The organism is Gammaproteobacteria bacterium (genome assembly GCA_017999615.1).
GTDB lineage: Bacteria > Pseudomonadota > Gammaproteobacteria > JAABTG01 > JAABTG01 > JAGNLM01.
Window position 1 is genome coordinate 1 of sequence record JAGNLM010000003.1, and the last position, 57364, is coordinate 57364.

At 69.9% G+C, this 57364-nt stretch carries 50 protein-coding genes (1 of these 50 cut by a window edge); 31 read left to right on the forward strand and 19 right to left on the reverse strand.

The features are described from left to right. The first annotated feature begins 177 nt into the window (after positions 1–177). The 3 genes from modB to KA217_04295 all read left to right on the forward strand — a co-directional run bounded on the left by modB (position 178) and on the right by KA217_04295 (position 3347). Positions 178–855, forward strand: coding sequence for a molybdate ABC transporter permease subunit (gene modB, locus KA217_04285; protein MBP7711666.1), 678 nt, complete (start codon positions 178–180; stop codon positions 853–855). Beyond that, the gene (gene modC, locus KA217_04290; GenBank protein ID MBP7711667.1) at positions 843–1931 is read left to right on the forward strand and encodes a molybdenum ABC transporter ATP-binding protein; all 1089 of its coding nucleotides are present in this window, start codon (positions 843–845) and stop codon (positions 1929–1931) included. Before modB ends, modC begins: the two co-directional genes overlap by 13 nt. A gap of 612 nt (positions 1932–2543) precedes the next feature. Next, on the forward strand, positions 2544–3347 hold the full coding sequence (locus tag KA217_04295) for a YdcF family protein (protein MBP7711668.1): 804 nt from the start codon (positions 2544–2546) through the stop codon (positions 3345–3347). A gap of 74 nt (positions 3348–3421) precedes the next feature. Here the strand turns inward: KA217_04295 and dmeF are convergent, their stop codons facing one another. After that, positions 3422–4471 (reverse strand): CDF family Co(II)/Ni(II) efflux transporter DmeF, encoded by a 1050-nt coding sequence (dmeF, locus tag KA217_04300; protein MBP7711669.1) that lies wholly within the window; start codon positions 4469–4471, stop codon positions 3422–3424. A gap of 111 nt (positions 4472–4582) precedes the next feature. Here dmeF and KA217_04305 point away from each other — a divergent pair, with 111 nt between their 5' ends. Genes KA217_04305 through KA217_04320 form a run of 4 tightly spaced genes read left to right on the forward strand, consistent with a single transcriptional unit; the run spans position 4583 to position 9310 of the window. Then, entirely contained in the window at positions 4583–6082 is a 1500-nt protein-coding gene (locus KA217_04305; GenBank protein ID MBP7711670.1) for an efflux transporter outer membrane subunit, read from the forward strand. Further along, positions 6079–7392 carry an efflux RND transporter periplasmic adaptor subunit gene (locus tag KA217_04310; protein MBP7711671.1) on the forward strand — a complete coding sequence of 438 codons (1314 nt, stop codon included), beginning with the start codon at positions 6079–6081 and terminating at the stop codon, positions 7390–7392. The genes KA217_04305 and KA217_04310 overlap by 4 nt, the downstream gene beginning before the upstream one ends. 29 nt (positions 7393–7421) lie before the next feature. Beyond that, a complete protein-coding gene (locus tag KA217_04315; GenBank protein MBP7711672.1) occupies positions 7422–8111 on the forward strand; it encodes an ABC transporter ATP-binding protein in 690 nt (229 codons plus the stop codon). After that, the gene (locus tag KA217_04320; protein MBP7711673.1) at positions 8111–9310 is read left to right on the forward strand and encodes an ABC transporter permease; all 1200 of its coding nucleotides are present in this window, start codon (positions 8111–8113) and stop codon (positions 9308–9310) included. Before KA217_04315 ends, KA217_04320 begins: the two co-directional genes overlap by 1 nt. Positions 9311–9323: 13 nt before the next feature. Here the strand turns inward: KA217_04320 and KA217_04325 are convergent, their stop codons facing one another. Together KA217_04325 and KA217_04330 are read right to left on the reverse strand one after the other, a co-directional pair. Next, positions 9324–10649, reverse strand: a complete 1326-nt coding sequence (locus tag KA217_04325; protein MBP7711674.1) for an ATP-binding protein — start codon at positions 10647–10649, stop codon at positions 9324–9326. 70 nt (positions 10650–10719) lie between these two features. Next, on the reverse strand, positions 10720–11901 hold the full coding sequence (locus KA217_04330; protein MBP7711675.1) for a Fic family protein: 1182 nt from the start codon (positions 11899–11901) through the stop codon (positions 10720–10722). Between the two features lie 128 nt (positions 11902–12029). On the opposite strand from KA217_04330, the gene KA217_04335 reads away from it, so the two are divergent. Next, the gene (locus KA217_04335) at positions 12030–12776 is read left to right on the forward strand and encodes a class I SAM-dependent methyltransferase (GenBank protein ID MBP7711676.1); all 747 of its coding nucleotides are present in this window, start codon (positions 12030–12032) and stop codon (positions 12774–12776) included. A 331-nt stretch (positions 12777–13107) separates the two neighbouring features. Here the strand turns inward: KA217_04335 and KA217_04340 are convergent, their stop codons facing one another. Both KA217_04340 and KA217_04345 read right to left on the reverse strand, forming a co-directional pair. After that, on the reverse strand, positions 13108–13449 hold the full coding sequence (locus KA217_04340; GenBank protein MBP7711677.1) for a hypothetical protein: 342 nt from the start codon (positions 13447–13449) through the stop codon (positions 13108–13110). An 85-nt stretch (positions 13450–13534) separates the two neighbouring features. Continuing rightward, positions 13535–14026, reverse strand: a complete 492-nt coding sequence (locus KA217_04345; protein MBP7711678.1) for a hypothetical protein — start codon at positions 14024–14026, stop codon at positions 13535–13537. 79 nt (positions 14027–14105) lie between these two features. Between KA217_04345 and KA217_04350 the strand changes: the two genes are divergently transcribed. Together KA217_04350 and KA217_04355 are read left to right on the forward strand one after the other, a co-directional pair. Then, positions 14106–15653, forward strand: a complete 1548-nt coding sequence (locus KA217_04350) for an ankyrin repeat domain-containing protein (protein MBP7711679.1) — start codon at positions 14106–14108, stop codon at positions 15651–15653. A 236-nt stretch (positions 15654–15889) separates the two neighbouring features. Continuing rightward, the gene (locus KA217_04355; protein MBP7711680.1) at positions 15890–16408 is read left to right on the forward strand and encodes a DsrE family protein; all 519 of its coding nucleotides are present in this window, start codon (positions 15890–15892) and stop codon (positions 16406–16408) included. Positions 16409–16518: 110 nt separating this feature from the next. Here KA217_04355 and KA217_04360 read toward each other — a convergent pair whose 3' ends face one another. After that, positions 16519–17241, reverse strand: a complete 723-nt coding sequence (locus tag KA217_04360) for a PPC domain-containing protein (protein MBP7711681.1) — start codon at positions 17239–17241, stop codon at positions 16519–16521. A 168-nt stretch (positions 17242–17409) separates the two neighbouring features. Between KA217_04360 and KA217_04365 the strand changes: the two genes are divergently transcribed. Then, positions 17410–19281, forward strand: a complete 1872-nt coding sequence (locus KA217_04365; protein MBP7711682.1) for a hypothetical protein — start codon at positions 17410–17412, stop codon at positions 19279–19281. 195 nt (positions 19282–19476) lie between these two features. Here KA217_04365 and KA217_04370 read toward each other — a convergent pair whose 3' ends face one another. Further along, positions 19477–20142, reverse strand: a complete 666-nt coding sequence (locus KA217_04370; GenBank protein ID MBP7711683.1) for a PEP-CTERM sorting domain-containing protein — start codon at positions 20140–20142, stop codon at positions 19477–19479. Between the two features lie 818 nt (positions 20143–20960). On the opposite strand from KA217_04370, the gene KA217_04375 reads away from it, so the two are divergent. The 6 genes from KA217_04375 (at position 20961) to KA217_04400 (ending at position 27744) form a co-directional block, all read left to right on the forward strand. Continuing rightward, positions 20961–22772: a S8 family serine peptidase gene (locus KA217_04375; GenBank protein MBP7711684.1), complete on the forward strand. Its 1812-nt coding sequence runs from the start codon at positions 20961–20963 to the stop codon at positions 22770–22772. Between the two features lie 72 nt (positions 22773–22844). Next, entirely contained in the window at positions 22845–23933 is a 1089-nt protein-coding gene (locus KA217_04380; GenBank protein ID MBP7711685.1) for an Rpn family recombination-promoting nuclease/putative transposase, read from the forward strand. A gap of 159 nt (positions 23934–24092) precedes the next feature. Beyond that, complete coding sequence (locus KA217_04385; protein MBP7711686.1) at positions 24093–24431, forward strand: hypothetical protein; 339 nt, start codon at positions 24093–24095, stop codon at positions 24429–24431. A gap of 127 nt (positions 24432–24558) precedes the next feature. Further along, a complete protein-coding gene (locus tag KA217_04390; GenBank protein MBP7711687.1) occupies positions 24559–24753 on the forward strand; it encodes a hypothetical protein in 195 nt (64 codons plus the stop codon). 37 nt (positions 24754–24790) lie between these two features. Continuing rightward, entirely contained in the window at positions 24791–27154 is a 2364-nt protein-coding gene (locus KA217_04395; GenBank protein ID MBP7711688.1) for an AAA family ATPase, read from the forward strand. Between the two features lie 65 nt (positions 27155–27219). Next, positions 27220–27744: a hypothetical protein gene (locus KA217_04400; GenBank protein ID MBP7711689.1), complete on the forward strand. Its 525-nt coding sequence runs from the start codon at positions 27220–27222 to the stop codon at positions 27742–27744. A gap of 79 nt (positions 27745–27823) precedes the next feature. Here KA217_04400 and KA217_04405 read toward each other — a convergent pair whose 3' ends face one another. Beyond that, positions 27824–29248 (reverse strand): alginate export family protein, encoded by a 1425-nt coding sequence (locus KA217_04405; GenBank protein ID MBP7711690.1) that lies wholly within the window; start codon positions 29246–29248, stop codon positions 27824–27826. A gap of 257 nt (positions 29249–29505) precedes the next feature. On the opposite strand from KA217_04405, the gene KA217_04410 reads away from it, so the two are divergent. The 6 genes from KA217_04410 to cydB all read left to right on the forward strand — a co-directional run bounded on the left by KA217_04410 (position 29506) and on the right by cydB (position 33740). Next, on the forward strand, positions 29506–30021 hold the full coding sequence (locus KA217_04410) for a cation:dicarboxylase symporter family transporter (protein ID MBP7711691.1): 516 nt from the start codon (positions 29506–29508) through the stop codon (positions 30019–30021). Next, positions 30018–30356, forward strand: coding sequence for a cupin domain-containing protein (locus tag KA217_04415; GenBank protein ID MBP7711692.1), 339 nt, complete (start codon positions 30018–30020; stop codon positions 30354–30356). Before KA217_04410 ends, KA217_04415 begins: the two co-directional genes overlap by 4 nt. Positions 30357–30557: 201 nt before the next feature. Then, positions 30558–30839: an Arc family DNA-binding protein gene (locus KA217_04420; protein MBP7711693.1), complete on the forward strand. Its 282-nt coding sequence runs from the start codon at positions 30558–30560 to the stop codon at positions 30837–30839. Next, entirely contained in the window at positions 30827–31120 is a 294-nt protein-coding gene (locus KA217_04425) for a type II toxin-antitoxin system RelE/ParE family toxin (protein ID MBP7711694.1), read from the forward strand. The genes KA217_04420 and KA217_04425 overlap by 13 nt, the downstream gene beginning before the upstream one ends. A 179-nt stretch (positions 31121–31299) precedes the next feature. Beyond that, complete coding sequence (locus tag KA217_04430; protein ID MBP7711695.1) at positions 31300–32727, forward strand: cytochrome ubiquinol oxidase subunit I; 1428 nt, start codon at positions 31300–31302, stop codon at positions 32725–32727. 5 nt (positions 32728–32732) lie between these two features. Continuing rightward, a complete protein-coding gene (gene cydB, locus KA217_04435) occupies positions 32733–33740 on the forward strand; it encodes a cytochrome d ubiquinol oxidase subunit II (protein MBP7711696.1) in 1008 nt (335 codons plus the stop codon). A gap of 137 nt (positions 33741–33877) precedes the next feature. Here cydB and nhaD read toward each other — a convergent pair whose 3' ends face one another. Together nhaD and KA217_04445 are read right to left on the reverse strand one after the other, a co-directional pair. Then, positions 33878–35161: a sodium:proton antiporter NhaD gene (nhaD, locus tag KA217_04440; protein ID MBP7711697.1), complete on the reverse strand. Its 1284-nt coding sequence runs from the start codon at positions 35159–35161 to the stop codon at positions 33878–33880. A gap of 187 nt (positions 35162–35348) precedes the next feature. After that, positions 35349–36053 (reverse strand): hypothetical protein, encoded by a 705-nt coding sequence (locus tag KA217_04445; GenBank protein MBP7711698.1) that lies wholly within the window; start codon positions 36051–36053, stop codon positions 35349–35351. Positions 36054–36345: 292 nt separating this feature from the next. Here KA217_04445 and KA217_04450 point away from each other — a divergent pair, with 292 nt between their 5' ends. Further along, positions 36346–36774, forward strand: coding sequence for a DUF2721 domain-containing protein (locus KA217_04450; GenBank protein ID MBP7711699.1), 429 nt, complete (start codon positions 36346–36348; stop codon positions 36772–36774). Positions 36775–36841: 67 nt separating this feature from the next. Here KA217_04450 and selD read toward each other — a convergent pair whose 3' ends face one another. Both selD and KA217_04460 read right to left on the reverse strand, forming a co-directional pair. Beyond that, positions 36842–37816 (reverse strand): selenide, water dikinase SelD, encoded by a 975-nt coding sequence (gene selD, locus KA217_04455; protein ID MBP7711700.1) that lies wholly within the window; start codon positions 37814–37816, stop codon positions 36842–36844. 239 nt (positions 37817–38055) lie between these two features. Next, a complete protein-coding gene (locus KA217_04460) occupies positions 38056–39000 on the reverse strand; it encodes an ArsA family ATPase (protein MBP7711701.1) in 945 nt (314 codons plus the stop codon). A 150-nt stretch (positions 39001–39150) separates the two neighbouring features. Here KA217_04460 and hisF point away from each other — a divergent pair, with 150 nt between their 5' ends. Further along, complete coding sequence (gene hisF, locus KA217_04465) at positions 39151–39909, forward strand: imidazole glycerol phosphate synthase subunit HisF (protein MBP7711702.1); 759 nt, start codon at positions 39151–39153, stop codon at positions 39907–39909. 64 nt (positions 39910–39973) lie between these two features. Here the strand turns inward: hisF and KA217_04470 are convergent, their stop codons facing one another. From KA217_04470 to KA217_04490, 5 genes are all read right to left on the reverse strand, one after another. Further along, on the reverse strand, positions 39974–40285 hold the full coding sequence (locus tag KA217_04470) for a c-type cytochrome (protein MBP7711703.1): 312 nt from the start codon (positions 40283–40285) through the stop codon (positions 39974–39976). Between the two features lie 104 nt (positions 40286–40389). Beyond that, positions 40390–41304 (reverse strand): hypothetical protein, encoded by a 915-nt coding sequence (locus tag KA217_04475; protein MBP7711704.1) that lies wholly within the window; start codon positions 41302–41304, stop codon positions 40390–40392. After that, on the reverse strand, positions 41301–42260 hold the full coding sequence (locus KA217_04480) for a 6-phosphogluconolactonase (GenBank protein ID MBP7711705.1): 960 nt from the start codon (positions 42258–42260) through the stop codon (positions 41301–41303). Before KA217_04480 ends, KA217_04475 begins: the two co-directional genes overlap by 4 nt. A gap of 49 nt (positions 42261–42309) precedes the next feature. After that, on the reverse strand, positions 42310–43659 hold the full coding sequence (locus tag KA217_04485; protein MBP7711706.1) for a phosphoglucosamine mutase: 1350 nt from the start codon (positions 43657–43659) through the stop codon (positions 42310–42312). A 34-nt stretch (positions 43660–43693) separates the two neighbouring features. Next, positions 43694–44932, reverse strand: a complete 1239-nt coding sequence (locus KA217_04490) for a UDP-N-acetylglucosamine pyrophosphorylase (protein MBP7711707.1) — start codon at positions 44930–44932, stop codon at positions 43694–43696. A gap of 127 nt (positions 44933–45059) precedes the next feature. Between KA217_04490 and KA217_04495 the strand changes: the two genes are divergently transcribed. The 3 genes from KA217_04495 to KA217_04505 all read left to right on the forward strand — a co-directional run bounded on the left by KA217_04495 (position 45060) and on the right by KA217_04505 (position 50050). Then, positions 45060–47285, forward strand: a complete 2226-nt coding sequence (locus KA217_04495; GenBank protein ID MBP7711708.1) for a YvcK family protein — start codon at positions 45060–45062, stop codon at positions 47283–47285. A 115-nt stretch (positions 47286–47400) separates the two neighbouring features. Beyond that, a complete protein-coding gene (locus tag KA217_04500; protein MBP7711709.1) occupies positions 47401–48852 on the forward strand; it encodes an anion permease in 1452 nt (483 codons plus the stop codon). A gap of 58 nt (positions 48853–48910) precedes the next feature. Next, on the forward strand, positions 48911–50050 hold the full coding sequence (locus KA217_04505) for an ankyrin repeat domain-containing protein (GenBank protein ID MBP7711710.1): 1140 nt from the start codon (positions 48911–48913) through the stop codon (positions 50048–50050). An 83-nt stretch (positions 50051–50133) separates the two neighbouring features. Here KA217_04505 and KA217_04510 read toward each other — a convergent pair whose 3' ends face one another. Then, positions 50134–50697 carry an NAD(P)H-dependent oxidoreductase gene (locus KA217_04510; GenBank protein MBP7711711.1) on the reverse strand — a complete coding sequence of 188 codons (564 nt, stop codon included), beginning with the start codon at positions 50695–50697 and terminating at the stop codon, positions 50134–50136. A 164-nt stretch (positions 50698–50861) separates the two neighbouring features. Between KA217_04510 and KA217_04515 the strand changes: the two genes are divergently transcribed. Then, entirely contained in the window at positions 50862–53093 is a 2232-nt protein-coding gene (locus KA217_04515) for a trehalose-6-phosphate synthase (protein MBP7711712.1), read from the forward strand. Between the two features lie 47 nt (positions 53094–53140). Then, a complete protein-coding gene (gene otsB / locus KA217_04520) occupies positions 53141–53956 on the forward strand; it encodes a trehalose-phosphatase (protein ID MBP7711713.1) in 816 nt (271 codons plus the stop codon). Positions 53957–54014: 58 nt separating this feature from the next. Here otsB and malQ read toward each other — a convergent pair whose 3' ends face one another. Next, positions 54015–55478 (reverse strand): 4-alpha-glucanotransferase, encoded by a 1464-nt coding sequence (gene malQ / locus KA217_04525; GenBank protein ID MBP7711714.1) that lies wholly within the window; start codon positions 55476–55478, stop codon positions 54015–54017. Positions 55479–55682: 204 nt separating this feature from the next. Here malQ and treS point away from each other — a divergent pair, with 204 nt between their 5' ends. Next, positions 55683–57364, forward strand: the 5' portion of a protein-coding gene (gene treS / locus KA217_04530) for a maltose alpha-D-glucosyltransferase (protein ID MBP7711715.1). Its footprint extends 1663 nt past the window's final position; 1682 of the gene's 3345 nt are visible here — the first part of the coding sequence; the start codon lies at positions 55683–55685; the stop codon falls past the right edge of the window.

A 57364-nucleotide genomic window follows, 5' to 3' on the forward strand; every position in this document is an offset into this window, starting at 1 on the left:
GCTGACGCCGGGGGCTGACAGTGCCGCTGCCCGGGCGCTGCTGAAGTATCTGCAGGGCGACGCGGCGCGGACCGTGATCCGGTCCTTCGGCTACGACCTGTAGCCGGGGCAGGGTCGGGGCCGGGGTCGGGGCAGGGCAGGGGCAGGGCAGCAGCAGGGCAGGGGGTGGAGCGCACGATGGGCTTCAGTGATGCGGACCTGGGGGCGATCTGGCTGACGCTGAAGCTGGCGACGGTCACCACCACGCTCCTGCTGCTGGTGGGCACGCCGCTCGCGTGGTGGCTCGCGCGCACCCGCTCCCGCTGGAAGGGGCCGGTCGGCGCGGTGGTGGCCCTGCCGCTGGTGCTGCCGCCGACCGTGCTCGGCTTCTACCTCCTGGTGGCGATGGGTCCCCACGGTCCCATCGGCCAGCTGACCCAATGGCTCGGCCTGGGGACCTTGCCCTTCACGTTCCCCGGGCTGGTGGTGGCCTCGGTGGTCTACTCCATGCCGTTCGTGGTCCAGCCGATCCAGAACGCCTTCGAGGCGGTGGGTGAGCGCCCGCTCGAGGTGGCGGCGACCCTGCGGGCCTCCGCCCTCGACCGCTTCTTCACCGTGGCCCTGCCCCTGGCCCGTCCGGGCTTCATCACCGCTTCGATCCTGGGGTTTGCCCACACCGTCGGCGAGTTCGGGGTGGTGTTGATGATCGGAGGCAACATCCCCGGGGTCACCCGGGTGGTGTCGGTGCAGATCTACGACCACGTGGAGGCCCTGGAATACGCCGAGGCCCACTGGCTGGCGGGGATGCTGATGGCGTTCTCGTTCCTGGTCCTGCTCGCCCTCTACGGTTTCCGGCCGGGCCGATGGCAGCGCTAGGCGCGGACGCGATCCGGGCCGTCTTCCGGCTCGGCTGGCCCGGCTTCACCCTGGACGTCGATCTGACTCTGCCGGGCCGGGGCGTGACGGGCCTCTTCGGCCCCTCCGGCTCCGGCAAGACCACCGTCCTGCGCTGCGTGGCCGGCCTCGAGCAGGCGTCCGCGGGCCTGCTCACGGTAGCCGGCGAGGTCTGGCAGGACGGGGAGCGCTTCGTGCCGACCCACTGCCGGCCGCTCGGCTATGTGTTCCAGGAGGCGAGCCTCTTCCCGCACCTGAGCGTGCGCCGCAACCTCGAGTACGGGCTGAAGCGGGTGCCGGCGGCCGAGCGGCGGGTCTCGCTGGAGCGTGCCATCGAGCTCCTTGGCATCGGCCACCTGCTGGACCGCCGGCCGGACCGCCTCTCCGGCGGCGAGCGCCAGCGGGTGGGGATCGCGAGGGCGCTGGCTGTGAGTCCACGGCTGCTGTTGATGGACGAGCCGCTCGCCGCCCTGGACCTCGCCCGGCGGCGGGAGCTCTTGCCCTACCTGGAGCGCCTGCACGAGGAGCTCACGGTGCCGGTCCTCTACGTGAGCCACGCCCCCCAGGAAGTGGCGCGGCTCGCCGACCACCTGGTGGTGATGGACGGGGGCCGGGCGGTGGCGAGCGGGCCCCTCGCGGAGACCCTGGCGCGGCTCGACCTGCCGGTCCGGCTCGGCGAGGACGCTGGCGTGGTGCTGGAGGCGGTGATTGGCAAGCGCGACGCCGACTGGAGTCTGGCGCGGGCCGACTTCCCCGGCGGCAGCCTCTGGGTGGAGGACACCGGCCTGCCCATCGGGAGGCGGGTGCGGGTGCGAATCCTCGCCCGGGACGTCAGCCTCGCCCTGGAGCGCCCCGAGCACACCAGCATCCAGAATCTGCTGCCAGGCCAGGTGGCGGAGGTGAGCGGCGAGTCCCACCCGGCCCTGACCCTGGTGAGGGTCCAGGTGGGGGACTCCCCGGTGACCGCCCGCCTCACCCGGCGCTCGGCCGGGCAGCTGGGCCTGGCGCCGGGCAAACCGGTGTGGGTGCAGGTGAAGGCGGTCGCCCTCATCGGCTGACCGCCACCTGTGCACCTAAGGAGAGGGCGCAGCCCTTGGCGGCTGCGCCCGATCCCGCGGACCGTCAGAGAACCTACCACCACCTGCCGTGGGAACGGCCACGGTTGTAGTCGCGCCCGTGGTCCTTACCGGGGTGAAAGTCCTGGCGCCCGCCGTAGCGATGGTTATCCCTTGCGCTGTGCCTGAGCGAGTGGTGACCGCGGTCACTGTCGTGGCGATCGTGGCTTGCGCGGTTGACCCGTTGAGCGGCACGGTCCCCGCGGACATCCGAGTGCTGGGCGCGCTGGTGATCGCCCCCGCGACGGTCGAACTGGTGCGGTTGGGTACGGGTTTCCGCGAACCCGCGGTGCAGGCCAGCGTCCCCGCGCGTGTGGTCCCGTGCCTCCGCGAGGTTGGACAGTCCAAGAGCTGCAACGGCGAGGGCGACGAACGTGTACTTGAGGCTGTTCATTGTCTGCTCTCCTCTGTCTTGGCGAAGGCACCTGCCTTTGCCCGCGCAGTCAGACTAGGGAGAAGATGCTGAACGACGCCTGAACCTCTACCATCGCGTCCGCAGTGATGGGGTTGAGAGTCTCGCGCGACCCGGGAGGGACTTGGTTGAGTTTTCGGTGGTTGCTCTGGTCGCTGGCCAGCCCTTCTCAGGTGTTGCTCGCGCTTGTCGTGGCGGGGATCCTCCTGACTCTGGTCATCCGTCACCGCGCGGGTCCGGCCTCGAGAGGTGCGCGTATCGGCGCGGCGCTCACCCTGGTCGGAGGCGCGGGCCTGGCGCTCTTCGGGTTCCTCCCCGTCAGCCACTACTCGACGCATCTTCTTGAGTCGAGATTCCCGATCCCGGAGCCCCTTGCGGATGTGGCTGGCATCATCCTGCTGGCCGGGTCGGAGCGGCCAGGGGCCTCAGACGCCTTCGGCGAGCCCCAGTTGGGCGAGCAAGGCAGCCGCTACATCACGGCCCTACGCCTCGCAAACCGGTACCCCAATGCCCGGCTGATCTATACGGGCGGCAGCCGCAGTGCGCCCGGGAAAGGGCCACTCGGCACCCAGTCTGCCGTCGCCACGGCGATTCTGGAAAGCGTCGGTCTGGACCCCGCTCGGATTGTCTATGAGCTGGAGTCAAACGATTCCTGCGATCACCCACGCAACGTCCGCGCACTCGTCCAACCTGCGGCGGGGGAACACTGGGTCGTGGTGACCACGGCGATGCACATGCCGCGAGTCGTTGCCTGCTTCAGGGCTGCGGGTTGGCCAGAGATCATCCCCTATCCAACCGACTTCAAGGTCGAGCTGGGTTCCTGGGACATCTCCACTTTTCAGGTCGTCGATAACCTTCGGCTTCTCGACGCATCCATGCATGAATGGGTGGGGCTTCTTTACTACCGCCTGACAGGCAGAATCCAGGAGCTCTTCCCAGCTCCATGACTGTTCCCTTCAGAGTCAACGTGAAGGAATCGCCGGGGCAGGGAAACCGCAGAAATTCTTTCTGCACTCTCCGACTATCCAGCCCCTCGAGCCCCTGACCGCGGACTCCCGGACCTGCCGTCGTGCACCTCGATGGTGGAATGCACGATCTCCTGGTGCACGGAAAGCCATTCCCGCACGCGATCCGGGGTCAGGCGCGCATCGTGGGTCACCACGCTGAGCGCGCAAGAGTAGGCATTCTTGCCGACACGCCAGACGTGCAGGTCGGCGATCCGACTTCCCCCTCGGTCGGGGCCCTTCTCCACCGCTTCACGGATCTCGTTCACCACCGTGTGGTCCATCTCCCGGTCGAGGAGCACCTTGCCTGTCTCCGTCAGCAGGTTGCGCGCCCAGAGGGCGACCAGCGCGGCTCCGACCATGCCCATCACCGGGTCGAGCCAGGACCAGCCGCGCCACCACCCGCCAGCCAGGGCAACGATCGCCAGCACGGAGGTCACCGCATCCGCGAGGACATGCAGGTAGGCGGACCGGAGGTTCAGGTCATGATGGTGATGCGCACCTTGGTGGTGGTGCTCGTGCCCGTCGTGGTCGTCGTGGTGCTCGTGCCCGTCGTGGGCGTCGTGGGCGTCGTGGGCGTCGTGCGCGTCGCCCAGTATCAGTGCCGAGACGAGATTGACCGCAAGGCCGACCGCCGCGATCGTCATCGCCTCCGGATAGTGGATCACCTGGGGTGCGAGGAGGCGCTCCAGGGAGCCGAGGACCATGAGGGCGGCGACGACGAGCAGGAAAACGGCACTCGCGAAACCGCCGAGGATCTCGATCTTCCAGGTCCCGAAGGCAAAGCGTGGGTCACCCGCGTACCGCCGGGCCCCCGCATAGGCGAAGGCGCTGACGCCAATGGCAACGGCGTGCGAGCTCATGTGCCACCCGTCGGCCAGCAGCGCCATGGAGTTGTAGGCCCAGCCGGCCACGATCTCGACAACCATGGTGAGCGCGGTGATCCACACGACGAGCCGCGTGCCGCGCTCCCCGGCCTGGTTCCCGGAGTCGAACACGTGCTCGTGAGTCCACGCGGAGATGTCGTGTGTCTGCACGGGCCGTTCCCTCCTTCGCCGAGAGGCCATCAATATACAGGCGTGATAGGGCCCTGGCAGCTTCGCTCGCAGGTTCTCGGATATCCAGGGTCGGCGCGGGTATCATCGCCCGCGAGGCCGGAAACGTCCGGGAGGCGGTTCATGCGCGAAATCGGCGGGGGAGGGTCTCCGGCCGCGAATGCAGTGGCGTGTCGGAAGGTGCTTTCCGCCCTGACGGCGGTCCTGATCCTCGTGCCGGGTTGCGCACCGGTCGGGCCGGACTACCAGAAGCCGGAGCTCCCGGTGCCGGCCGCCTGGAGCAGCGGGGGGCTTCCGGGCGAGGCGGTGACCGGGGCGCCGGCCGGGGAGCTTTCCCGGTGGTGGGAGCGGCTCGGGGATGACACCCTGACCGGGCTCATCGAGCAGGCCCTCGCGGGGAGCACCGACGTCCGGACCGCGCAGGCGCGGCTCCGGGAAGCGCGGGCCCGCCGGGGGGTGGCGGCCGCGGGGCTGTTCCCGACCGTCACGGCCTCGGGCTCCGCCAGCCGCAGCTGGAAGAGCGACTCGGACTACGGCCCCGGCGACACGAGCTCGCTCTACAGCGCGGGCTTCGACGCCGCGTGGGAGCCGGACGTCTTCGGCGGCACCCGCCGCGGGATCGAGGCGGCCCAGGCCGACCTGGAATCGGCCGAGGCCGACCTGCACGCCGCGCAGGTCTCCCTTGCCGCGGAAGTGGCGCTCAACTACGTGGACGCCCGCTCGTACCAGACGATGTTGGCCATCGCGCAAAAGAACCTCGCCAGCCAGTCCGAGACCTACCAGCTCACCGACTGGCGCACCCAGGCGGGGCTGGCCACGTCGCTCGACGTCGAGCAGGCGCGCACCAACCTGGAGCAGACGCGCGCGAAGATCCCGACCCTGACCGCCGCCCTGGCCGAGGCGGAGCATCGCCTCGCCGTGCTCCTGGGGCAGGCTCCCGGGGCGGTGCGGCAGACGATGGCCGCCGCGGCGCCCGTCCCGGCGGTCCCCGACGCCGTGGCGGCGGGGATCCCCGCCGACGCCCTCGGGAACCGGCCCGACGTCCGGGTGGCGGAGCGCAGGCTGGGCGCGGAGACGGCGCGGGTCGGGCAGGCGGTGGCCGCCAGATATCCCGGCTTCAACCTGAACGCGTCGATCGCCCTGGACGCACTCACCCTGGGCGGCCTGGACGCGGGGGGCATCTTCACCCGGAGCCTCCTGGGGAGGGTGGTGGCGCCTGTCTTCGACGCGGGGCGGCTCCGTCAGCAGGTGGAGGTCCAGGACGCGGTGCAGGAGCAGGCACTGATCGGCTACGAGGCCACCGTCCTGACCGCCCTGGAGGAGGTGGAGAATGCCCTCGTGTCGCTGTCCGAGAACCGCAGGCGGCAGTCTTCGCTTCGCGCCGCCGTGGAGGCGGCCCGCAACGCCGCCCTGCTCGCCCGCCACCGATATACGGCGGGGCTGATCGACTTCCAGACGGTGCTCGACACGGAGCGCACGCAGCTCACCGTCGAGGAAGCGCTGGCGAACGCGCAGGCCGGGGGGGCCACGGCGCTCATCCAGCTCTACAAGGCGCTCGGCGGAGGCTGGCAACTGGATGCGCCCGGCAGCGGGGCAGCCGAGAGCGAGGGGGGGAGGACATGACCGATACGCGGGGCAAGGGCAGGGAGGACGTCTCCGTGCTCCTCGAGACGGGGAAGACGAGCCGCTTCCGCAGGTTCCTGCCGTGGGCCGCCGCCGCGCTCCTGGCCGTGCTGCTGGCCGCCGGCTACGCGTACCTGCGCCCGGCGGGAACGGGCAAGGCGCCGACATACCTCACCGATGCGGTCACGCGGGGGAACCTGGTCGTCACCGTGTCGGCGACCGGAAATCTGAAGCCGACGAACCAGGTGGACGTCGGCAGCGAGATCTCCGGGACGATCGAGGCCGTGCTCGTGGACGACAACGACCAGGTGACCCGGGGGCAGGTCCTGGCGCGCCTCGACACATCCCGCCTCGAGGACCAGGTGACGAAGGACCGCGCCGGGCTCGAGGCGGCCCAGGCCCAGGTGCTGCAGATGCGGGCGACGGTCGAGGAGGCGCGCGCCGAGCTGGCCCGGCTGCGGCGGGTGTCGGAGCTCTCCGGGGGGAAGGTGCCGTCGAAGGCCGAGCTCGACGCCGCGGAGGCGGCGCTCAAGCGCGCCGAGGCCAACGCGGTGGGGGCCGTGGCCTCGGTCGCTCAGGCCCGCGCCACGCTCAAGTCGGACGAGACGAACCTGTCCAAGGCGATCATCAAGTCGCCGATCGACGGCGTCATCCTGTCGCGGAAGGTGGAGCCGGGGCAGACCGTCGCCGCCTCGCTGAACTCCCCGGTGCTGTTCACCATCGCCGAAGACCTCTCCAAGATGGAGCTCGAGGTGAACGTGGACGAGGCCGACGTCGGAAGCGTGCGCGAGGAGCAGGAGGCGACCTTCGGGGTGGACGCCTGGCCCGACCGCAAATACCCGGCGCGCATCAAGCGGGTCGCGTACGGGTCGACGGAGTCGGAAAACGTCGTTTCGTACCCCGCGCTCCTTTCGGTGAGCAACTCCGACCTGTCGCTGCGCCCCGGGATGACGGCGACCGCGGAGATCGTCACGGCAAAGCGCCAGGGCGTGCTGCTGGTGCCCAACGCCGCGCTGCGCTTCGCTCCCGAAGTCCCCTCCGCGCAGGCCGGGGCGCCGAAAAAGAGGAGCGGCGGAGGGCTCGTCGGCACCCTGATGCCGCGCCCGCCCCGCGCTGCGTCGACGAAGCCCTCGAACAGCGCCCCGGTGAAGGGGGGAGGGCAGCAGCAGGTGTACGTCCTCAAGGACGGGGTCCCGACGGCCGTGCCGGTGACCGTCGGGGTGACCGACGGGCGGACGACCGAGCTGCTCTCCGGTGACCTGGCCGAGGGGACCCGGGTGATCACCGAAGCCGTGGGGGGAGGGACGTGACCGACGCGTCCGCCCCGGCGGGCGGACCGATCATCGCGCTCGCCGGCGTCACGAAGACCTACGGCGAGGGGCAGGCCGCCTTCCAGGCGCTGCGCGGCATCGATTTCACAGTCGACGAAGGGGAGTTCGTCGCCGTGATGGGGCCCAGCGGTTCCGGCAAGTCGACGGCGATGAACATCATCGGCTGCCTCGACACGCCGACCGGCGGCACCTACCTCTTCCGCGGGGTCCACGTGGAGCGGCTGTCGCGGCGCCAGCGCGCGCTGCTCCGGCGGCATTACCTCGGATTCGTCTTCCAGGGGTTCAATCTGCTGGCGCGGACCTCCGCCCAGGAGAACGTCGAGCTGCCGCTCCTCTACCGGGGGGAGCCGGCACTGGTCCGGCGCGCCGCCGCCCGAGCCGCGCTCGCCGCGGTGGGCCTTGCGGGGTGGGAGGGGCACACCCAGGCCGAGCTTTCCGGGGGCCAGCAGCAGCGGGTCGCCATCGCCCGGGCCATCGCCACAGACCCCGCGATCCTGCTGGCCGACGAGCCGACCGGAAACCTCGACACGCAGCGCAGCCGGGAGATCATGGAACTGCTCTCCGGCCTCAACCGCGAAAAGGGGATCACCATCCTCATGGTGACGCACGAGCCGGACATGGCCGAGTACGCCGGCCGGGTCATCCGTTTCGTCGACGGGCTCGTCGAGTCCGACGTCCGCAGGGGGGAGGGGCGCTGATGCTGCTGAACACCCTGCTGCTGGCGATGCGGGCGATCTGGAGGAACAAGATGCGCTCGTTCCTGACCATCCTCGGCATCGTCATCGGGGTGGCCGCGGTCATCACCATGGTGACGCTGGGAAACGGCGCCACCCGCTCCGTGCAGGACCAGATCTCCAGCATGGGGAGCAACCTGCTGATGCTGCGCCCGGGGCAGCGCATGGGCCCTGCGGAAGGCGCCCCCAACTTCAAGCAGGACGACGCGGACGCGATCCGGTCGCAGATCGGCGGACTGGAGGCGGTCGCCCCGACGGTCTCCAAGAGCGTGACCGCGGTGCGGACGTCCCGCAACTGGTCGACCTCGGTCACGGGTACGACCGGCGACTGGTTCCGGGCGGGGAACTGGAAGCTCGCGGGCGGCCGGGTCTTCAGCGAGGCGGAGGAGCGCGGCGGCCAGTCGGTGTGCGTGATCGGCGGCACCGTGCGCCGGGAGCTGTTCGGGGCCGCGAGCCCGGTCGGCGAGTCGATCCGGGTCAAGCAGTTCTCCTGCGAGGTGGTCGGGGTGCTCGAGCCGAAGGGGCAGTCCGCCATGGGCAGGGACCAGGACGACGTGATCGTCATGCCGCTGCGCACGGTGCAGCGGCGCCTCACCGGCAGCCAGGACGTCAGCGTGCTGATGGTTTCGGTGAAGGAGGGGGTTTCGACCGATCGGGCGACCGTTCAGATCAAGGCGCTGATGCGCGAGCGCAGGAAGGTCGGCGACGGCGAGTCCGACGACTTCTCCGTGATGGACACCAAGGAGATCGCGCAGACGCTGACGGGCACCACCCGCATCCTGACCGCGCTGCTGGGCGCCGTCGCGGCGGTGAGCCTCCTGGTCGGCGGCATCGGCATCATGAACATCATGCTGGTGTCCGTGACGGAGCGGACCCGCGAGATCGGCATCCGCCTCGCGATCGGCGCACTGGAGGAGGAGGTGCTCCTGCAGTTCCTGATCGAGGCGGTCGTGCTGGCGTCTCTGGGAGGAGTCGTCGGCATCGCGCTGGCGGCGGGGGCATCCGCGGTGTTGGCGAAGGTGCTCGAGGTCCCGTTCCTGTTCAACCCGTTCATCAACGCGATTTCCTTCCTCTTCTCCGCCGGGATCGGGGCGGCGTTCGGCTATTTCCCGGCCCGGCGCGCGGCCAGCCTGGACCCGATCGAGGCGCTGCGGCACGAGTAGCCCGCCGCCCTCCTCATCCTCGATCCAGCCCAGCGAGCAGCCATTCGTACGTGGGCTGCACCTCGACTCCCGGCTCCTTCAAGCCCGTCAGTGCGTCGCGGTCGAGCACCAGCAGACGCCGCACGGCGCGTGAGTGGTCCTGGGCCGCTGCCGTTAACGCGCGCACCTCGCGCACCAGCGTGTCTGGCGAAGAGACATCAGCACAGACCTGAATCAGCTCCTCGCCGTTGCCGAGATATCGCGCGAGGAAATCGACCTCCAACCCGTCCCGCGTCTTCACGTACCCGACCTCGGTCCCGCGCCGCTCCAACTCGTTCAGCACGGCGGTCTCCAGTGAGTGCCCCACGTTGGAACGGCCGCTCGCGTCGAAGGCCTTGATCAGCCCCGGATCCGCCGGGTAGAGCTTCCGGGGGTTCGAGTTGCGCTGCCGCTCTGACTCGGTGGCCAGGGAAACGGCACTGAGCAGAAAGGCATCCAGCAGATGGCCGAGCAGGGCATGGACGGCGTCCTTCGCGATGGCGTGCCCCTGCGCCTTCAGGTCCTGGTGCAACCGGTGGACACTGAAGCTTCCGGCCGGATTGCGCAGGCACTGTCGCACCAGCCAGCGCAGGGCGGCAACCTGTGACACCCCGTAGCGTTCCACGACGTCGCGAAAGAGGACCGTGTCGACATAGCCCTGCAAGAGCTCGATCCGCAGCGGAGCGGGGAGGCCCTGCGTCTCGGGAAACCCGCCTTCGACCAGGAACTCACGAAACCGCTTCTCGATCAGCGACCGCTCGGCCGGGGGCCATTCGGAGGGCTTGCGCGTTGGCTCTTCGCCGTGATGACGGAGGAACTCGCGGAAGCTGAACGGGCGAATGACCGTCGCTATGCCACGACCGCGCAGTGAGGTGTGGACCTCCCGCGAGAGCATGCGCGCCGAGGAGCCAGAGACGGCGATCTCTACCTTCTCCGAATCCAGCACGCGCCGAACGAACCGCTCCCACCCGGGCACCAGCTGGACCTCGTCCAGGAACCAGTACACCGTCTCGCGCCCGCGCAGTGCGGGGTAGCGACGGTAGTACTCCTCGAGCAGGAACCCGAGCTGTTCGACGCCGAGGTCGCCGAATCGGTCGTCGTCGAAGCTGAGGTACACGGCACGCTCCGGCGGCAGGGACTGCCGGCGCTCGGCCTGCAACTGGCGGAGAAATGTCGTCTTGCCGGCGCGGCGCATGCCGATCACGGCGTGCACCTTGCCCGACACCGCCGGCAGGCGCGCGTCGCGAGGGGTCAGGGTCGGTGCCGCAGCCGGCTCCAGTGCAGCGCTCAGCTTCTCTGCCAGGACGGGATGGAGGCTCATGCGGACAGAATCTCGGTATTGTGTCCTTCTGTCAAGGACACTTTGTTAATAATGCAGCCTTCTGGAAAGGCTACCGAGGTGCGGTCCCGCGGGCGGGCCTCGCGAAGCCCGGCCAGAGGCGATGGTCCTCGTACGGAACGAGCAGCCCTTGTTCCCGCAGGCGGCGCAGATCGCGCTGTTTGGTCTTGTCCGTGCGCTTCGCGTACAGCGCCAGGTACCACGGGGCGCGCCGCAGATCCGCAAGGGACACCGGCTGTCCCGCCTTCAGGACCTGGGTGACGATGGCGTACTGGCGGGCGTTGATCTCTCTGGCGTCGTGCCGGCGCTTGACTTCCGTTTCGAAAAGCAGCACCCGAACGATGTAGTTGACGCGCCCGTGCAGGCTGTTCAGGGTGCGGAGCATGCCCTCCAGGAAGAACTCGACGAAGTCCACGTTGGGATGCGCACGGCCCGCCTCGGCCGCCTTGCGGCAGGCGTTGAAGAGCGCGTAATAGCGATGGATGTGGTCCAGGTAGTACCGCGCCTGGGCGAAGGGGGCGTACTGGAAGCCCTCGCGCAGCAGCAGGGTCGCCTCGAGGACGCGACCGACGCGGCCGTTGCCGTCCCAGAACGGATGGATCACCTCATAGTAGTAATGAACCAGTGGGGCGCGGACCAGCACCGGCAGCCCCTGGGCCTCCAGTTCGCCGTGCCAGTCCAGCAGGGCCTCCAGGAGCCGGTGCACGTCGGCGCCGAGTTGCGGCGGCTTGTGGCGGCCCCCGTGCGCCTGATCCCCCACGAAGGTGGGCAGGTGCTTCGGGTTGTCTCGTAGCAGTCCCGGCTGGTTGTGCTCGTGGGGCAGGTCCCGGGTGATGGCCTCGTGCACGGCCCGGACGAAGTCCACGCTCAGGCGCCAGTCCGGGCTCGCCGCTGCCCCCCGGGCCAGGTCGTAGGCCGCCTTGATGTTGACCGCGCGACGCTGCTCCACTCCCTCGACCTCTGCCGGGGGCAGGGCGAGAGCACGCTGGGTCTCTTCCTCCGTGAGGGTGCCGCCCTCGATGCTGTTGGTGCCGAAGACGCTTGAGACCACGACCTCCCGCTCCAGTTGGCCGGCGACCTGGGCCAGGGGGGAGTCGTGGAGGCGCTGCTGGGCGTCGCCCACGCGCAAGAGCAGGGTCTCCACCCGGGCAGCGTCCACGCCGACCTGGAACGTGAAGGGGCCGAAACGAGCGGTCTCGACACGCAGTCTGTACTCAGGTATCGCGAGCGCCACGGAGGATGTCCCGGGAAGTGTCCACCTTGCAGTGTCTCTTACTGCCTGATTATTATAGTAGTTATGGACGACAAAGACATCGAGCGTCCTTCAGGATGTCCTCTTGCTGGAGGCAAGGAGTTTCTGCAGTGGACATTCCACGGATCTTCAACATCACCGAAAGTGCGCACCGCATCCACAACCCGTTCACCCCAGAAAAGCTCGCCACTCTCGGCGCTGCGCTGCGTCTGGAATCGGGGGCCCGAGTGCTCGACCTCGGCAGCGGTTCGGGGGAGATGCTGTGCACCTGGGCACGCGATCACGGCGTCATCGGCACCGGCATCGACATGAGCCCGTTGTTCACCGAGCAGGCGAGACTCCGTGCCGAAGAGCTCGGCGTTGCCGACCGAGTCGAGTTCATCCACGGCGATGCTGCCGGCTATGTCTCTCACGAGAAGGTCAGTGTGGCAGCCTGTGTCGGTGCCACCTGGGTCGGTGGGGGAGTCGTCGGCACCATCGAGCTTCTGGCGCGGAGCTTGCGAACCGGCGGGGTCATCCTCATCGGCGAGCCCTACTGGCGGCAGTTACCGCCGACGGAGGATGTCGCCAGAGGGTGCCTTGCCAACTCGATATCGGATTTTCTCCCGCTTCCAGAACTTCTCGCGTCTTTGGGCCGCCTCGGCTATGACGTCGTTGAAATGGTTCTGGCCGACCAGGACAGCTGGGACAGGTACGAGGCTGCCAAGTGGCTCACCATGCGCCGATGGCTCGAAGCGAATCCCGGCGACGAGTTCGCCAGAGAGGTTCGAGCCGAGCTGACCTCGGAGCCCGTGCGTTACGCCAGGTACACGCGGGAATACCTCGGGTGGGGCGTGTTCGCGCTGATGGCGCGCTAGGTTTCGGGGCCCTACCGTGCGAACGCGAGCTTCGCGTTCTGCTCCTGGATCTGCTTCACCTGGGCTGTCACTGCTGACTGGAGCAGCTGCACGCGCCCCATCTGAAGGGCTGCCATCACGTCGTCGAGGCTGGTGCTCATCTGAAGGTCCTCCGGTCGTCAGTGTGAGGTTTCCGCGAGGTCTCGGATCGGATTGAAGGGCGCCACCACCCTTCGCAGGGCGTCGCACAATCGGCGCTCCTCCCGAACGAAGCGCAGGAGGTAAACGCGAATGTCGCGGGCGAACTGGCGTGACCGCGACCGTACGGGGCTCGGCACCTCGGCACACGGGCCTACCCAGTGCAGGCTCCCCGGCCCGCTCGGATCAGTCGCCGTACCGAGGTCGCGCTCCAGTCGATGCCGCCGGTGCGCGCGTCCTGAAGAACTGCCGGATCCACCGGGTAGATGACCGTGCGGTGTCCGCTGCTTCCGAGGAGGCCCATGACCGCAGTGGCAGTCGGCGACGGCTCCAGACCCTGAAGCAGGCGGATGACGTCGGCCTCGAACTCGGTTGCATCCGGATTGGCGGCGCCGAATCGAAGCACGGCCCGGGGTCCGGCCGGGGTCTGCTCCAACCGGGCGCCCGCGTAGACCCGGCCACCGTCGACCGAGATGCCGTAGTCGAACTCCCTCATCTCGAAAGTACCTTGCCGATCCCCTGGTCCGGGGACGCCGTCAGGCAGACAACCCACACGGCTCCTCTGAAGGGTCCTTCTAAAGCTAGTCGAAGACGCCTTCCAGGACCTCGGCCACGATGGCGGTCCCGAGGGTCACCAGAAGGAGATCGGTGCCGGAGATGGTCCACTCATGGCCTGGATAGCTCGGAAGCCGCGCGAGCATGGGCCCTGGCACGACCTTCTTCGCAATCCCCGGCGGCAGCGGTTTGCCCCGAGCCAGGTTCTTGCGAATGCCCGGGGGCAGGGATGCGTACCCCGTGTACCCCTGCGCCAGCGCGAGGCTGCGGGCTTCCTCGCGGCCGATGCTCACGCGCACCGGTCCCTCTGCGCCTCTCGTCTCCGGGCCGGCGTCGGGCTGATGCCCGCCTTTCCCGCCTTTCCCGCCTTTCCCGGCCTTGTCCGGCTTTCCCTTGCCCTCTGGAGGGGCCGCCGCCGTGGGAGATGCGGGGAGCGAGACCAACAGGACGAGCGACGCGATGGCCTTCAGGGTGTACCGTCTCGTCTGATCAAGCGGCGACTGATCAATCGGCGACATGTCGGTCCGCCTCCAATGAGGGCGCACCAGGCGCTCCGGTGGGTCTATCTTGACCGATCATAAGGCTGGGGAGATCTCGATGCACACGCATTCTGCACGGCTCCGCACGCTGCTGACCCTCGGCTTCGTTCTTCTCTGCGTTGGCCAGGTCTGGGTGGTCTCGGCGCACGCGGCGCCGGTGTTGTCTGCGTTCGAAGACCCGGCGAGCGGACTGTGGGGGTACCGGGACGCTCGAGGTGCGGTGGTGATCGAGCCGCGCTTCCTCGTCGCCCAGGACTTCTCGGCGCACGGCATCGCCGCGGTCGCCGACGCCGTCGGTTGGAGGATCATCGACCAGCGCGGGGCGGTGCTGATCCCCCAGCCCTATCTCGTGGACAACGGACCGGACCCCTTCCAGGGAGGCCTGGCCCGCTTCGTCGAAGGCGGACGCCTTGGCTTCTTCGACGAGAGCGGCCGCGTCGTCATTCCGGCCCGCTTCGCGTTCGTCGCGCCGTTCTCCGAGGGACGTGCCGCCTTCTGCGAGGGGTGCCGCGAGCAGGCGGAGGGCGAGCACCGCTCCGTGCGGGGTGGGCGCTGGGGCTTCATCGACCGGCGCGGAAACGTCACCGGTTCCCCCGCGCTAGCCGGCCTCTCGGCCGCGGGGGGAGCGCAAGCGGGGGCCGGGGACCTCGTCGAGGCGGCCGAGCGTGGCGATGTCGCCGAGGTCCAGGCGCTGCTCGGGGCGGGGACGGACGTCAACGCCGCACGGGGCGATGGCGCCACGGCGCTGCTCGTGGCCTCGCAGAATGGTCATCCCGAGGTGGTAGTAACCCTGCTCCAGGCCCACGCCGACGTGAACGCCCGGGACAGCTATGGCGACACGGCGCTGATGGCGGCCGCGCTGGGTGGTCACCGGGCCGTGGTTCGGGCACTCCTCGCGGCCGAGGCCGACGTCAACGCCAGGGCCGTCAATGGCGCCACCGCGTTGCTCCTGGCCTCCCAGGAGGGCCACCTGGAGGCGGTCCAGGCGCTCATCGGGGCCCGGGCCGACGTCGATGCCGGGCGGCACGATGGGGTCACGGCGTTGATGCTGGCGTCGCTCAAGGGGCATCTCGAGGTGGTGCGGGCGCTGCTCGCGGCGAAGGCCGACGTGAACACCAAGGCCGGCAGTGGCGCGATGCCGCTGGTCCTTTCCTCGGAGAAGTGCCACCGGGAGGTGGTGCGGGCGATGCTGAAGGCGGGTGCGGACGGCAACGCCGCGAGCGGCGAGGGCCCGACGGCGCTGATGCTGGCCTCCCAGGAGGGCCACCTGGAGGTGGTCCACGCGCTCATCGGGGCCCGGGCCGACGTGAACGCTCAGGCGGGGGACGGCCCCACCGCACTGATGCTGGCCTCGCGGGACGGCCACGCGGGGGTCGTGCGCGCGCTGCTCCGTGCGAGGGCGGACGCGAACGGCGAGAGTGGCGATGGCTTCACGGCGTTGATGGTCGCGTCGGCGCGCGGCCACCGGGAGGTGGTGCAGCTGCTGCTCGAGGGCGGTGCCGACGTGAACGCCCGGACGAGCGACGGGCTCACGGCGCTGCAAATGGCCTTGCAGAAAGGGCACCCGGAGGTCGTCGAGCTTCTGAAGGTGGCGGCAGAACGATGACGCTCGTCGAGAAGACTCAGCCCTGGCGCGGCCTTCTTCGCGATGCCTTGGAGCGAACTCCCCGGACCGCGTTCTCCGGGGCGTTTGCCTGGGCTGGAGCCCGGTCCTTCGGGGGCGGTCGGTGAGTATCGGTGGGGGAGGGGGGCGCTTGCCGGGGCGGCCGACAGTAGATAACCTGGGTTAGGACCGTGCCTCCTGCTGCGCGGCTGACCAGAACCAGAAACGGAGGGAATGCGATGAAGACCCTGAACGCCTTGCTCGCTGTCGTGATCCTGGCCGGGGTGGCGGGCGCTCCGCTGGCTGCCGCCCAGCCCTTCGACCCCGGCGTGCCGCCGCCCAAGGTCCCCGCTGACTACTACGTTGGGGCGGAGAAGGCCGTATACCACCTCTCGGTGAACCCGGAGGAGAAGGGCTATCTGGCCGTGCTGGGGAACGTGCGGAACCACCTGAACGCTCTGGTCGCCAGCGGAGTGAAGCCGGAGATCAAGGTGGTGATAAACGGCGACGGCCTCGGTCTGCTGCAACTGGCCCACGAGCAGGAGTTCGACGCTAACGCCAGGCTTCCCGCCGCGATCACCGAGCTGCGGGAGAAGGGCGTGCAGTTCCTGGTCTGCTACAACACCCTCACGGGCCGGAAGATCCCGATGGCCAAGCTGTACGGGGCCAAGCCGGGGGACCTGGTTCCGGCGGGAGTGGCGGAAGTGGCGGAAGTGGCGCGCCTGCAGGCCCTGGGCTATCACCTCGTGAAGCCCTGAGGCCGAGTGGGAAACCGGCCTGCGCGGCTTGCGCAGGCGCCCTGCCGGCAGACCCGAGCCCGGGCGAGGACGCGCTCGGAGACGCGCTGTTTTTCGACTTCGCTAGACGTTCACCCGCGAAGCCTTCGAATGATGCGTCCCTCCATTGCCGCTCGCCCGCCTCGCCGCTTCGGGGCAAGGAGCACGAGGCCCGCGAGGGCGCAGGCCAGCAGCGGCAGGGCGCCGGGGAGGGGGACGGTCGCGACGCTCAGGTCGATGGCGTACGAGCCGGCGACGTAGAGGGGATAGCCTTCACCTTCGAAGAGCTGCCACCCTGTCCAGGGCAACTCCTTGCCGTCGCCGTTCGGGGGCGCGTTCTCGAGTCCGGAGACAAACTCGTCCCAGATCAGGCCATCCGTGGAGAAGGGGCCGTCCACGTCGCCCACGTCAAAGACTGCCAGGTAATACGTGCCGGCGGTTGCGAGCGTCTCCGTCACTCGCCCGCAGTACAGGCAGGTATCCGCGTCGCCGCTGTCATCATCGGCCCGCAGGCCCTTCCCCGTACCGTCAAAGAGGACCAGAGCGGTGTCGAGGGTGCCGATGCTGGCAGTGACCGCTGCCGAGAAGGCCCCCGCCGGTAGCTCCAGGCGGTACACGTCGATGTCGACGACGTCCGTGGTGCGGCTGGACGCGACCTGCCCCTGAATGCTGCTGACCCCGGGCCCAACCGCCAGGGCGGTGCCGATGAGGTCCCCTGCATCCAGCGACTCGATGTAGGTGGACGCCGTGGCAGGCGCCCCGGCGCAGAGCAGGCAGGAAACGAGGATTGCGTTGGTGATCCGGCTCGCAGTCATGTCCGCACGCCCCTCGCTGGAAGACGATGGCCAACGGGAGGATTGTGACCCCGTTCGCTGCGCGGGGCCACCCGGGCCTGCAGTTCAGTTCACCCCTGTTTCCGCGATACAGAGGGTCGGGCGGACTCGGCTGACCGAGCCTCTCCGCGCCGCGCACAGGAGGGTTGCATGTTCAGTGTAGCGGGCAGACGAATGCGGTGGGCGGCATTGCTGACCCTGGTCGGTCTGCTCGCGCTGGGCACCGTCATCACTTTCCTGGCGTCCGGCCCAGCCTGGACCGGACGCCTGACGTTGGGTGCGCCGGACTTCTGGGTGGAGGACATCCGGCGGGCGGTGGACCTCTCGGACGAAGAGGCGACGCGGGTGCTGGCGGCAGTCCGAAGGGCGCTCGCGGCGGCAGAGAGTGTCCCCGTCGACCGTTCGAGTCTGCCGGCGGGACCGGCCTCTCCCCAGGTCGTCCTGCTGTCCGCGAGCGACGGCCGGTCGCGGGCGAAGGTTGCGGTCGGTGCCGGCGCGAACTTTCCCGCGGCCGTCGAGCACGCCGTCACAGCGCTCCGCCGCCTCGGTGTGACCGCCAAGGGTGCGCGCTGGCTCCGGCTGGACGTCGTCAAGGGAGCTGGCGAACGCCCGCTGGATGGGAACGGCCGGCCTCTTCCCCGTCCGTTGCCGTGGGACGGCGTCGCTTTCGCGCGCCGAACGGGCCTGGCTATGCTCACCCCCGAGCTCGCCGCGCAGCGGGCGCTCACGAGCGATGGCCAGGTGCATGTGGCGCACCTCCCGCGTCTCCTGCAGCTTCGGGTCGCCCCGCCGTGGCGGGTCGCCCTGGCGGAGGTGTCGGAGTCCGAGCGGGCGGCGCTCGATGAGTGGACCGTCACCACGCCGTTTGCCAGCGCCTCGTTCTTTTCCGACGGCGAGGGCGCCGAACGCCTGACCGGCACCCAGCGTGCCCGCAGCTCGACTGAACCTGCGGTCCTCCTGCAGGCGATCCGCGATGGGGCCGCCTACCTGCAGCGCATGACGCTCGCGGACGGGCGGTTCGTCTACAGCTACCTGCCCGGGTCCGATGGGGAGGTGCCCGACTACAACATCGTCCGGCACGCCGGCACCGTGTACGCCATGCTCGAGGTGTACGAGCTGACACGCGACCCGGCGCTCCTCGCCGACGCCGATCGGGCGCTGGGCTACCTGCTCGGCCACATTCGGCCCCATCCCTCGACACCGGCGATGGAGGTCGTGGTCAGCGAGGGGTCGGTCAAGCTGGGCGGGGTGGCGCTGACCCTGCTCGCGCTGGCCAAACACGCTGTGGTCACCGGCGATGGCCGGTACCTGCCGCGCATGCGGGCCCTCGCCCGATACATCCAGGATTCGCAGGGACCGGACGGCGCCTTCGTCAGTCAGCGCTCCTACCCGGCCATGGAGCCAGACCTGAAGGTGGACGTGCAGTACTTCCCCGGAGAGTCCATCTTTGCTCTCCTCCGCTTGCACGCGCTCGACCCCCAGGAGTCCTGGCTTGCCACCGCCGAGCGCGGCGCGCGCTACCTGATCCACGTGCGCGACGGTTCGTTGCCGCCGGAGCGGGTGACCCCGGACCACTGGTTGCTCTACGCGCTGAACGAACTGCACCGGGCGCGGCCCGACCCCGTCTACCTGGACCACGCACAGCGCATCGCGCGCGTGATCGCCGCCAGCCAGAGCCGCAGCCCGTATCCCCCGGAGCGTGTGGGAATCTACGGTCGAGGGGCCCACTCTACCCCCGCGGCGGCGCGTACCGAGGGCCTCGTCGCCGCGTACCTCCTGGCTCGGGACTTCGGCCGGCGGGAGGACCTCTCCCTGGTGCGTTCCGCGGTCGAGCTGGGCGTCGGGTTCCAGCTCAAGACGCAACTCCTGCCGGAGCAGGCCATGTACGCCGAGAACCCGCCGCGCGCGCTGGGGGCGTTCCACCAGAGCCTCACGGATTACGAGGTGCGCATTGACTACGTGCAGCACAACCTCTCGGGCATCCTCGGCCTGCGCGGGGTGCTGCTGGAGGCGAGCGACTGAAGTGGCGAGGCCCATCACCCGCGACGGCGCGGGCGCATGGAGCGGGGCACGAACCCCTTGCCGCGCATTCAGGGAATGCGCGGAGCAGCGTGGTTCGTCGCTGCGCGCACAAAAAAGAACACCGGCCAAGGGCCGGTGTTCCATGCGCTGTGGTGTGTCAGGGGCGGCGGGTCGTACCCGCCGCGTGGTCAGGGCTCAGCCGTTCTTGCGACGGATGCGCGCCAAGCCAGCGCCCAGGAGACCCGCGCCGAACAGCAGGAGCGTGCCGGGCTCTGGAACGGGGACGTCGTCGTCGGCGGGGACGTCGCTTCCCTGGGCCCAGAGGTCGATGTGCGAGATTGCGCCCTGGTTCGGGTAAAACCCGCTCAGCACCAACTCCACCTTCCCATCCCACCCCAACGCCTCGAGGTCGAACAAATACTGGTTCGGGCTCGCGTGGCCATCCTTCACCAACAGGAAGCACTCTTGGCAACTGACAGAGCTCCCGCCGACGTAGGAGATCGTCGCGCCGTCATAGTCACCTGAAGAACCAGAAAAAACTGTGGAGTATGACGTCGCGAGAGTTCCGACTTCGCTGCCGTCGTCGTTAATTTTATAGAGCTGCTCAAGCCCCTTAGGAGCTTCAATGTCGAAGCCGTCGTAGGTCTTAGCGCCGGTGTCATTGAAGGCGCTCTTGTCTTCCAAGATCGTGTCACTCTTATCGTTGTCGGTGACATCCCAGTCATTGAAGGCCTTCCGGTAATCGCTCGTCCAGCCAGCATCATCAGGCCGAATCTGGAGCGCCAGGGCTTCTCCCTGCACCCCTGCCAAGGCGAGCGCGGCCCCCATGGCAACCGCAAGCTTCGTCTGTTTCGCGTTCATTGTCGTCCCCTCTACCACTCAAATCGCTCTGTCGAGTCTGCTGGGCCTTTGGCCCTGACGCCCTTGATGACAGGCTGTGTGCCAAGTCTAACGCAGCTAGCGTGCCAACACAAAAATACCCAATGGATTGAGAGAAGTGGAGTCGCATCCCGTCCGAGAGCCGTGGTGGGTGTAAAAGATCCCGACACCGATTTTACGGGTCTGCCATCGGAGCGGCCCGAGGCGACACAGAAATCAACCGTGCCGTTGTAAGAAATTCCGACGTCCTCCAGGTGGGTGTCAGGGGCAGGGGCAGGGGGCGGCAAGAGGTGACGGGAGGCCCCTCCTTCCCGCTTTGACCCGCAGACCGTTTGGCCCGGCGTGAAGTGTGAATGTGGTCACACTTCGTTCTGCGTTTCTTGACATATGCCAAGCCGGTGGCGGCCTGGATCGCCACCATCGACCGTTCCCCCGTTAGACCAGCGCGTCCGCGGAATGCGCGGGACCTGTCGCACTGAGCGCGCGGCCTCCTGGGCTCTCGTGGCCTCCCGCACTGAAGAAGCGCAGGCGCTCCACTACGCGGCGGGCCCGGGCGAGGCCAAGCAGGACCGCGTTGCTGCGGTCCTTCGGAAAGAAGCGCGGGCATGCACCGAGGTGCGCGGAGACCCATGGTCTGCGTCTTGCATGCCGGTGTGTGTTCCTGGTCCGGCGGCGTCATCGTGACGGAGTGGACGCCTCCGGCATGCGCTCTTCCACAAACCCGGAAGAGGATCCTGAAGATTCCGGAGTCCCGGCCGAATCCCAGGTCAGGGCAGAAACGCTCTCACAGGAGGAACCCCATGACCACCGGCCGCCCGCATCCCCAGAGCAGTTCCCGCCAGCCCCAGGGCCGAGTGCCGCGCCTGTCCGTCGTCGCCGCTGCGGTTTCGGCGACGTTCGCTCTCGCTACCCTGCCGCTGCCGGTGGGTGCGGCCCAGGACGGCGCGGGGCCCCCGCAGAAGCGTTACGCCGAGGGCCGCATCCTCGTGCAGCCGAAGGCGGGGCTGCCCGAGGCCCGCTTACGGAAGCTCCTCGGTGAGGAGGGCGCGAAGAGCCAGAAGAAGCTCGACCGGCTCAAAGTGCACGTGGTGGAAGTGCCCAAGGGTGCCGAGGAGGCGCTCGCCCGCAAGCTCGCCCGCCACCCGCACGTGAAGTTCGCCGAGGTCGACGCGCTGGTCCCCGTCGAGAGCCTCGTGCCGAACGACACCTACTGGGGCAACGCCTGGCACGTGCGCAAGATGCAGGCGGACAGCGCGTGGGACGTCACCACCGGTAGCGGTGTGACGGTCGCCGTGCTCGACACGGGCGTCGACGGGACACACCTGGACCTGGGCGCCAATCTCGTGCCGGGCTGGAACGTCGTCTCCAACTCTGCGGACACCAGCGACGTCTACACGCACGGGACGCGCGTGGCCGGTACGGTCGCGGCGCTCAGCAACAACGCCCTCGGCGTGACCTCCGTCGCCTCCGGCGCGAAGGTGATGCCCGTGCGCATCACGAACAACACCGATGGCAGCGCCTCCTACAGCGACATGGCCAGCGGCGTGACCTGGGCCGCCGACCACGGGGCCCGTGTCGCCAACATCAGCTATCAGAACGTGACCAGCAGCTCGACCGTTGCGGCGGCCGCCGAGTACATGCGCAGCAAGGGCGGCGTCGTCGTGGTGGCTGCGGGCAACAGCGGAATCGACCCGGGGTATGCCAACGCCCCCGCGATGATCACCGTCGCCGCGACCGACAGCGCCGACGCGAAGGCGAGCTTCTCGAACTTCGGTAACCTGATCGACCTCGCCGCGCCCGGTGTCGGCATCTACACGACGGCCAAGGGTGGGGGTTACAGCTCGTCCTCCGGCACCTCCTTCGCGAGCCCCGCGGCAGCCGCCGTGGCCGCGCTCGTGATGGCCGCGAAGCCCACCCTGCGCCCGAGCGACGTCGAGACGGTGCTGAAGACCAGCGCCGACGACCTGGGCACGGCCGGCTGGGATCCCTACTTCGGATACGGCCGCGTCAATGCGGCGAAGGCCGTAAGCTTGGCCGCCCAGGCCGTGGTGAGCGACACCCAGGCCCCGAAGGTCAGCATCGCGTCGCCGGCAGCGGGCACCACCGTTCAGGAGGTGGTCACGGTGGACGTGACCGCGAGCGACGACGTCGGGGTGGCGCGTGTCGACCTCTACGCCAACAACGCCCTGGTTGCGAGCGACAGCGGCGCGCCGTACTCCTTCGCCTGGGACGCCTCCGCCCTGGCCGCCGGCAGCTCGGTGACCCTGACCGCCAAGGCCTACGACGCCGCCAACAACGCCGCCACCTCGACGGCCGTATCCGTGAAGATTGGCGGGGCGGCGGACTCCGTGCCGCCGACCGTCGCGATCAGCAGCCCCTACGCGGGTGCCACCGTCGACGGAACCGTGACCCTCTCTGCCTCCGGCAGCGACGACAAGCAGCTCAGCTCGGTCAGCATCTTCTTCGACGGCAAGCTGGTGTGCTCCGCGGCGAACAACCCCTCCTGCGGGTTCAACACCAGGAAGGTCAAGAGCGGAACCCACACGGTGAGCGCCACGGCGAAGGATGCCGCAGGCCTCTCGACGACCGCCTCGATCACGGTCAAGAAGTAACCCCCTCCCGGGTTCCTCCGAGAGCCTGCCCTCTGCAGGGGCGCCGGTCCGCACCGGCGCCCCTGCACGTTCATGGGAAATGGGAAATGGGGACATTCTGGTTTCCCGGAGAGCCAGGCGGAGCAAGGCTTCCACGGCACCGGTGCTGAGGGTGCGGAGAGCCGCGCCGCACAAGGCTCAGCAGGAACGCAGAATGTCCCCATTTCCCATTTCCCCTGGGTCGAGGCCCTCGACCTCGCCAGCCTCGACCGGGTCAGTGCGAGCTTCGTCAGCCCCGATCTGCGCGACCGCGAAGGCGACGTGATCTGGCGGGTACGCACCGCCGACGGCTGGCTCTACGTCTATCTCCTGATCGAGCTCCAGTCGACCGTCGACCGCTGGATGGCGGTGCGCCTGCTGGTCTATCTGGGGCTTCTCTACCAGGACCTGATCGCGCGGGGCGAGGGGCTCGCTGGCGGCCGGCTGCCGCCCGTGGTGCCGATCGTGCTCTACAACGGTGGACGGCGTTGGACGGCGGCCCGGGAGCTGTCGGCGCTCCTCGCCCCGGGTCCGGCGGGGCTCGAGCACTACCACCCGCGGTTGCGCTACCTGCTGCTGGAGGAGGGGCGCTACAGCGAGGCCGAGCTGGCACCGCTTCGTAGCCTCGTGGCGGCGCTCTTCCGGCTGGAGGCGAGTGCCGGCAGCGATTCGCTGGTCCGGGCGCTGGCGCTCGCCCTGCGCACCCTGCGCGAGCCGCGCTACGCGGGGGCAAAGGAGGCCTTCCGGACATGGTTGCGGCGGGTGTTGCTGCCGGGGCGGTTTCCCGGCCTAGAATGGCCCGAGGGGCTGGAGCTGTCGGAGGACGAGACGATGGTGGCCGAGCGCGTGAAGGAGTGGACCCGGGTGTGGCGGGAGGAAGGGCTGCGCCAAGGACTGGACCAGGGCTTGAAGCAAGGGCTCGAGCAGGGCCTGGAACGGGGCCTCGAGCAGGTCCTTCACTCCGAGCGCCGCATGCTGCTGCGTCTGATCGAGCGCCGCTTTGACGCCGGGACCGCAGTGGCTGCTGAGCCGCTGCTCGCCCGCCTGGACCGCCCGGAGCCCTTCGAACACGTCGGCGAGTGGGTGATCGACTGCCGGGAGCCGCAGGACTTCCTCGCCCGGCTCCGCACGCTCGCCCCCTGAAACGGAAACGGGAAATGGGGACATTCTGGTTTCCCGGAGAGCAAGGCGGATCAAGGCTTCCACGGCACCGGTGCTGAGCGTGCGGAGAGCCGCGCCGCACAAGGCTCGGCCGCAGTGCAGAATGTCTCGGTTTCTCGTTTCGCCACAGGAGGACCTGGGATGAAGATTCGATTCGCGCTGTTGGCCATCGGGCTGCTTGCGGCGGGGTGTACGCAGGAGAGCCAGAACACCGTCGTCCGCTCGATCCAGAACTGGACCGGGGTCGACGGCGTTCTGGAGGTCTACGCTGGCGAGAAGCTCGTCAGGCGCTTCATCAAGATCGACAAGCTCAGCACGGCGCTCGCCACCCAGGGCGAGGGCGCGCGTCCCTACCGCTTCGGCTATGGCGTGCTGGACGCCAACCAGAACGGCCAGCAGGATCCGGGCGAGCGCAAGGTTTACTTCGAGATCAGCGACTTCTCGACGAATTACGTCTTCTACGACAACCCGGCCTCCTGACCAGAACGGGAAATGGGGAAATGGGGACATTCTGGTTTCCCGGAGAGCAAGGCGGGCCAAGGCCCCTGTAGCACCGGTAGTGAGGTTGCGGAGAGCCGCGCCGCACAAGGCTCCGATGGAGGTCAGAATGTCCCCATTTCCCATAAAACAGGACCTGGAACTGCGGGTCCGCTCGCGCGGGGTGCGGGTGGAGGAGCGAGTGGCCCTCCTGGCCACGCTGCTGGCGGAGTCGGGTGAGCCCGCCGGGCCGCTCGAGCGAAGGGAAGAGTTGCTGGAGGCCGTGCGTGCCGCTGCCCGGAAGGTGCGGGAGGCCCTGCCGTGACGGGACGGCTCCGGCGCGGGACGCAGGAGGCCCTGCCGTGATCCGGCCCCTTTGGGTCGAGGTGCAGGAGTTCCGCGGCTGGCGGGCCCGCAGGCGGCTGCCGCTCGACCGGCGGCTGACCGTCATCGTGGGCGAGAACCGCTGCGGGAAGAGCAGCACTCTCAACGCCATCGAGTGGTGCCTCTTCGGCGCCGGGGTGGAGAAGGCCGCTTCGGGGCTCGGCGAGCGGGCGGACTGGGAGGTGCGCCCGCGCGGCGCGGGGGAGTCGCCCACGGAGGTCACCCTCGCGCTCGCCACGCCCGAGGGTGAGGTGTGGGTCCGCCGGCGGCGCTCGGGTAAGGCGAGGGCGGCGAAAGGGGACGACCTCACCGTTCGGCGCGTCGACGCCACCACGTCCCCCGGCACGGATGCGGCCACGCCCGCCGCAAGGGGCGCTCCCGGGGCAGTGGTCGCGGATGCCACCCCCCTCACGGGGCAGGCCGCCGAGCGCTGGCTCGCCGGGCACGGGCTCGGCGACTGGGAGACGTACCGCAGGGCGCACTGCTTTCACCAGGAGGCGGCCCGGCAGCGGGTGCTGGAGAAACCGGACCGGTCCGCGATCCTGGCGGGGCTCCTCGGGCTCGGCGAGGACCGGGAGCTGCGGGACACGCTCGCCGGGCTGAAGGCCGGGGCGCTCGTGCGAGAGGTCGACGCCGTGCTGGCCGGCCTCGGCGAGGAGGTCCAGAAGGCGCTCTGGCGGCCCCAGCAGCAGGTCATCGCCCTGGAGCAGCGCCTCCTCGCGCAGAGAGGCCTCGAGCGCTGGCAACTCGGGCCCGCGTTGGAGGCCGAGGTCGCTCAGCGGCTCCTCGACCGGGCCCGGCGGTTGGCGGCGGCCCTGGGGGTTTCCGTCACGCTGCCGGACACCAACACCAACACCAACACCAACACCAACACCAACGCCAACACCGGCACCGGCACCGGCACCGGCAGCAAGGCCGAAGCCAACACCAACACCAACATAAGCGCCACCGCCACCGCCACCACCGAGGCCCCCACCCCCCCCACACCCACCGACCTCGCCGCGGTGCTCCACTGGGCCGGCGCTTGGCCGGGGGTGGTGCGCGCCAGCCCCGGTGTGCTGCGAGACCTTCCGGCGCTGCGCCGGCGGTCCGGGTCGCTCGCCGCCGCCCTCGAGCTCGCCGCCCCGAGCGAGGCCGCCTGGCGCGGGGCGGAGGGGTCTCTCACCGCAGCCGTGGCGAGCGGGGGAGACGAGGCCCTGCGCACCCAGCGCCACCAGGCGGCGGAGGTGGCCCTCGCGGAGGCGGACGCCGCGCTCAAGGCCGCCCACGCGCTGGCGGCGCTGCTCCGGGACGCCCGGTCGGTGCTCGCGGCCCGCGCTGCCCCGGAGCGGTGTCCCGTCTGCGAGAGCGTGGTCCCTGACCTCCCGGCGCGCATCGACGCCGCGCTCGCGAGCCAGGGGTCGCAGACCCTCGAGGCGCTCACCGCGGTCCGGGACCAGCGGCGCGCCGCGCGGGACGAGGCCGAGCGGGCCCTCCAGGAACTGCGGGGCCTCGCCAGGCGGCGGAACCTGGCGTGGTCGGCGTGGGAGCGCCAGCGCAAGGACCTCGTGCAGCACCTGCCGGCGCCGGTGCCGGCCGACGTGCTCGCGGCCGCCAACGCGGAGCGCGCCCGGCTCGCCGCCGAGGTGCGCCGCCTGGAGCAACTGGACTCGGCGCGGGACGCGAGCCTCTCGGACCACGACGCCGACCGGCTTCTGCTGAAGGACCTGCGGGACTGGGCGCTGGCCTCCCAGGCGGCCCATACTCCGGTAGAGCTCGGCGCGCTCCCCGCCTGGGCCGAGCTCGAGAAGGCAGTGGACGAGGCCGCCGCATACGCCTCCGACGTGGAGTGCCTCGAAGAGGCGGCGCGCGAGGCCCAGACGGAGCGCTCGGCGGCCCGCGTGCAGGAAGTGAACCGGACGCTCGGCGAGTACTTCGCCGCGATCACGGGCAGCGGCGGCGCCCGGGGCGTGCAGGTGCACGCGCACAGGACGCCGAAGGGCCTCGATTACCAGCTGTGGGACGGGACCGGCGAGTCCGCCGTCCCGGTGATGAATCAGGCCGCCATCAACGCACTCTCCCTCGCTGCGTTGTTCGCGCAGGCCGAAGACGCCGCCGCCCGGGAGGGGCTCGCCTGGGTGGTCCTCGACGACCCGGTGCAGAGCCTCGACGAGGCCCATCAGCAGGGCCTGGCCGAGGCCCTGCGCCGGCTCTCGGAGCGCTGCCACATCCTGATCGCCGCGGTCCCCTCACCCCTGGTCGAGCGCCTGCGCACCCACGTCCCGGCCGAGCGCCGCTTCCTGTTTCTCGGTCCCTGGCAGGAGGAGGTCGGGAGCACGATCGCGCGCGAGGAGGTCCTGTGACGGGGGGTGCTGCGAGGGGGTGCTGCGAGGGGGTGCTGTGAGGACGGTCCTGTGAGGGAGGTCCTGTGAGGATCGAGGTGCACCGTCGTCTCCGGGACCTCGCCGAGCGCAGCGGCCAGGAGTACGGGAAGCTCGTGCAGAAGCTCCTCGCCATCGCGCTCTGCGAGTGTGGGGCGACGCGCCTCACCGAGCGCAGCACGCAGGGCATCGACCTGGAGGTCGAGCTGCCCGGCGGGCGCTCGCTCGCCCTCGAGGTGAAGACCACAGTCACCGGCGAGGTCACGTTCGGGCGCAAGGACATCAAGGGGCTCGAGGCCCGGGCATCCCAGGGACTGGCGCCGTACTTCGCGGTGCTGGGCCTGCGCCTGGTCGACGACTGGGTACTCGCGCGCTACCACCCCGGCGAGGTGCAGCCCGACCGGGCCTATTCCCCCACGCGCCTGCGGGCGTACCGCGACGCCGAGCTGGAGCGGCTGGTCGGCCCGCGCTTCGACGACGCGGTGACCCGGCACGGGCAGGCGGCCATCGAAGGCGGCCAGGCCGCGCTCGACAGGCTCCTGCAGGGCTACGCGTGTTACGCCCCGGCGTGACCTGATGGATGCCCGCCTGCTGGAACGACGGCCCCGCGCCCTGCGCCCCGCGGCCCGCCGTTCGTGGTCCGGCCGCCTGCTAGAACGACAGCTTTCCCCACACCATGAAGTAGGACCAGGGCTCGTCGCCGCCGGTGAGCTCGCGGGCGCCGCGGTCGGGACGGACGTGGGCCGCGACCGCGCTCACCTGCAGTCGCTCGGTCACGGACCAGTCGAGGGCGAGGTCGAGCTCGCGGGCGAAGTCCTCGCTGTGCACGCCGAGGCTCTCGGGGCGGTGCAGACGGAAGTCGTAGTAGAGGGCGCGAACCGTCACCGAGTCGGACGGCGTCGCCTTCACCTGCACGAGATGGGTGTCCAGGTTGGAGTTGCCGAGGACGTACTCTCCGACGAGCTCGCCCTGGTACCAGAACCCCCAGTCGGAGAATCCGTAGAACAGCGGGTCGAAGTCCTCGCTGCGGCGCGAGCCGTCGTCGTCGCCCTGGAAGTGGGCGTAGCGGTAGGCGACGGTCGGCGTCCAGGGGAGACGGTCGATGCGGTAGGAGGCCTGCGCGTACCAGCCCGAGGCCCGGAGTCGCTCGCCGTTGTCCTCGTAGACGTACTCCCCCTGCAGGCCCAGGCCGGGCAGGGCCGGGAGGGGCGTCAGGTCGACCCGGACGTCGTAGACGCTCATGCCGTCGCGGGTGCGCGTGTCGGAGCCGAGCACCCGGTAGAAGCCGCCGCCGAGCGAGCCCAGGTCGCCGAGGGAACGGTCGACCGTCAGGCCGGCGAGGCGGGTGTGGGTGTCCGGCCGGTCGTCGGCCTCCAGGTACAGTACGTCCACGCCCCAGGGTCCCGTCTTCAGGCGCGTGAGGACGGTCAGGTCGGCCGCCTTGCGCTCGCCGGTCCAGTAGGCGCCGCGGCCGCCGCCGTTCCCGGACTGGTTGAAGAAGAGGAAACCGGTTCCGGCGGTGTACTGCCGGCGGCCGACCGAGAGGTCGAGGGCGTCCTCGCCGAGACCGCTCAGGAGCTCTCCGGAGCGCCAGCCGAGGTAGGCGTCCTCCCACCGCCACTCACCGTCCCCGTCGCCGACGGTGGAGCCGGCCGAGTCGACCCGGCCGGTCAGGCCCCCCACGACACTCAGGCGCCCGTACAGGGTCCCGCCCCCGGCCAGGGGATGAGCGCCGACCAGACCGGGCGTCGCCACGACCTCGGTCCAGTGGTCGGACTTCTTGCCGAGATTGGCGCGGGACGCGCCGAACCAGGACGAATCCTGGAAGAACTGGGCGAACTGGAGGGAGAGAGTGCCCTTCAAGAGCGAGCCGTCGCTCGTCGCGTAGAGACTGAGCGGGCTCGCCGCCTCCTCGGCCGCGGCCGCACCGGGGTAGCCCAAACCAAGCCCGAGACAGAAGGCGTGACAGAAGACATGACAGAAGGCGTGACCGAAACCGAGGCACAGAAACGCCCACGCGGTGCCTGACGGGCGCCCGACGCCTGCGACGGCCAGGGTGCCGTGACCTCTACTCACCTGGACCCTCGAACCCCGGAACCGTGACCCCGAACCCGGGGTCCCGGTCCCTGGACCCCCAGACCCCTGGGGACCTGAATCGATTGCGCGCGCCGCCGACACGGGGCCCCTCTGCGCTGCGGTTGCCTTGGGGAATATTGGCTCCGTGCGCGGCGCCCGTCCACGGTCTAGGATGCCTGGGGGGGCTGGAGCCCGAGCCGCCTCCGGTTCGGGTGTCCGAGCGCGCCCAGAGGCGTGTGGTGGAGAGGCAGACCAGAGTGTCCCCGATGCCCCCGATGCCGGCGCGCGAGCGGCTTCGGCGCTGGGCGGCGAGCCCCTGGGTGCTGCTGGCCAGTGTCGGGGTGGGCGCCGGCCTCGGGCTGTGGGCCCCGCGCGCCGCACGGATGGCCGCACCGGTCGGCGAGGTCTACCTCGACCTGCTGACGATGTGCGTGTTGCCGGTGATGATGACGGCCCTGGTTTCCGCGGTGGCCCGGGCCCTCGGCAGCGGCGCGGGTCTTCACTACCTGCGTCGGCTTTCGGCGGTGTTCGTGCTGGTCCTGTTGGCCGGCGCCGCGGCCGGCATCGCCGCCGAGCCCGGCGGCAGCCCCAGGTTTCTGCCTGGAGGCGAGTGGGCGATACAGCCACGCGGAGCCTTACGTTCGGGGCGTGCTGGCCCAGGCGGCCCTGGCAGTCGAGAGGCTGGAGGGCGTGGACTTGCGGCTGGAGGCCGGGCAGCCGGTCGCGGGTCTCCTCGTTGCGTCCCGCAAGGTGCCCTGACCCGCCCTCGATGAAGATCGAGAACCTGTTCGCCGGCGCGACGCCGCCCTCCCGCGGAGAGCGCTTCGAGACGCTCCTCGCCCACCGGAACCTGGTGGTCGAGCGCATCGTCAGTTCGTCGTCGATCACCCCGAGCGAGCAGGTGCAGACCCAGGACGAATGGGTCGCGCTGGTGCGGGGCGAGGCGGTGATCGAGATGGCCGGCGAGAGCGTCGCGCTGCGCTCCGGGGACTGCCTGTTCATCCCGGCGGGCACGCCCCACACGGTCCGGAGCGTGTCGGAGGGTGCCCTCTGGCTCGCGGTTCACCTCCATCCGCTCCCCCCCGAGCGGGCGCCAGGGCGAACCTGAGCGCCCGCAGACGGCGCCTGACCCTGCGCAGCCGCCGCCCGCAGCATGGCCGCCTGACCGCGCGCAGCCGCAGCCCGGGCATAGCCGCCTCCTGGCCGCGCGCAGCCGCCGCCCGGGCGCAGCCGTCGCCCCGGACTTGCGGGCACGCCACCGGGCGTGCTACTTTTGTAGTACATCGAGGCATCCCCAGAGAGCCTGGCCATGACAGCCACGACCACCATCCGCCTTCCCCCCGAGCTCCGCGGGCGGGTCAATGCCCTCGCAGAGGAGACCGGCCGCTCGGCGCACAGCCTCATCATCGAGGCGGTCGAGCGGTACACGGCCTACGAGGAACAGATGCGCAACCTCGTCGAGGAGGCCCTGGCGGCCGACGCCGACATCGAGCGCACGGGGGAGGTGTACCGTGCGGAGGACGTTCATGCCTGGCTGGGCCGGTTGGCGCGCGACCCTGCGGCAAGGCGCCCCACGCCGTGGCGTCGGTAGTCTATTCCGCGCGGTCACTGTCCCATCTCGAGCGCGCCTTTCAGTTCCTGCGTGACGAGAATCCCCAGGTGGCCCTCGACGCCGTCGTGGCGATACAGGGCGCCGTCAACGCGCTCGCTTCCCATCCCCTGATCGGCCAGCGCGTGAAAGGGGACGTCCGGGAGCTCGTCATCTCTTACGGGCGCACCGGCTACCTGGCCCTGTACCGATTCGTCGTCGCGCGCGACGAGGTGCGGGTGCTCGCCATTCGCCACCAGCGCGAGCTCGGTTTCGTCCCGTAGGCGACCCGTAGGCGGCCCGAAGGCGGCCCGAAGGCGGCCCGTAGGCGCCCCGAAGGCGGCCCGTAGGCACTCGGCGCTGGATCACCCAGGGCAAGGACAACTCTGCCGTCGAGCGTCTATCCTTCACCTTTACCCCCCCCGGGGCCACGGCCCCGCGCCCGCAAGCCGGAGGCAGTCGGATGCTCGACCTCAACGCCCTGGACCTCGCGCGGACACAGTTCGCGTTCACGGTGTCCTTCCACATCATCTTCCCCGCGATCACGATCGGCATGGCCGCCTACCTGGTCGTGCTCGAGGGCCTGTGGCTGTACACGAAGCAGACCCTCTATCGGGACCTGTACCACTTCTGGGTCAAGATCTTCGCGCTCAATTTCGGCATGGGCGTGGTCTCCGGGCTGGTGATGGCCTATCAGTTCGGCACGAACTGGAGCTTCTTCTCCGACTTCGCGGGCGGCGTCACCGGCCCCCTGCTGGCCTACGAGGTGCTCACCGCCTTCTTCCTCGAGGCCGGCTTTCTCGGCGTCATGCTGTTCGGCTGGAACCGGGTCTCCCCGGGGCTGCACTTCTTCTCGACGGTCATGGTGTCGCTCGGCACGCTGATCTCGATGACCTGGATCCTCGCCTCCAACAGCTGGATGCAGACGCCCACGGGATTCGAGATCGTCGACGGGCGCGTGGTCCCGGTGGACTGGCTCGCCGTCATCTTCAGCCCGTCCTTCCCCTACCGGCTGGCGCACATGGCCATCGCGGCCTTCCTGTCCAACGCGCTCTTCGTCGGGGCCTCGGCGGCCTGGCTCCTGCTGCGCGGGCGGGACAACTGCGCCATCCGCACCATGCTCTCGATGGCCCTGTGGATGCTGCTCATCGTGGCGCCGCTGCAGGCGGTGGTCGGCGACTTCCACGGCCTGAATACCCTCGAGCACCAGCCCGTGAAGGTCGCGGCGATGGAGGGGCACTGGGAGAACCACCCCGGCGAGGGCGTGCCCATGGTGCTGTTCGCGCTGCCGGACCAGGAGGCCGAGACGAACCGCTTCGCGCTGACCATCCCGCACCTCGCGAGCCTCATCCTGACGCACAGCTGGGACGGCCAGATCCCGAGCCTGAAGGACTTCCCGGCCGAGGACCGGCCGCCGGTGGCGGTCGTGCTGTGGTCGTTCCGGATCATGGTGGGGCTCGGCGTGCTGATGAGCCTGCTCGGGTTCTGGGGCCTGTGGCTGCGCCGGGGCGGGGAGGTCTATCGCTCGCCGAACTTCCTGCGCGCGATGTTGTGGATGGGGCCCACCGGCCTCGTCGCCCTGCTCGCGGGGTGGGTCACCACCGAGGTGGGCCGTCAGCCCTGGGCCGTCTACGGCCTGCAGCGCACCGCCGAGGGGGTGTCCAACCACGGCGTGCAGCCGCTCTCGATCTCGCTCGCCCTGTTCGTGCTCGTGTATTTCACGGTGTTCACCGTGGGCATCGGCTACATGCTGCGTCTGGTCGCCAGGGGGCCGGTCATGCACGAGGGTGACACCGCCGTCAGCGGTGGACCGGGTCACGAGCGCCAGCCGATGCGTCCCATTTCGGCCGCGACCGACGACGATTCGGACGCGGCGCCGACGAGGAGCTGACCAACATGGGTATCGACTTGTCCGTCATCTGGATGGTGCTGATCTTCTTCGGCGTGATGATGTACGTGGTCATGGACGGCTTCGACCTCGGCATCGGGATCCTCTTCCCGTTCGTGCCCGCGGAGCACGACCGCGACGTGATGATGAACACCGTCGCCCCGGTTTGGGATGGCAACGAGACCTGGCTGGTGCTCGGCGGGGCGGCGCTGATGGCGGCGTTTCCGCTGGTGTACTCGGTGGTGCTGAGCGCGCTCTACCTGCCCCTCGTCTTCATGCTGCTCGGTCTCATCCTGCGCGGGGTCGCCTTCGAGTTCCGCTTCAAGTCCCACGACCACGAGCGCCATCTGTGGGACAAGGCGTTCATTCTCGGCTCGCTCAGCGCCTCCTTCTTCCAGGGCGTCGCGCTCGGGGCCTACATCCAGGGGATCCCGGTGGTGGACCGCGCCTTCGCCGGCGGTCCGTTCGACTGGGTGGCGCCGTTCCCGCTGTTCACGGGGCTCGGGGTCGTAGCGGCGTACGCGCTGCTCGGCAGCACTTGGCTCATCCTGAAGACGGAGGGGCCGCTGCAGGCGACGATGACGGGGCTCACCCGCCCGCTGCTCTGGGTGCTCCTCGGCTTCATCGTGGCGGTGAGCGTGTGGACCCCGCTCAGCCAGGAGTCGATCGCCCGGCGCTGGTTCACGTTGCCGAATACGATCTTCTTCTCTCCCGTGCCGCTACTGGTGGCCGTCTTCTCGCTCAGGTTGTGGCGGCCCCTGCAGGGGGAGCCGCACGCCGCGCCGTTCCTGTACGTGCTGGGGCTCGTGTTCCTCGGCTACACCGGGCTCGCCATCAGCCTGTGGCCCATGGTGATCCCGCCCGACGTCACGCTCTGGGAGGCGGCCGCACCCCTGCAGAGCCAGGGCTTCGCCCTGCTCGGGGCTCTCGGGATCATCCCGTTCATCCTGATGTACACGGCCTGGTCCTACTACGTCTTCCGCGGCAAGGTGCGGGCGGGCGAGGGCTACCACTGAGAAACGGGGAGAAACGGGGACATTCTGCATTCCCGCCGAGCCAAGTGCGGCGCGGCTCTCCGCGCCATCACCGCCGGTGCCGCGGAAGCCTTGATCCGCCTTGCTCTCCGGAAACCCAGAATGTCCCCATTTCCATTTCAGCCCACGAGCTGGTGCTGGAGCAGGTAGGCGGCCGCGCCCGCGAAGTAGCCCACCAGCGCGAGCCCGCTGATCCGGCGCACGTACCAGAAGAAATCGATCTTCTCGAGCCCCATCGCGGCGACGCCCGCTGCCGACCCGATGATGAGGATCGACCCTCCCGTGCCCGCGCAGTAGGCGAGGAACTCCCACAGGAAGTGGTCCGGGGGATAGGTCGTGAGGCTGTACATCCCCATCGACGCGGCCACGAGCGGCACGTTGTCCACGATGGCGCTGACGACCCCGATGATGAGCACGATGACGTCGAGGCGTCCCACCGTCTCGTTGAGCCACTGCGCCAGCGAGGAGAGCACGTGGGTGTGCTCGAGCGTGGCCACCGAAAGGAGGATGCCGACGAAGAACACGAGCGAGCCCATGTCGATGCGGGTCAGCGCGTGGACCAGCGTGAAGCGGTACTTGTCCTCGTCGTTCTTGCGCCGGTGCAGGAGGTCTCCCACCAGCCACAGGATCCCCAGGCCGAAGAGGACGCCCATGAACGGAGGCAGGTGGGTCACCGTCTTGAAGGCAGGCACGGCCACCAGGATACCGAGCCCCAGGACGAACATCAGATTTCGCTCGAACGGATTGGTGTGCAGTCCGTGATCCACGTCGACCACCGTCCTGCCCACCACCAGCCGGCCGCGCAGGGCGTAGGCCGTAATCGCGAGCGGCACGATCATGCTGACGAGCGAGGGCAGGAGGACGGAGGTGACGATGGCGCCTGCCGTGATCTGGCCGCCGATCCAGAGCATGGTGGTGGTGACGTCGCCAATCGGGGACCACGCACCTCCCGAGTTGGCGGCGATCACGATGATGCCGGCGAAGAAGAGTCGGTCGTCGTGATTCGCCAGGAGCTTGCGCATGAGCGAGATCATCACGATCGTGGTCGTCAGGTTGTCGAGGATCGCGCTGAGGAGGAAGGTTACGAAGGCCACCATCCACATCAACGACGAGAGGTGCGAGGTGCGGACGCGCTCCGTGATGACCTCGAAGCCGTTGTGGGCGTCGACGACCTCGACGATCGTCATGGCACCCATCAGGAAGAACACGACTTGCGCCGTGCCCATCAGCGAGTGGCCGAGCTCCTCGTTCAGCACGTGCGGATCGCCCGCGGCGAGTGCGTAGATCGTCCACAGCACGCCGGCGCCCAGAAGTGCGGACGCGGACTTGTTGATCTTGAGAGGGTGTTCCAGGGCGATGGCGGCGTAGGCGATCACGAAAAAGACGACGATTGCGGTGATCATGGGACCGGCCTTCCGGAGGGGTAGGGGAAGTGACTTTCTAACATCTTCCCCGTCAGCTTGAAACAGCCGATGGAAAGAGCCGACTGACACAGACGACTGAAACAGACGACTGAAGCGGCTGGCGGCCCGGCTGGGGCAACCTGAGCGAGGACGCCGTGCACGCAGCGCCTCAATCTCGCGCGACCGGCTATCGCGCCTGCAGACGGAACCAGAGCATGGCGTCGAACGGAAGGCGGCCGCGCAGGCGGGTGTCCCCGAGTCCGGTCCCGAGTGCGGCTCCGGGTGCGGCTCCGGGCGCGGCTCCGGGCGCGGCTTCGGGTGCGGCTCCGAGTGCGGGGATCTCCTGTGCCCGGGCGACGAGCACCTTCTCGACCGTCGCGTGGGTGATGCGATACCCCGCGGCCGTCAGCGCGGGTTGCAGACGGTCCGTGACCGCGGGTCCGGAGAGCAGCTCCGCGACGTAGTGGTTGATGTCCTCCCGGTGCGGACGTCCCGTGCGGCGATTCCAGCGCGGGTCGGCAGCGGCCGTGCGGGCGAGGTGTGCCGAAAGCCAGGGATGGTCGACGAGCCGCCCGAGCGAGATCGTGGAGTAGAACGGCCCGGTCTGCGCTTCGTTCGCAGTTCCGACGGCCTGCTCCAGCACGGCCACGAGGGCGGTCGGGTCGATCGTGCAGCCCAGATACTTCGGGTGGAACGTGCGCACGCGCAGCACGTGCGGCTCCTGCGTGCTCCTCTCGACGCTGAGGGCGCACTCGCCGACGGGACGCGAGGCGAGGACGAGGTCGTCGGCGAAGGCGGGGCGAAGGAGGGCAGCCGCGCCGAGCCCTGCCAGGCCGACGACGGCGGCCTGGGCGAGAGCGCCGAGCCGGTGCGGTGTGGGGGCGCCAGGCACGTGCCGAGTGTATCAGGACCCGGGCGGGACGAGTCCCGCGTCCCGCGCGCGGGCTGTGCCGGCGCCGGGGCGAGGCCCGCTCGGTTCGGCGGTACCGGTCGAGGCCCGCGAACCGGGCATTCTTCCCACCCACGGCTCGACTACACTAAGGCGCCGCGACCGACCTTCGAAGGCGCTGCGAGCGGCCTTCGGCCGACCTTCGGGCGATCCTCGAAGGCGCCGCGACCGACCTTCGGCCGATCCTCGGCCGACCGCCGGCGAATCGCTTGCCAGTTCACGGAGGGCTCGACCCGTGCAGGACCACGTCTCCGAGATCAGCCGGGTCATCCAGCTCGCCGTGGCGCCGGTGTTCCTGTTGACCGCGCTGGCCACGCTCATCGGCGCCCTGAACGTGCGCCTGGGGCGCATCGTGGACCGCCGCCGTGTCCTGCTGGCCCGGGGGGCCACCAGCACCCCCGGAGACCCCTCGGCCGAGGAGCTCACGGTGCTGGCGCGGCGCGGCCGGCTGATCTACTGGTCCATCTTCGCGGCGGTGCTGAGCGCGCTCCTCGTGTGCCTGGTCGTGGCGACGGCCTTCCTCGGCGCGCTGGTCTCCACGGACCTCTCGCGCGTGGTGGCGACGCTGTTCATCCTCGCGATGCTCTCCATGATCGGGGCGCTTGGCGTGTTCCTGCGGGAGGTCTACTACGCGGTGCGCAAGGGGTCGCACCGCCGGGGATAGCCCGCACCCGTCCAGGGCCCCGGACGGGGACCGCGGTTCCGTCCGGGGCGGGCGGTGAGGCTCTGCCTTACCGCCCGGAGACGACGATGCGCGGCGCCGGCCCCGCGACCAGGCGTCCGATCACGGCAGTGGGCACGCCAGCCTCGCGGAAGGCGGCGAGCGCCCCCTCCAGCCGGGAGGGCGCGAAGGCGACCAGCAGCCCGCCCGAGGTCTGCGGGTCCGCCAGCAGGAGTTGCTGCCAATCGCCGAGGGCGGGGGCGAAATGCACGTGCTCGGCGTAGGCCTCGAGGTTGCTGAGGGCCCCGCCCGGGAACATCCCCTTGCGGGCGAGGGCGACTGCCTCGGGGTGCACGGGGATGGCTCCCCAGTCGAGCTCGGCGACGACCCCGGCGGCCGTCACCATCTCGTGGAGATGGCCGAGGAGCCCGAAGCCGGTGATGTCGGTCGCCGCGCTCGCCCCGTGTGCGACCATCACCGCGGCGGCCCGGTCGTTCGCCTGGAGCATCGAGGCGGTCACGTCCCGGGTGCCCTCCGCGGAGAGACTCTCGGCCTTCAGCGCGGTGGTCATGACGCCGACGCCGAGGGGCTTCGTGAGCACCAGGACGTCCCCGACGCGGGCGCCCCCCTTGAGGATCAGGCGGTCGTGGTGGCAGACCCCGTTCACCGCGAGCCCGAAGAGCGGCTCGGAGTTCTTCACGGTGTGGCCCCCGACGACGGGCACGCCGCAGGCGGCGGCCGCGTCCATCATCCCGCGGAGCACCTCGGCGAGCACGTCGAGGGACAGGCGGAAGTCGGGAAAGCCCGCGATGGAGAGCGCGGACACGGGCCGCGCCCCCATGGCGTAGACGTCCGAGAGGCTGTTGACGGCGGCGATGGCGCCGTAGTCATAGGGATCGTCGACCACGGGGGTGAACACGTCGACCGTGCTCACCAGCGCCAGGTCGTCGGTGAGGCGCACGACGCCGCAGTCGTCGGGCGCGCCGACGCCGACGATCACGTCCGGGTGCTTGTAGAGCGGCAGCTTGCGCAGGACCTGCGACAACTCGGCGGGGCCGAGCTTCGCCGCTCAACCGGCACAGGTGGCGAGTTGCGTCAGTCGGATTTTCATGGGTCTCCGGGAGGTGCGGAACGAGCCGGGCGTGGCCCTTCGTGGGCCCCCGCTCGGGAGGCCAGTATACCGGGCCCGCCGCCCCAGGTTACGGCACCGGCCGGCAGCCCTCGCCGTCGGTCTCCCGCACGACGCCTGGCCTCGTCGCGGCCCGCCGCGCCGGAGGTTCGTCGTCATCCCGGGCCCGCGTCGAGGCCGAGCCCCTCCAGGAGGATCGCCCCCAGCCCCCGCAGCGGCGCGACGCCGCGGAGCTCCTCCCCGCTGAGGGGGACTCTCGCGACCGGCATGCCCCCCGCGAGCTCCACCAGGCGGCGCACGTAGGGCTCCTGGCGCGCGTGCATGCCCGCCAGGACCTCGGAGCCGTCCCCCTCCGCGACCCGGTTGACGACGAGGCCCCCCACTTCGAATCCCGCCTCCCTCAGGGCGAGGAGCATCCTCTCGGCCTGGTGGACCACCAGGGCCTCGGGGTTGGCCACGATGAAGAACCGGGTCCGCTCGAGGAGAAAGCCCGCGAGCTGCGCGGACCGCTGGACCCACTCCTCCATGACCGTGGCGAGGGTCTTGCGGTTGGCGACCATGCCCGCGAGCCGGTCCACCGCCTCGTAGACCCGGGCGCCCGCCCGCAGGTGCTGCCGCATCAGCTTCGGCATCCCCAGGAGCTTGAGGGTCTCCCCCGCCGGGGCGGTGTCCCAGATGATCCTCTGGTATCGGCCCCCCTCGGCCATCTCCCGGATCATGTCCAGGAGGGTCTCCTCGCGCAGCGCCGGGGCGGTCCCGATGTAATCGAGGAGGTCGAGTTTCCCCTCCTCGAGCATCCCCTCCACGTCCATGATGTGGGAGAGGATGTGGAGGAAATCGGGGCCGAACTTCTCTTTCCACACCCGCGCGACCGTGTCCTGGGTGATCTCCAACGCGTCCAGTGTGGGGAGGATGGGTGTCGTGGTCCCTCCGATCTCCACGCGGTAGATGTCGGCGAGGGACGGGGCGGCGTCCGAGGTGAGGTGGAGCGTCCTCACCCCCCGGGAGGCCAGCGCGACGGCGACGGCCGCCGAGCAGGTGGTCTTGCCGACACCGCCCTTCCCGCCGAAGAGGAGGAGCCTCGTGTCCTGTCCGCTCATGCGGGTGTCCATGTGTGGTAAAACAGCGCGCCCGGCGGGTGGGAGCCTGTCGGGCGCCGGGTGACGGGGAGCCTGATGGCCGAAACGCGTCGAAGAGCGCGTCGAAGAGCGCGTCGACGAGACTGGGACAAGACGGGGGTGCACGGAACCATGATCAAGATTATGCCCTGCCTGGACATGAAGAACGGACGAGTCGTGAAGGGGATCCACTTCGTCGACATCAAGGATGCCGGAGACCCCGCCGAGAATGCCGCCCGCTATCAGCAGGAAGGCGCCGACGAGCTCGCCATGCTGGACATCGCCGCAACCCTGGACAACCGCAAGACCCGTCTCGAGTGGGTCCGCAACGTCGCCGGCGTGATCGACATCCCGCTCACGGTCGGGGGCGGCATCTCGACCCTGCAGGACATCGAGCTGCTTTTCGAGGCCGGCGCGGACAAGGTCTCCATGAACAGCGCGGCGGTGAGCCGGCCGGAGCTCGTGAGCGAGGCCGCGAAGGCGTTCGGGCCCGAGCGTGTCACCGTCGCGATCGACGCGCGCCGCAATGCGGCCATGCCCTCAGGGTTCGAGCTGGTCGTCTCCGGCGGGACCCGGGCGGTGGGCAAGGATGCCGTGGAGTGGGCCCGGCAGTGCGAGGCGCTGGGGGCCGGCGTGATTCTACCCACCAGCATGGACGGCGACGGCACGCAGCAGGGCTACGACATCCCCTTCACCCGCGCCATCTCCCAGGCCGTCCGCGTGCCCGTGGTCGCCTCCGGCGGGGCCGGCAAGCTCGAGGATTTCGAGGAGGCCGTCACTCAGGGCGGCGCGAGCATCCTGCTCGCGGCCTCGGTGTTCCATTACCGGCTCCTCAGCATCCGGCAGGTCAAGGAGTACCTGCGCGGGAAGGGGCACGCGGTCGTTCTCTGACCGGCGGCCTCCGGCGGGTGCTCTGGGACCGGCGCCCCTGACGGGCGCCCTCTGATCGGCGCCCTCAGTTTCGGGAGGCGAAGTAGGCTGCGATGTCGGCGAAGTCCTGGTGGCTGCCCCTGGCAAACCGCTGCATGGTCTGGCTGGGGCGGCTGCCGTCCTTGAAGGCCTTCAGCGCCCCGATGATCTTCTCTTCGCCGAGGTTTCCGATCCGCGGGTTGCCGGACCTGCCCTCGCCCTTCTCTCCGTGACAGGCGATGCAGGCGGTCGCCTTCTGCTTGCCGGCGGCGGGGTCTCCCGCCGCGTGGGCGGCGGGGCTGAGCGTCGCCAGCCCGAGGACTGCCACCCCGAGGACTCTCAGCCTGAGCAGCGCCATCCCGGCGGCGGTGATGGTGGTGGTGATGGTGGCGGAGGCCGTCGCGGTCGCGGTGGCGGGGGCGGCGGTGGCGATCCGGTGTGCCTTCATCCTTCCTTCCTCCCTCACTCGAACTCTTCGGACTCCTCCGCGGAATAGAAGAGAACGCGCTCCTCGCTCCCCATCTTCCCGGGGGTGCAGTGCAGGAGGTGCTCCTGCCCGCTCGCGCGCGCGGCCCGCGCCCTCTCCTCCAGCTCCTCCAGCTTGCGCACCACGCCCTGCTCGCGCAGGAGCGTCTTGATCTCGGCGAAGAGGGGCTCGCTGCCGTAGAGCAGCGTGCCTTCGTGGAGGATCTTGCAGGCGACCATGCGCTTGAAGTCGTCGAATCGCAACTGCTCGCGCACGCGCGACATCTTCTTCACGACGTAGTCGATCTCCTCCCGCACCGAGGGGGTCACGAGCGCCCTGTACTTGTGCCGGTAGATGGCCTCGTCGAGGCGCCTCACGAGCTCGTCCGGAACGTCGTCCGTCGCGATCGCCACGAGGTCGATGTCGGAGCCGTGGACGAGCTCCCCGGTGCTGCGCTCCGGGCGCGGGACCCGGTGCGCCATGCGATAGACGATGTCGCCGGCAAGGATGACGCAGACCCGTTCCTCCGGCCAGGAATCCCCCAGCTCCCTGCGGATGCCGTCGACGAAATGGCGAGCGAGCTCTTCCTTCTGCCGGCTCGTCTCGTCGATGCGCGAGGTGACCTCCCGCGCCCGCTCCTCGAGGGGCTCGGGGTCGCCCGAGAGCCCGATGACCGAGTAGGTGAGGAACTCCCTCAGGATGGAGGGCGAGAGACGGGCGTAGCCCTCCACCTGCCGGTCGAGCCGCAGGTAGCGCCGGCCCAGCGTCCTCGTTTCCAGCGCCGGCGAGGTGCGGCACGCCTGCCAGAGGGCGAGCGGACTCTCGCCCCGCAGGTGGTCGCGGATCTCGATCCCCGTGAGGGGGCCCGCGGTGCGGACGAGCTCTGCGACGGCCCTCTCGAGCGGGCTCAAGGAACGAGGGAGAACTCGACGCCCCGGGCCTCGAGGGCGGACCGGGAGGCGAGCAGGTCCCGGGCGGCGACCCGGTCGAGGACGTAGAAGAGGTGGCCGCCGCGGGCCGAGTAGATCTGGCCGTAGGAGATGGGCACCTCGGGGGTCGGCTCGCCGAGGAGCGACCGGGCGATGGGCTCGACCTTGCGCTCCCCGTTCGCCAGGAGCACGACGGCCCGGGCCCGGTACACCAGCTCGGCGCCCATGCTGACGGCGTAGCGCGGGCTCTCCTCGACCGCGGCGAAGTGGCCGTCGGCCACCGCGTTGGCCACTGTGTTGTCGTCGAGCTTCACCAGCATCACCTGGCTGCCCTCGAAGGGGATCCCCGACTCGTGGAAGGCCACGTGTCCGCGCCCCCCGACGCCGATGATCTGCAGGTCAATGCCCCCGGCGCGCTCGATCTTGCGGGCGTAGGCCTCCAGGACCTCCCTGCGGACCCACGCCAGGTACTCCGAGGAGGCGTCGGCCTGGATGACGATCGACCGGCCGGCGTCGGCGCCGTCCTCCCGCCAGTCGCCCGGATGCGCCGCGAGCTCCTCGACGAGGCGCTCCTGATCGATGAGGCAGCCGTAGGGGACGCTCGTCTCGATGAACTTGCGCTCCAGGCGGCTGAAGAACTGCTCGATCATGAACGTGCAGTAGCTCTCCCGATGCAGCACCCGCTGCTGGGCGTTCTCGCCGGGCAGACCCACATACTCGTCGAGGTTGAAGCTGCGGATCCGGCGGCTGTCGAGCTCCCCGGCGTTGGCCGCCTGGGCCAGGTGCCGGTAGACGCCGGTCGGGGAGTTGCCAGTCGCGAGGCCCAGCACCATCTCGCGCTTCTGGCCGAGGGTGCGGTTGACGTGGTCCTCGACCAGGTCCGCACCCACCCTGCTCATGTGCTCGAAGTCGTGGGTGACGAGGATCTTGATGGGCATCGGTTTCATCCTGTGTGGTAGGGCGTGGGGGCGCTCGGCGAGCGGGGCGTCAGCCGAGGGCCTTCCTCAGCACGTCGGCGATGGTGGTGCAGTACTTCTCGGTGAGCTCCACGCTCGGTCCCTCGACCATGACGCGGCACATGTTCTGGGTGCCCGAATAACGGACCAGCACACGCCCTTCGTCCTGGAGCTGAGATTCGACCTGGCGGATGACCTCGGCCACCTCCGGCACGGTGGCGAGGTCCGGCTTGCGGCTGACGTCCACGTTGATGAGTTTCTGGGGGTAGACGTCCATCTGCGCCGCGAGCTCGGAGAGGGGTTTGCCCGCCCGGATCATCGCCGAGAGGAGCTGCAGCGCGGTGAGGATGCCGTCGCCGGTGGTGTGGTGGTCGAGGAAGATCATGTGCCCCGACTCCTCGCCGCCCAGCACGCTGCCCAGGCGCTGCATGTCCTCGAGCACGTAGCGGTCGCCCACCTTCGACGCGTGGTGCTTGAACCCGTACTTGCGGCACGCGACGCGCAGCCCCATGTTGCTCATCACGGTGCTGACCACGAGGTCGTTCTTCAGGCGGCCCTGCTCCTTCAGCATCCGGGCGCAGGCGAGCAGGATCTGATCGCCGGTGATCTCGTGTCCCTTCTCGTCCACCGCGATCAGGCGGTCTCCGTCGCCGTCGAACGCGAGTCCCACCGCGGCGCCCGTCTCCACCACGCGCTTGCGCAGGTCCGCGGTGTGCTGGGAGCCGCAGTTGTCGTTGATGTTGAGCCCGTTCGGGTTGTTGTGGATCGTCTCGACCTTCGCGCCGAGCTCCCAGAAGAGCTCTGGCGCGACCTTGTAGGTGGCCCCGTTCGCGGTGTCCAGGACGACCTTGACCCCTTCCAGGGAGAGGTCCCGGGGGAAGGTGTTCTTCAGGAAGACGATGTAGCGCCCGTGCATGTCGTGCAGGCGGAACGCCTGGCCCATCTCGGCCACGCCCGGCACCAGCTTCGGCAGCTGTCCGCCCAGGACGAGGTTCTCGATGACGCCCTCGAGGTCGTCGGACAGCTTGTAACCCCCACCGCCGAAGATCTTGATGCCGTTGTCCTGGAAGGGGTTGTGGGAGGCGGAGATGACGATGCCGGCGTCGGCCCGCATGCTGAAGGTCGCGAAGGCGATGCCCGGCGTCGGCAGTACACCGACCAGATAGGGGTCGCCGCCCATCGACGTGATGCCCGCCTCGAGCGAGCTCTCCAGCATGTAGCCGGAGATGCGCGTGTCCTTGCCGATGATCACGCGCGTGCGGTGATCGCCCTTGCGGAGCACGTGGGTGATCGCCTGGCCGACGGAGAAGGCGACGGCGCTGTCCATCGGGTAGCGGTTGGCCTCGCCCCGAATGCCGTCGGTGCCGAACAATTTGCCCATGGAGCTCTCCTCAGGTTGAGTGGTGCCCGACGCCTCAGTCGCGGGCCGCGTCGAGCGCCGGCACCTGGGAGGCCAGGAGCGCGGTGACGTCGGCGACGATCTGGTCGAGCCAGCGGGTGCCGTCCTGCACGACGTCCGCCGGCAGGTGCTGGATGGTCTCGAGATAGCCCTGGCCCTTCGCCCGGTGGGCCTGCAAGCCCGCGAGGAACCGGTCGCGCTCGCGCTCACCGGCCTGGCGCGCGGTGCCCGCGGCCAGCAGCTCGCGCAGGCGGCCCGCGCCCTCGCGCAGCTCGCGCCGGCCCGGTGCCTCGGTGCCCGGGTCGGCGGGGACGGGGAGCTTTCCGGCCAGGTCCTCGATTCGCTTGCAGCGCTCGGCGGTGGCCATCGAGAGCTTCTCGATGGCGCCCTGGAAGACCAGCGGGCCGAGCTCCTGCTCCGCGAAGAAGGGCTGGCGCACGTGCCGGTACCACTGCTCGAGCGCCGCCAGGTTGGCGAGGTAGAGGAAGTTGTTGCGCACGATGCGCGAGAGTCGCGGGTAGGCGTGCGGCGAAAACGGCGTGACCTTGCCCGGGTGCCGGTCGGGGACGACCAGCAGGCCCTCGCCGAGGACGTCCTTGCGCAGCACGCCCCCGGCCGCGACGATGTTGCCGAAGCCGATCCGCAGCGGGCCGACCATGCCTCCCTGGCCGCCGAGGAAGATGGGCGGCTGGCTCAGCATCACGCCGCGCGGAACGTCGCCCACCAGCGAGGCGGTGGTCTTGTCGCCGTCGGGCGTGAAATTGAAGTGGACGTAGGAGCTGCCCACCTCGCTGTGGTTCTTGCGGCTGGTCCCCCCCGCCATCAGGCAGTCGCAGAAGTTGATGAGGCTGCCGAGCGTGACGAAGGGGAAGAGGATGGTCTGCTTGAGGCCCACGCAGTGGGCGCCGCCGGCCTCTTCCTCGAGGATGCACGCCTCGCGCACCTGAGCGCCGAGGCCGAGGTTCGATTGTTGGAGAAAAACCGACTTGCTAAAGTACCCGCCCTTGAGCTGAGCCCGGGGCCCGAGCTGGCAGTCCTCGATCGTCACGGGGCCTTCGCGCCCGATCTGCGCACCCGCCGAGATGACCGTCTTTGCGCCGTATATCCGGCATCCCGGGTGGATGGTGACCCCGTTCCCCGAAATCCGCTCCACGTCCACCTCGTCACCGATGTCGACGGTGAGGGGATTGGGGAGGCTCACGCCCTTGAGGAGCAGACGGCGTATCTTGTCCTGCAGTGCCGGCCTGAGTTCCACTTCTCTCGTCTCCATGGGTAACCGAAAAAAGTAGGTGACGCCCCCGGGTGATGTCAACGTCGCACGGGCGGCTGGAGGCTGCCGCGGGTTAGCGACAGGGCGCGCCGCGCCATTGAGGGCACCGGACATGACGTTCCTTACGGAGCAGCTGGTCGAGGCGGTTCTCCTGAGCGGGACGCCCGGGGTGGTGCTCCCCGAGCGTCTGCGCGCCCTCGTGCGCGGGGTGCTGGACTTCGACTGCAATCCCGTCCGGGTGGTCGTCCTCGGCGGAGGCACCGGCCTGTCGACGGTCGTGGGGGGGAATTCACGCCTGGCGGGATGGCCGGCCAACCCGAACCTGGGGCTGAAGCAGGTCTTCCCGAACCTCGACGTGGTCGTCTGCACGACCGACGACGGCGGGGCCACCGGCGAGCTCTTGAAGCAGCTCCCGATGATCGGGATCGGCGACCTGCGCAAGCTCTGCCTGTCCATGGTCGAGCCCGGGAACCTCCGGCGGCGCTACGGCCTCGACGGCGGCCGCGCCCAGGCCCTGGTCCGGGTCCTCCACAGCGTGTTCAACCACCGCTTTCCCCGGGAGGGGGCGAGTGCCGGCGAGGCCGAGGACCCCCTGCTCGCGGCCCCGGCGCCCTTGCGTGACGCGTGCCCCGAGCCGCTGAGGGACCTCCTGCGCGCGGTGGGCCGGTTCGTGACGCCCGGCGGGGGCGGCCCCGCGGTGGAGGTGGGAGGGCAATGCCTCGGCAACCTGCTCCTCACCTCGGCGATCTTCGCCGAGACGGGCGGGGAGTTTCGCAGCCCGCCGGCGATGGCGGCCATCCGCAGGGGGATCGACCGGATCGCGGACGCCATCGGCGCGCGCCCGGGCAGGCTTCACCCGGCGACGGCGGCGCCCGGACAGCTCGTGTTCCGTTACGCGAACGGGGTGGAGCTTCACGGGCAGAGCAAGTCGGCCACCTCGCGCCGCGGTGTCGCCGTGGACCGCGTGTACCCGGAGTTCTACGGCGTTCCCGAGGTGCCGGCCGAGGTCCTGCGGATGGTGCGCGAGGCGGACCTGATCCTGCTCGCCCCGGGCAGCCTGTACACGAGCAGCATCCCCACGCTGCAGGTGCCGGGCATCGCCCAGGCGATCCGGGAGAACCGCACGGCGCTCAAGGTCCTCGGCGCTAACCTCTGGGTGGAGGAAGGGGAGACCGACATCGCGCACGAGGACCGGGGGAGGGGCTTCCGGGTCTCCGAGATCCTGGACGCCTACGAGCGCAACGTGCCCGGCGGCCGGTCGGGGCTCTTCGATGTGGTGCTCGCCGCCAATCTGCAGCACCTCTCCGGGGACGTGTTGAGGAACTACGCGCTCGAGGGGAAGAAGCCCATCTATCTCGACCGCCGGACCGTCGAGGCGATGGGCGTGGAGGCCGTCGAGTCGACCATCTTCTCCGTGGAGCACGGACGGGAGTCCGGCTTCATCCACCACGAGCCGAAGAAGTTCGCCCTGGCGATCCGGGCCCTGCTGTTCGCGCGCGAGCACGGGCGGCTGGGAGGGCAGCCGGGCGGGCAGCCGGGCGGGCATCTGGGCGGGCGGGTGGGGGCCGCGGGGCCCACGGGGGAGTCGCCGGCCGAGGGACACCGCAGGGGCGCGCAGCCGCTCTGCGGCTACTGGGCGGACATCACGGGCACCCTCGGCCGCAAGCGCTTCCAGCCGGAGCGTCTTCGCGACGTCGTGCGCGACATTGCCTGGCGGAACCGGGACATCCAGACGGGCCACTTCGACCTGATGGAGGGTGCGCGGGTCGTGCCGGCGGGGGAGTGGAAGCGGAACACGGAGTGGGACTCCGTGCTGGGCTACTACGATCCCGAGGACCGCTGCATCCGGGTCCACGAGCAGGTGTTGGACGACCCCGACCGGTTGCAGGGAAACCTGCTGGTCGCACTGGGGGAGTCACTGCTCGGACGCTACGTCGAAGAGCGGAGCTGGGTCCATCTCGACGGCGCGCACGGCTGGGGCGCGCGCCGCTACGAGGTCCGGCTGCTCCCGCCCGGGGAGCGCGAGTGCCTCCTCAGCGACGCGCGGCTCCACGAATACCTGACCCTGGCCCGGATGGTGCCCCATCCCGGGGACCCGGGCCGCTACGGCATCACGCTGAACGACGGAGAGGGCTTCCTGCCGCCCGGCCTCCTGTTCGGGCTGATGTACGCCTGGTACCTCGACAACTCGTGCGCGGCCATCATGGAGAACGAGATGGCCATCCTGCACTGGCCGGAGGCGACGCTCATCCCCTCCCAGGCCCACGAGTACCGGCGCAAGAAGGCGCTGGTGGCTTTCTTCCGGGACGCGGTGTTCGGCAACGAAGGCTATGCTTGACGATTGATGAAGGAGGATGGAGCGGTCGGGCCCCCCGCCCGGCCGCGCCCGGCGGTCGACCCCCGATGCGGTACGGGGTCAGACCCCCCCCTATACAAACAACGAGAGGTCGCCCATGAAACTCAGCTGGAAGCTCTTCGCACCCCTGGTGGTCGGGGTCGCCATCGCCCTGACTCCGGCCCCCGAGGGTCTCGCCCCCCACGCGTGGTACTACTTCGCGATCTTCGCGGCCGCCATCACGGGGCTCGTCCTGGAGCCGCTCCCGGGCGCCGCCGTGGGGCTGCTGGGAGTCGCCGTGGTGATGGCGCTCGCCCCCTGGGTCTTCTTCAGCCCCGAGCAGCTCGCCAAGGCCGGCTTCAAGCCCGCCTCGGAGGCCATACGCTGGGGCCTGTCGGGGTTTTCGAACACCACCGTGTGGCTCATCTTCGCCGCCTTCATGTTCGCCCTCGGCTACGAGAAGAGCGGGCTCGGCAAGCGCATCGCGCTCCTGCTGGTGAAGGCCATGGGCAGGCGCACCCTCACCCTCGGCTACGCGGTGACGATCGCCGACCTCATCCTCGCGCCCTTCACCCCCTCGAACACCGCGCGCAGCGGCGGCACCATCTACCCCGTCATCCGCAACCTGCCGGCGCTCTACGACTCGAAGCCGAACGATCCCTCGGCGCGGCGCATCGGCTCCTACCTGATGTGGGTCGCGATCGCTGCGACCTCCGTGACGAGCACCATGTTCCTCACGGGCTTGGCTCCGAACCTCCTCGCCATCGAGCTGGTGAAGAAGACGAGCAGCATCGAGATCAGCTGGATGCAGTGGATCACGGCAATGGCGCCGTTCGGTTTCCTGATGCTGCTGGTCCTGCCGCTCCTCGTCTACGTTCTCTACCCGCCCGTCGTGAAGGCCGGATCCGAGGTGCCGGACTGGGCGGCCGGCGAGCTGCAGAAGCTCGGCCGGATGTCCTGGCGCGAGGTCGTGCTGGCCGTGCTCGTGGTGATCGCGCTCGGCCTCTGGATCTCGGGCGGGAAGTTCATCGACGCGAGCGCGGTGGCCGTCTCGGTGGTGGCCCTGATGGTGCTCTTCGGCGTCGTGACCTGGGACGATGTCCTCGGCAACAAGCAGGCCTGGAACGTGCTGGTGTGGTTCGGCACGCTGGTGGCCCTGGCCGCCGGGCTGGCCCAGGTGGGCTTCGTCACCTGGTTCGCCAAGGCGGTCGGCGCGTACATGGAGGGCTACTCGCCGCTCACCGCGATGGTGGCCCTGACGCTGGTGTTCTTCTTCATCCACTACATGTTCGCCAGCATCACCGCCCACGTCACGGCAGTGATCCCAGTCATGCTCGCCGTCGGGTCCGCGATCCCGGGCATGAACATGCCCATGTTCGCCATGATGCTGGTGGGCACGCTGGGCATCATGGGGATCCTCACGCCCTACGCCACGGGGCCGTCGCCGGTCTACTACGGCAGCGGCTATCTGCCGGCCAGGGCCTACTGGCTGCTGGGCGCGGTGTTCGGCGTGATCTTCATCGCCGTGTACCTGCTGATTGGCGTGCCGTGGCTCGGGACGCTGTATTGACGAGGGCCGGATGCACGAGGGTCCGATGGACGAGCGTCCGATGGTCGGGAGGCGGCGGATGAGCTGGCTGCGGATTCAAAAGGGTGCGTGGGGCCTGGCGGCAGTTTTTGCGCTTGCGGTCACCTCCGCCGCCGAGGCGCCGAGGGTGGACGAGAGCCTCTTCTGGGCGGCCTTCGCGGGGAACGCCGCGCGGGTCAAAGAGCTCGTGGCCACCGGCGTGGACGTGAACGCCAGGGACAGCGATGGCTCGACGGGGCTGATGCTGGCCTCGGGGAACGGCCACCGGGAGGCGGCCCAGGCGCTCCTCGAGGCCAAGGCCGACGTGAACCTGAAGAACACCAATGGTTCGACGGGTCTGCTCATGGCGCTTGCGGGCGGCCACGGGGAAGTGGCGGGCCTGCTCGCCGGGGCGGGGGCGGCCCTCGACGCCAGGACGAACGATGGCGCCACCGCCCTCATGGGCGCGGCGCACGCGGGGCACGTCCCGTGGGTGCGGTACCTGCTGGAGCGCGGGGCCGACGTGGGCGCAACGACGAGCCAGGGCCTCACGGCGCTGATGTTCGCCGCGGGGGCGGCGGGGCCCGCACGGGATCCCGCCGCGCAGGAAGGCCGGGTGGCCGTCCTGCAGATGCTGTTGGACGCCGGGGCCGACGTCAACGCGAAGAACAGCCGGGGCTGGACCGCGCTCTCGGTGGCCTCTGCCCGAGGGCACTCGCAGGTCGTGGACCTGCTGCGCAACTGGGTGCCCGGAGCAGCTCCCGCCCCGGAGGCGGTACGACCGCCGCGGGAGCCTGCTCCGCCGCCGACACCGCCTGCGCCGGCCGTGCCGGTGCCTGCGGCGCCTGCACCCGCCCTGCCGGCGCCGGTGACCTGTCAGGCGCCCCAGGCCCGCAACCTGACCGAGAACGAGGCCAAGGCACTGCGGTACGTGCTGGAGCGCAAGCTCGGCTTCACCGGCGTGGCCTGCATCACCGAATTGGTCGCGGTGGACAAGTTCTCGCTGCGCGGGCAGACGGTCGTGCTGTACGAGATGACCATCACCTTCCCGAACGGCTACCGGGTGGAGTGTCTGGACAAGAAGTCGTTCGACGTGGGTGGGTTCCCCTCCCACTACCACGGCCCGGACTGCCCCGCGCTGGCCATCCCGCCCGTGCGTCCGGGCGAGGTGTGGACCTACCGGGGAGACGAGATCATCTAGCAGGCCGGGGAACGCGACTCGGGCCCCGGCGGGGCGCTCGGGAAGCGCCTCGTCAGGGCCTCTGCCAGGCGAACTGTTGCGCCCTAGCCCCTTGCGTCCCGCACCTTCGCGGCGAGGGCGCTCATCTGGTCCGCGACCAGCTTCGCGATCTCTTCGTCCACCAGGTTTCCGTCGGCGTCGAATCCGCCCGCGAAGGCGTTGGCGAACACCTCCGGCCTGGAGAGCGGCTGCAATTCCAGAACGACGCAGACCTGGCGCAGGTGGTACTGCGCCCGTGACGTGCCCATGCCGCCGCCCGCGCCCAGGATGGCCGCGGGCTTGCCCGCGAGGACCGCGTTCTGCGGCTCGCGCGAGGCCCAGTCGAGGATGTTCTTCAGGGCCGGAGCCATCGAGTAGTTGTACTCGGTGCTGGCCAGCACGAAGGCCTGCGCCTCGGCCATCTGTGCGAGCACGCGGCGCACTCCCGCGGGCTTCTCCGTGAGGTCCGGGTTGTAGAAGGGGACGTCGGAGAGTTCGGCGATCTCCATCGTCACGCCCTCCGGGAGGCGCGCCTGCGCGGCGCGCAGTAGCCCCCGATTCGTCGATTTCTGCCGCAGGCTGCCGGCGATGCCCAGTAGTCTCACTGCTGCCACGGTGTCTTCCTCCATTCCGAGCGTTCTTGGTCTGTCGCGACGTCCGCGGCGAGTATCCGCGATCGACCCTTCGCAAGCCAGCGTGGCAGCGGACCCGGAATGCCGCGGGCCGCGCGGGACCATCGGCCCGGACTTTGCTACCATGGCGCGCGAGACTTCGCGTCCCAGCGCCAGGATTCATGAAGAACGTACTGCGTTTCGTCCTTCCTCTGCTCGTCGTTCTCGGCGTGCTCGCGCTGGTGGCGAGCATGCTTGCCGAGCGCCTGGCCATGCGTTGGGCGCTGCGCGATCTGGAGGCTCGCGATCACCTCATCGTGAACACGCTGGCGACGAGTCTCGCACCGCTGCTCGTGGCGGAAGTGGAGCCCGCGGTGATCCGTACCGTGATGAGCCGCGCGACACGCGACGCGCGGCTGATGGCGGTCGGGCTCTGCGGACCCGATGGCGCGGTGCGGATTGGCACCGAGCTCCTGCCGCGCGGGATGGACTGCCGGAACGCTCCGCGGCCCGGGGCCTCCAGGCGCGCGCTCGTGGAGCTCGACGCGGGCCCCGCGCACGTGATGGCGTTTCCCCTCGACCCGCAGCACCCGGAGCAGGCGGGCCTCATCCTGGTCCACGACCTCAGCTATCTCACGAAACGGATCGAGGACGCGCACGGTTACGTCTTCCTGTTCTTCACCGTGCTGACGGGCCTCGTCTCGGTGGTGACGGTGGTGATCGCACGCGTCAGCCTGCGCCGCTGGGTGAGCGCGGTGCGTGCGGCCATGACCCAGGTGGGAACGTCAGCGAGCGAGGCGCCCGCCGCGCCCGGTGAGATCCAGCCGATCCTGCAGGAGGTGCGCACGCTCGTGCGGGAGTTGAAAGGGGGTGTGCGCGAGCGTGACGACTCTCTGGTGAGGTGGGACCCGTCGGTGCTGCGGGAGGTGATCGATCGCGAGCTCGCCGGGGACGAGGTCATCGCGGTCTCCAATCGCGAGCCCTACATCCATGTGCGCGGAAAGGACGGCACCGTCGAGGTCCGGTTCCCCGCGAGCGGTCTGGTGAGCGCGCTCGACCCCGTGATGCGGGCCTGCGGGGGAACCTGGGTCGCCCACGGCAGCGGCGACGCGGACCGCGAGGCCGCCGACGAGCACGCGCGGGTGCGCGTGCCCCCCCAGGACCCCGCGTACACGCTGCGCCGGGTCTGGCTGAGCGCGAAGGAAGAGCAGGGCTACTACTACGGCTTCGCCAACGAGGGGTTGTGGCCGCTCTGTCACCTCGCGCACGCGCGCCCGCAGTTTCGCAGCGAGGATTGGGAACAGTACCAGCGCGTGAATCGCCGCTTCGCGGACGCCGTGGTCGAGGAGTCGCGCAGCGACGACCCCATCGTGCTCGTGCAGGACTATCACTTCGCGCTGCTGCCGCGAATGATCCAGGAGCGGCTCCCGGCGTCGACCGTCATCACGTTCTGGCACATCCCCTGGCCGAACCCCGAGGCCTTCGCGATCTGCCCGTGGCGGGAGGAGATCCTCGAGGGCCTTCTGGGGAGCACGATCCTCGGTTTCCACACTCGTTTTCACTGCAACAACTTCATCGACACGGTGGACCGAACAGTCGAATCCCGCATCGACCGGGAATACTCCAACATCTCGTACCGGGGGCGAACCACTCTCGTTCAGCACTACCCCATCTCGGTGGAGTGCCCCTCGCGCTGGCTGCAGGGACAGCCCTCGGTGCCCGAAGCACGCGTGCGGGTGCGGAACGCGAATGCCATGGCGAAGGACGTGCGCCTCGGCGTCGGCGTGGACCGTCTCGATTACACGAAGGGGATCGTGGAGCGTCTGCGGGCCGTGGAGCGGCTCCTGGACACCCACCCCGAGTGGGTCGGGCGCTTCTCCTTCGTGCAGATCGCGGCGCCAAGCCGCTCGGACATCGAGCGTTACCGCCGCTTCTCGGAGGAGGTCAGCGCGGTCGCCGGCGCCATCAACGAGCGCTTCGCGCGGCCCGGTTACGCCCCCGTGCACCTGCGGGTCGCGCACCACTCCCCGCCCGAGGTGTTCGAGTATTATCGCGGCGCGGACCTCTGCTTCGTGAGCAGCCTGCACGACGGCATGAACCTGGTCGCCAAGGAGTTCGTGGCGGCGCGCGACGACGAGCAGGGCGTACTGCTGCTCAGCCTGTTCACCGGGGCCTCACGCGAGCTCCCCGAGGCGCTGGTCGTGAACCCCTACGACACGGACGAGTGCGCGCGAGCGCTCCATCGGGCGCTCGTGATGACGCCCGAGGAGCAGCGCAGCCGCATGCGGCGCATGCGGGGGTACGTGCGCGAGTACAACATCTACCGCTGGGCGGGTCGCATGCTGATGGACGCCGCTCGGATCCGCGCGCGCAACCGGCTCCTCGTGCGCTTGCCCGAGCTCTCCGCCGAGTAGAGACCGGCGCGGCCCGAATCCTCTTCAGGCCACTTCAGGGGGTATCCATGCTTGCACTGCGTCAGGGATTGAGCCTCAGCGAACTCTTCCGCAAGCTGCGTGGTGCGGCGAATCGCGCGTTGCTGCTGGACTACGACGGCACGCTCGCGCCCTTTCACGTGGACCCGGCGAAGGCGGAACCCTACCCCGGGGTCCCGGAGGCCCTGCGCACGATCCTGTCTGCGGGGCACACCCGGCTGGTGATCGTGACCGGCCGGGCGCGCCGGGACCTGATGCCCCTGCTCCGGCTCGACCCCCTCCCGGAGGTCTGGGGGTCCCACGGCTGGGAGCCGGCCGCGACGGCGGAGCCTGCGCCGACGGCGGAGATCCACGCAGCGGGCCGGGCGGCGCTGTCGGACGCCGCCGCGCTCGCGCCGCAGCTCGAGGCGCTGCGTGCGCGGATCGAGCTGAAGCCCTCGGGTCTCGCCGTGCACTGGCGGGGTCTTCCGGAGGAGGGTGCAGCGGCCATCCGGGTCTTTCTGGAGGCGCGCTGGGCGGCGCTCGACCTCGGGCGGGGCCTCGACTGGTGCGACTTCGACGGCGGGGTCGAGCTGCGGCTGCCCGGGCGGGACAAGGGTCTGGTGGTCGACCGGATCCTCGGGGAGATGGGGCCGGACACCGTCGCGGCCTACCTCGGCGACGACCTGACGGACGAGGACGCCTTCCGCGCGATCCGGGGCAAGGGCGCAGGCATCCTGGTGCGCAAGGAATTCCGGCCGACTGCGGCGGACTTCCTCCTGGAGCCGCCGGAGGACGTCCTCGACTTCCTGGCGCGCTGGGACGAGGCCGCCGGCGGCGGGGAGGAGGCTTCGGGGCGGACGTGAGCCCGGACGTGATTCCCGGGGCGCCGGCAGGGCGCAGGCGCCGCGGTCGACCGTCCCGTCAGCGGTAGCGCTCGCGCAGCCGCCGCACCGAACGGGCCAGCTCGTCACTCAGGCCGTCCGGCGGCAGCCGCCACCCCCAGTTGCCCGCGAGGCGGGCCGGGTCGTTCATGCGGGCGCGGCCATCCAGCACCAGCAGGTCCTGCATGGGGAGGACGGCGACCCGGGACCGGCAGGCGACCGCCGCCTCGATGAGGGACCAGACCACGGTGCCCACGGGGGCCTCGGGGTGGAACTGGTAGTAGCGGGCGACCTCGGCCCGGGTCTCCGGCCCCAGCTTCTCCCACCAGCCGGCGAGCGTGTCGTTGTCGTGGGTTCCCGTGTAGGCGAGGGACTCCTCGGGGAACACGTCCGGGCGGTGCGCGTTGTGCGGCAGGCCGTCGAAGCCGAACTGCAGGATCCTCATGCCGAAGAGTCCGTTGCGCTCGCGCAGTTCGTGCACCGCCTCGTCGAGCGTGCCCAGGTCCTCGGCCACGAAGGGCCTCTGCGGAAAGCTGGCGGCGAGCGCGTCGAAGAAGGGCTGACCGGGTCCCGCCACCCAGCGCCCGGTGCGCGCGTCGGTGGCCTCGGGGGGGATCTCCCAGTAGGCCGAGAGCGCCCGGAAGTGGTCGATGCGGACGATGTCGTTCAGGTCGATGCAGCGGCGCAGCCGGGCGATCCACCAGGAATACCCGTCGCGCCCCATCCGCCGCCAGTCGTAGATGGGGTTGCCCCAGAGCTGGCCCGAGGCGCTGAAGTAGTCGGGCGGCACGCCCGACTGCGCCCGCATGCGCCCTTGCCGGTCGAGCCGGAACTGCTCGCGGTAGCGCCACACGTCGGCGGAGTCGTGGTGCACGTAGATCGGAAGGTCGCCGAGGACCCGGATCCCCTTGCCGTTGGCGTAGCGCTTGAGCTCGTGCCACTGCCGGTCGAAGAAGAAGAGCAGCGCCTCCCAGGCCTCGATGGGGTGGGCGAGGAGGCTCCGGCTCTTCTCCAGGGCGCCGGGGTCGCGCCGGCGCAGCCCGGGCTCCCAGGACCACCAGGGCGTGTCCTGGCGCAGCTGGCCCAGGGCGAAGAAGTGCGCGGTGTGCTCGAGCCACGCCTCGCGCTCCCGGAAGGCCTCGAAGGCGTCGCGCCAGGGGTGTCGGGGCCGGGCGAGGAGGGCCTCGGCCGCCGCCAGCAGCTGGGGCAGCTTGTGCTCCGCGAGCCGGGCGAAGGGGACGCGCGCGTCGCGCGGTCCCGGGTGCAGGGCGGGCTCCGGAAGCAGGCCCGCCTCGCAGAGGAGCTCGAGGTCCACGAGCCACGGGTTCCCGGCAAAGGCTGAGGAGCTGAAGTAGGGGGAGTCGTGCAGGCCGTTCGGGGTGAGGGGCAGGATCTGCCAGAGGCTCACGCCCGCCTGCTCCAGCCAGTCGACGAAGGCGTAGGCCCCGCGCCCGAGCGTGCCCACGTCCTCCCGGTTGCAGAGGGACGTGGGGTGGAGCAGCACCCCGAGCTCCCGGCGGGGGAAGAGGGCGGGCCTTGCGGGCGCAGTAGCGGCCGGCGGCATGGCGGGGCGGTTGGCAGGACGGCTGGGGGTCGGTGGCATCGCGGGTTGGCTGGCGGGTCAGCTGGCGGGTCGGCTGGCGGGTGAGGGTCCGGCAGCCAGTATACTGGGGGGCTTGCGTCGTCCGCCGGACCGAGAGGAGCCGCCATGCCGCGCGAGCCTGCCCGAACCGCCCTCCCCGACGACCCGCTCTGGTACAAGGACGCGGTCATCTACCAGCTGCACGTCAAGGCCTTCTTCGACAGCAGCGGAGACGGGATTGGCGACTTCCCGGGCCTCACCTCGCGGCTCGACTACATCCAGGACCTGGGGGTCGACACCGTCTGGCTGCTGCCCTTCTACCCGTCGCCGATGCGCGACGACGGCTACGACATCTCGGATTACAGGAGCGTCCACCCCGACTACGGCACGGCCCGGGACTTCCGCACGTTCGTGCACGAGGCGCACCGGCGGGGGCTGCGCGTGGTGACGGAGCTCGTGATCAACCACACCTCGGACCAGCACCCCTGGTTCCAGGCCGCGCGCCGGGCCCCGGCCGGCTCGCGCAAGCGCGACTACTACGTGTGGAGTGACACCGACCGGAAGTTTCCCGAGACCCGGATCATCTTCACCGACACGGAGAGCTCGAACTGGGCCTGGGACCCGGTCGCCAAGGCCTACTACTGGCACCGCTTCTTCTCCCACCAGCCGGACCTGAACCACAACAACCCCTCGGTGGTGAAGGCGGTCATCCGGGTGATGCGCTACTGGCTCGACATGGGTGTGGACGGGATGCGCCTGGACGCGATTCCCTACCTCTGCGTGCGCGAGGGCACCACCAACGAGAACCTGCCCGAGACGCACGCGGTGATCCGGCAGATGCGCGCGGTGGTCGACGCGCACTATCGCAACCGGATGTTTCTCGCCGAGGCCAACCAGTGGCCCGAGGACGTGCGCGAGTACTTCGGCGATGGCGACGAGTGTCACATGGCCTATCACTTCCCGCTGATGCCGCGGATGTACATGGCGGTGGCGCAGGAAGACCGGTACCCGATGACCGAGATCCTGGCCCAGACGCCGGAGATCCCGCCCATCTGTCAGTGGGCGCTGTTCCTGCGCAACCACGACGAGCTCACGCTGGAGATGGTGACCGACCGCGAGCGCGACTACATGTACCGCATCTACGCGGCGGACCCCCGGATGCGCGTGAACGTGGGCATCCGCCGGCGCCTCGCCCCGCTCATGGACAACGACCGGGACCGCATCAAGCTCCTGAACAGCCTGCTGCTCTCGCTGCCCGGGTCGCCCATCGTCTACTACGGCGACGAGATCGGCATGGGCGACAACTTCTACCTCGGCGACCGCAACGGGGTGCGCACCCCGATGCAGTGGAGCCCGGACCGCAACGCGGGGTTCTCGCGCGCGGACCCGCAGCGCCTGTACCTGCCCCCCATCATGGATCCGGTGTACGGCCACGAGGCCGTCAACGTCGAGGCCCAGCGGCGCGCGCCCAATTCCCTCCTCAACTGGATGCGCCGGCTCATCGCGGTGCGCAAGGCCCACAAGGCGTTCGGGCGCGGCACCTTCACCATGCTCCACCCGGGCAATCGCAAGATCTTCGCCTACGTGCGCCAGTACGAGAACGAGACCATCCTCTGCGCGGCGAACCTCGCCCGCTCCGCGCAGCCGGTGGAGCTGGACCTCGGCGCGTTCCGGGGCTGCGTGCCGGTGGAGCTCCTCGGCGGCAGCCATTTCCCGCCGATCGGGGAGCTGCCCTACTTCCTGACCCTGCCGGGGCACGGCTTCTACTGGTTCCGGCTGACCCCGGAGGCCGAGGCCCCCGACTGGCA

Coding starts and splice junctions, on each gene's coding strand:
- modB (MBP7711666.1), top strand. CDS start 178: ATGGGCTTCAGTGATGCGGACCTGGGGGCGATCTGGCTGACGCTGAAG.
- modC (MBP7711667.1), top strand. CDS start 843: ATGGCAGCGCTAGGCGCGGACGCGATCCGGGCCGTCTTCCGGCTCGGC.
- dmeF (MBP7711669.1), bottom strand. CDS start 4,471: ATGGCCTCTCGGCGAAGGAGGGAACGGCCCGTGCAGACACACGACATC.
- KA217_04305 (MBP7711670.1), top strand. CDS start 4,583: ATGCGCGAAATCGGCGGGGGAGGGTCTCCGGCCGCGAATGCAGTGGCG.
- KA217_04310 (MBP7711671.1), top strand. CDS start 6,079: ATGACCGATACGCGGGGCAAGGGCAGGGAGGACGTCTCCGTGCTCCTC.
- KA217_04320 (MBP7711673.1), top strand. CDS start 8,111: ATGCTGCTGAACACCCTGCTGCTGGCGATGCGGGCGATCTGGAGGAAC.
- KA217_04325 (MBP7711674.1), bottom strand. CDS start 10,649: ATGAGCCTCCATCCCGTCCTGGCAGAGAAGCTGAGCGCTGCACTGGAG.
- KA217_04340 (MBP7711677.1), bottom strand. CDS start 13,449: ATGAGGGAGTTCGACTACGGCATCTCGGTCGACGGTGGCCGGGTCTAC.
- KA217_04345 (MBP7711678.1), bottom strand. CDS start 14,026: ATGTCGCCGATTGATCAGTCGCCGCTTGATCAGACGAGACGGTACACC.
- KA217_04350 (MBP7711679.1), top strand. CDS start 14,106: ATGCACACGCATTCTGCACGGCTCCGCACGCTGCTGACCCTCGGCTTC.
- KA217_04355 (MBP7711680.1), top strand. CDS start 15,890: ATGAAGACCCTGAACGCCTTGCTCGCTGTCGTGATCCTGGCCGGGGTG.
- KA217_04360 (MBP7711681.1), bottom strand. CDS start 17,241: ATGACTGCGAGCCGGATCACCAACGCAATCCTCGTTTCCTGCCTGCTC.
- KA217_04365 (MBP7711682.1), top strand. CDS start 17,410: ATGTTCAGTGTAGCGGGCAGACGAATGCGGTGGGCGGCATTGCTGACC.
- KA217_04370 (MBP7711683.1), bottom strand. CDS start 20,142: ATGAACGCGAAACAGACGAAGCTTGCGGTTGCCATGGGGGCCGCGCTC.
- KA217_04375 (MBP7711684.1), top strand. CDS start 20,961: ATGACCACCGGCCGCCCGCATCCCCAGAGCAGTTCCCGCCAGCCCCAG.
- KA217_04380 (MBP7711685.1), top strand. CDS start 22,845: ATGGGAAATGGGAAATGGGGACATTCTGGTTTCCCGGAGAGCCAGGCG.
- KA217_04385 (MBP7711686.1), top strand. CDS start 24,093: ATGAAGATTCGATTCGCGCTGTTGGCCATCGGGCTGCTTGCGGCGGGG.
- KA217_04390 (MBP7711687.1), top strand. CDS start 24,559: ATGTCCCCATTTCCCATAAAACAGGACCTGGAACTGCGGGTCCGCTCG.
- KA217_04415 (MBP7711692.1), top strand. CDS start 30,018: ATGAAGATCGAGAACCTGTTCGCCGGCGCGACGCCGCCCTCCCGCGGA.
- KA217_04420 (MBP7711693.1), top strand. CDS start 30,558: ATGACAGCCACGACCACCATCCGCCTTCCCCCCGAGCTCCGCGGGCGG.
- KA217_04430 (MBP7711695.1), top strand. CDS start 31,300: ATGCTCGACCTCAACGCCCTGGACCTCGCGCGGACACAGTTCGCGTTC.
- cydB (MBP7711696.1), top strand. CDS start 32,733: ATGGGTATCGACTTGTCCGTCATCTGGATGGTGCTGATCTTCTTCGGC.
- nhaD (MBP7711697.1), bottom strand. CDS start 35,161: ATGATCACCGCAATCGTCGTCTTTTTCGTGATCGCCTACGCCGCCATC.
- KA217_04460 (MBP7711701.1), bottom strand. CDS start 39,000: ATGAGCGGACAGGACACGAGGCTCCTCCTCTTCGGCGGGAAGGGCGGT.
- hisF (MBP7711702.1), top strand. CDS start 39,151: ATGATCAAGATTATGCCCTGCCTGGACATGAAGAACGGACGAGTCGTG.
- KA217_04470 (MBP7711703.1), bottom strand. CDS start 40,285: ATGGCGCTGCTCAGGCTGAGAGTCCTCGGGGTGGCAGTCCTCGGGCTG.
- KA217_04480 (MBP7711705.1), bottom strand. CDS start 42,260: ATGCCCATCAAGATCCTCGTCACCCACGACTTCGAGCACATGAGCAGG.
- KA217_04485 (MBP7711706.1), bottom strand. CDS start 43,659: ATGGGCAAATTGTTCGGCACCGACGGCATTCGGGGCGAGGCCAACCGC.
- KA217_04495 (MBP7711708.1), top strand. CDS start 45,060: ATGACGTTCCTTACGGAGCAGCTGGTCGAGGCGGTTCTCCTGAGCGGG.
- KA217_04500 (MBP7711709.1), top strand. CDS start 47,401: ATGAAACTCAGCTGGAAGCTCTTCGCACCCCTGGTGGTCGGGGTCGCC.
- KA217_04505 (MBP7711710.1), top strand. CDS start 48,911: ATGAGCTGGCTGCGGATTCAAAAGGGTGCGTGGGGCCTGGCGGCAGTT.
- KA217_04510 (MBP7711711.1), bottom strand. CDS start 50,697: ATGGAGGAAGACACCGTGGCAGCAGTGAGACTACTGGGCATCGCCGGC.
- KA217_04515 (MBP7711712.1), top strand. CDS start 50,862: ATGAAGAACGTACTGCGTTTCGTCCTTCCTCTGCTCGTCGTTCTCGGC.
- otsB (MBP7711713.1), top strand. CDS start 53,141: ATGCTTGCACTGCGTCAGGGATTGAGCCTCAGCGAACTCTTCCGCAAG.